At 72.3% G+C, this 42,698-nt stretch carries 49 protein-coding genes and 1 pseudogene (2 of these 50 only partly in view); 23 read left to right on the forward strand and 27 right to left on the reverse strand.

Annotated features, from left to right (window positions below):
• Positions 1 to 4, reverse strand: the 5' end (the start) of a protein-coding gene (locus ABD976_RS21995) for a DUF4180 domain-containing protein (RefSeq protein ID WP_345366199.1). It extends 362 nt beyond the left edge of the window; 4 of the gene's 366 nt are visible here — the first part of the coding sequence; the start codon lies at positions 2 to 4; its stop codon lies off the left edge, out of view.
• Positions 1 to 446: the 5' portion of a helix-turn-helix domain-containing protein gene (locus tag ABD976_RS22000; RefSeq protein ID WP_345366201.1), read on the reverse strand. The gene continues 4 nt to the left of window position 1, outside the view; only the first 446 of its 450 coding nucleotides appear in the window; it begins with the start codon at positions 444 to 446; the stop codon falls past the left edge of the window. Before ABD976_RS22000 ends, ABD976_RS21995 begins: the two co-directional genes overlap by 8 nt.
• Before the next feature lie 123 nt (positions 447 to 569).
• On the opposite strand from ABD976_RS22000, the gene ABD976_RS22005 reads away from it, so the two are divergent.
• A complete protein-coding gene (locus ABD976_RS22005; protein ID WP_345366203.1) occupies positions 570 to 1,133 on the forward strand; it encodes a GrpB family protein in 564 nt (187 codons plus the stop codon).
• Positions 1,134 to 1,137: 4 nt separating this feature from the next.
• On the opposite strand, the gene ABD976_RS22010 is transcribed toward ABD976_RS22005, so the two are convergent.
• The 4 genes from ABD976_RS22010 to ABD976_RS22025 form a co-directional block, all read right to left on the reverse strand.
• Entirely contained in the window at positions 1,138 to 1,863 is a 726-nt protein-coding gene (locus ABD976_RS22010; protein ID WP_345366205.1) for a GNAT family N-acetyltransferase, read from the reverse strand.
• 62 nt (positions 1,864 to 1,925) lie between these two features.
• On the reverse strand, positions 1,926 to 2,561 hold the full coding sequence (locus ABD976_RS22015) for a maleylpyruvate isomerase N-terminal domain-containing protein (protein WP_345366207.1): 636 nt from the start codon (positions 2,559 to 2,561) through the stop codon (positions 1,926 to 1,928).
• A 91-nt stretch (positions 2,562 to 2,652) separates the two neighbouring features.
• Positions 2,653 to 3,810 (reverse strand): globin domain-containing protein, encoded by a 1,158-nt coding sequence (locus tag ABD976_RS22020; protein ID WP_345366209.1) that lies wholly within the window; start codon positions 3,808 to 3,810, stop codon positions 2,653 to 2,655.
• A 51-nt stretch (positions 3,811 to 3,861) separates the two neighbouring features.
• The gene (locus ABD976_RS22025) at positions 3,862 to 4,302 is read right to left on the reverse strand and encodes an RrF2 family transcriptional regulator (protein WP_345366211.1); all 441 of its coding nucleotides are present in this window, start codon (positions 4,300 to 4,302) and stop codon (positions 3,862 to 3,864) included.
• A 90-nt stretch (positions 4,303 to 4,392) separates the two neighbouring features.
• Between ABD976_RS22025 and ABD976_RS22030 the strand changes: the two genes are divergently transcribed.
• Positions 4,393 to 4,815 carry a hypothetical protein gene (locus tag ABD976_RS22030; protein ID WP_345366213.1) on the forward strand — a complete coding sequence of 141 codons (423 nt, stop codon included), beginning with the start codon at positions 4,393 to 4,395 and terminating at the stop codon, positions 4,813 to 4,815.
• 27 nt (positions 4,816 to 4,842) lie between these two features.
• On the opposite strand, the gene ABD976_RS22035 is transcribed toward ABD976_RS22030, so the two are convergent.
• On the reverse strand, positions 4,843 to 5,748 hold the full coding sequence (locus tag ABD976_RS22035) for a helix-turn-helix transcriptional regulator (protein WP_345366215.1): 906 nt from the start codon (positions 5,746 to 5,748) through the stop codon (positions 4,843 to 4,845).
• A gap of 133 nt (positions 5,749 to 5,881) precedes the next feature.
• Between ABD976_RS22035 and ABD976_RS22040 the strand changes: the two genes are divergently transcribed.
• Together ABD976_RS22040 and ABD976_RS29640 are read left to right on the forward strand one after the other, a co-directional pair.
• Positions 5,882 to 7,123 carry an MFS transporter gene (locus tag ABD976_RS22040; protein ID WP_345366217.1) on the forward strand — a complete coding sequence of 414 codons (1,242 nt, stop codon included), beginning with the start codon at positions 5,882 to 5,884 and terminating at the stop codon, positions 7,121 to 7,123.
• A 59-nt stretch (positions 7,124 to 7,182) separates the two neighbouring features.
• On the forward strand, positions 7,183 to 7,479 hold the full coding sequence (locus tag ABD976_RS29640) for an alcohol dehydrogenase catalytic domain-containing protein (protein ID WP_369774473.1): 297 nt from the start codon (positions 7,183 to 7,185) through the stop codon (positions 7,477 to 7,479).
• Between the two features lie 32 nt (positions 7,480 to 7,511).
• Here ABD976_RS29640 and ABD976_RS22050 read toward each other — a convergent pair whose 3' ends face one another.
• Positions 7,512 to 8,249, reverse strand: a complete 738-nt coding sequence (locus ABD976_RS22050; protein WP_345366218.1) for a dienelactone hydrolase family protein — start codon at positions 8,247 to 8,249, stop codon at positions 7,512 to 7,514.
• A 296-nt stretch (positions 8,250 to 8,545) separates the two neighbouring features.
• Between ABD976_RS22050 and ABD976_RS22055 the strand changes: the two genes are divergently transcribed.
• The gene (locus ABD976_RS22055) at positions 8,546 to 9,037 is read left to right on the forward strand and encodes a YbaK/EbsC family protein (RefSeq protein WP_345366220.1); all 492 of its coding nucleotides are present in this window, start codon (positions 8,546 to 8,548) and stop codon (positions 9,035 to 9,037) included.
• Positions 9,038 to 9,141: 104 nt separating this feature from the next.
• Here ABD976_RS22055 and ABD976_RS22060 read toward each other — a convergent pair whose 3' ends face one another.
• Positions 9,142 to 10,131 (reverse strand): phosphotransferase enzyme family protein, encoded by a 990-nt coding sequence (locus tag ABD976_RS22060; protein ID WP_345366222.1) that lies wholly within the window; start codon positions 10,129 to 10,131, stop codon positions 9,142 to 9,144.
• Positions 10,132 to 10,246: 115 nt separating this feature from the next.
• Here ABD976_RS22060 and ABD976_RS22065 point away from each other — a divergent pair, with 115 nt between their 5' ends.
• Both ABD976_RS22065 and ABD976_RS22070 read left to right on the forward strand, forming a co-directional pair.
• Positions 10,247 to 11,479 carry an MFS transporter gene (locus ABD976_RS22065; RefSeq protein WP_345366224.1) on the forward strand — a complete coding sequence of 411 codons (1,233 nt, stop codon included), beginning with the start codon at positions 10,247 to 10,249 and terminating at the stop codon, positions 11,477 to 11,479.
• 379 nt (positions 11,480 to 11,858) lie between these two features.
• Positions 11,859 to 12,398, forward strand: a complete 540-nt coding sequence (locus tag ABD976_RS22070; protein WP_345366227.1) for a DUF1062 domain-containing protein — start codon at positions 11,859 to 11,861, stop codon at positions 12,396 to 12,398.
• Between the two features lie 294 nt (positions 12,399 to 12,692).
• On the opposite strand, the gene ABD976_RS22075 is transcribed toward ABD976_RS22070, so the two are convergent.
• Together ABD976_RS22075 and ABD976_RS22080 are read right to left on the reverse strand one after the other, a co-directional pair.
• The gene (locus ABD976_RS22075) at positions 12,693 to 13,238 is read right to left on the reverse strand and encodes a GNAT family N-acetyltransferase (protein ID WP_345366229.1); all 546 of its coding nucleotides are present in this window, start codon (positions 13,236 to 13,238) and stop codon (positions 12,693 to 12,695) included.
• 405 nt (positions 13,239 to 13,643) lie between these two features.
• Positions 13,644 to 14,330 (reverse strand): DUF899 domain-containing protein, encoded by a 687-nt coding sequence (locus ABD976_RS22080; RefSeq protein ID WP_345366231.1) that lies wholly within the window; start codon positions 14,328 to 14,330, stop codon positions 13,644 to 13,646.
• 41 nt (positions 14,331 to 14,371) lie between these two features.
• Between ABD976_RS22080 and ABD976_RS22085 the strand changes: the two genes are divergently transcribed.
• Positions 14,372 to 14,620, forward strand: a complete 249-nt coding sequence (locus ABD976_RS22085; protein WP_345366854.1) for a VOC family protein — start codon at positions 14,372 to 14,374, stop codon at positions 14,618 to 14,620.
• Positions 14,621 to 14,656: 36 nt separating this feature from the next.
• Here the strand turns inward: ABD976_RS22085 and ABD976_RS22090 are convergent, their stop codons facing one another.
• A complete protein-coding gene (locus tag ABD976_RS22090; RefSeq protein WP_345366233.1) occupies positions 14,657 to 15,127 on the reverse strand; it encodes a MarR family winged helix-turn-helix transcriptional regulator in 471 nt (156 codons plus the stop codon).
• Between the two features lie 251 nt (positions 15,128 to 15,378).
• Here ABD976_RS22090 and ABD976_RS22095 point away from each other — a divergent pair, with 251 nt between their 5' ends.
• Positions 15,379 to 16,809, forward strand: a complete 1,431-nt coding sequence (locus tag ABD976_RS22095; RefSeq protein WP_345366235.1) for an MFS transporter — start codon at positions 15,379 to 15,381, stop codon at positions 16,807 to 16,809.
• The gene (locus ABD976_RS22100) at positions 16,806 to 17,618 is read left to right on the forward strand and encodes an SDR family NAD(P)-dependent oxidoreductase (RefSeq protein WP_345366237.1); all 813 of its coding nucleotides are present in this window, start codon (positions 16,806 to 16,808) and stop codon (positions 17,616 to 17,618) included. The genes ABD976_RS22095 and ABD976_RS22100 overlap by 4 nt, the downstream gene beginning before the upstream one ends.
• Before the next feature lie 12 nt (positions 17,619 to 17,630).
• Here ABD976_RS22100 and ABD976_RS22105 read toward each other — a convergent pair whose 3' ends face one another.
• Positions 17,631 to 18,170, reverse strand: a complete 540-nt coding sequence (locus ABD976_RS22105) for a putative immunity protein (protein WP_345366239.1) — start codon at positions 18,168 to 18,170, stop codon at positions 17,631 to 17,633.
• A gap of 123 nt (positions 18,171 to 18,293) precedes the next feature.
• Between ABD976_RS22105 and ABD976_RS22110 the strand changes: the two genes are divergently transcribed.
• A complete protein-coding gene (locus ABD976_RS22110; protein WP_345366242.1) occupies positions 18,294 to 19,184 on the forward strand; it encodes an aminoglycoside phosphotransferase family protein in 891 nt (296 codons plus the stop codon).
• A 48-nt stretch (positions 19,185 to 19,232) separates the two neighbouring features.
• Here ABD976_RS22110 and ABD976_RS22115 read toward each other — a convergent pair whose 3' ends face one another.
• Both ABD976_RS22115 and ABD976_RS22120 read right to left on the reverse strand, forming a co-directional pair.
• Entirely contained in the window at positions 19,233 to 19,631 is a 399-nt protein-coding gene (locus ABD976_RS22115; protein ID WP_345366244.1) for an MmcQ/YjbR family DNA-binding protein, read from the reverse strand.
• Positions 19,624 to 20,016, reverse strand: coding sequence for an MmcQ/YjbR family DNA-binding protein (locus ABD976_RS22120; protein WP_345366246.1), 393 nt, complete (start codon positions 20,014 to 20,016; stop codon positions 19,624 to 19,626). Before ABD976_RS22120 ends, ABD976_RS22115 begins: the two co-directional genes overlap by 8 nt.
• Positions 20,017 to 20,413: 397 nt before the next feature.
• On the opposite strand from ABD976_RS22120, the gene ABD976_RS22125 reads away from it, so the two are divergent.
• From ABD976_RS22125 to ABD976_RS29645, 4 genes and pseudogenes are all read left to right on the forward strand, one after another.
• Positions 20,414 to 20,752 (forward strand): ArsR/SmtB family transcription factor, encoded by a 339-nt coding sequence (locus ABD976_RS22125; RefSeq protein WP_345366248.1) that lies wholly within the window; start codon positions 20,414 to 20,416, stop codon positions 20,750 to 20,752.
• Entirely contained in the window at positions 20,749 to 21,222 is a 474-nt protein-coding gene (locus ABD976_RS22130; protein ID WP_345366250.1) for an SRPBCC domain-containing protein, read from the forward strand. Before ABD976_RS22125 ends, ABD976_RS22130 begins: the two co-directional genes overlap by 4 nt.
• On the forward strand, positions 21,219 to 21,845 hold the full coding sequence (locus ABD976_RS22135) for a dihydrofolate reductase family protein (protein ID WP_345366252.1): 627 nt from the start codon (positions 21,219 to 21,221) through the stop codon (positions 21,843 to 21,845). Before ABD976_RS22130 ends, ABD976_RS22135 begins: the two co-directional genes overlap by 4 nt.
• 347 nt (positions 21,846 to 22,192) lie before the next feature.
• Positions 22,193 to 22,321: pseudogene (locus ABD976_RS29645) on the forward strand (DUF4158 domain-containing protein); the annotation flags it as partial.
• Between the two features lie 61 nt (positions 22,322 to 22,382).
• Here ABD976_RS29645 and ABD976_RS22140 read toward each other — a convergent pair.
• The gene (locus tag ABD976_RS22140; RefSeq protein WP_345366254.1) at positions 22,383 to 22,754 is read right to left on the reverse strand and encodes a hypothetical protein; all 372 of its coding nucleotides are present in this window, start codon (positions 22,752 to 22,754) and stop codon (positions 22,383 to 22,385) included.
• Positions 22,755 to 23,068: 314 nt separating this feature from the next.
• Here ABD976_RS22140 and ABD976_RS22145 point away from each other — a divergent pair, with 314 nt between their 5' ends.
• Positions 23,069 to 25,321, forward strand: coding sequence for an NACHT domain-containing protein (locus ABD976_RS22145; RefSeq protein ID WP_345366256.1), 2,253 nt, complete (start codon positions 23,069 to 23,071; stop codon positions 25,319 to 25,321).
• Positions 25,322 to 25,440: 119 nt separating this feature from the next.
• Here the strand turns inward: ABD976_RS22145 and ABD976_RS22150 are convergent, their stop codons facing one another.
• Positions 25,441 to 25,788: a tyrosine-type recombinase/integrase gene (locus tag ABD976_RS22150; protein ID WP_345366258.1), complete on the reverse strand. Its 348-nt coding sequence runs from the start codon at positions 25,786 to 25,788 to the stop codon at positions 25,441 to 25,443.
• A gap of 189 nt (positions 25,789 to 25,977) precedes the next feature.
• The gene (locus ABD976_RS22155; protein ID WP_345366260.1) at positions 25,978 to 26,184 is read right to left on the reverse strand and encodes a hypothetical protein; all 207 of its coding nucleotides are present in this window, start codon (positions 26,182 to 26,184) and stop codon (positions 25,978 to 25,980) included.
• Positions 26,185 to 26,345: 161 nt separating this feature from the next.
• On the opposite strand from ABD976_RS22155, the gene ABD976_RS22160 reads away from it, so the two are divergent.
• Positions 26,346 to 27,389, forward strand: a complete 1,044-nt coding sequence (locus ABD976_RS22160) for a tyrosine-type recombinase/integrase (RefSeq protein ID WP_345366262.1) — start codon at positions 26,346 to 26,348, stop codon at positions 27,387 to 27,389.
• 68 nt (positions 27,390 to 27,457) lie between these two features.
• On the opposite strand, the gene ABD976_RS22165 is transcribed toward ABD976_RS22160, so the two are convergent.
• The 4 genes from ABD976_RS22165 to ABD976_RS22180 all read right to left on the reverse strand — a co-directional run bounded on the left by ABD976_RS22165 (position 27,458) and on the right by ABD976_RS22180 (position 31,623).
• A complete protein-coding gene (locus tag ABD976_RS22165) occupies positions 27,458 to 28,000 on the reverse strand; it encodes an AAA family ATPase (protein WP_345366264.1) in 543 nt (180 codons plus the stop codon).
• A 35-nt stretch (positions 28,001 to 28,035) separates the two neighbouring features.
• A complete protein-coding gene (locus ABD976_RS22170) occupies positions 28,036 to 30,108 on the reverse strand; it encodes a putative bifunctional diguanylate cyclase/phosphodiesterase (RefSeq protein ID WP_345366266.1) in 2,073 nt (690 codons plus the stop codon).
• A gap of 132 nt (positions 30,109 to 30,240) precedes the next feature.
• Complete coding sequence (locus ABD976_RS22175; RefSeq protein ID WP_345366268.1) at positions 30,241 to 30,903, reverse strand: HAD family hydrolase; 663 nt, start codon at positions 30,901 to 30,903, stop codon at positions 30,241 to 30,243.
• 99 nt (positions 30,904 to 31,002) lie between these two features.
• Positions 31,003 to 31,623, reverse strand: coding sequence for a TetR family transcriptional regulator (locus ABD976_RS22180; protein WP_345366270.1), 621 nt, complete (start codon positions 31,621 to 31,623; stop codon positions 31,003 to 31,005).
• A gap of 285 nt (positions 31,624 to 31,908) precedes the next feature.
• Between ABD976_RS22180 and ABD976_RS22185 the strand changes: the two genes are divergently transcribed.
• Together ABD976_RS22185 and ABD976_RS22190 are read left to right on the forward strand one after the other, a co-directional pair.
• The gene (locus tag ABD976_RS22185) at positions 31,909 to 33,687 is read left to right on the forward strand and encodes an alkyl/aryl-sulfatase (RefSeq protein WP_345366272.1); all 1,779 of its coding nucleotides are present in this window, start codon (positions 31,909 to 31,911) and stop codon (positions 33,685 to 33,687) included.
• 1,008 nt (positions 33,688 to 34,695) lie between these two features.
• On the forward strand, positions 34,696 to 35,406 hold the full coding sequence (locus tag ABD976_RS22190; protein WP_345366274.1) for an alpha/beta fold hydrolase: 711 nt from the start codon (positions 34,696 to 34,698) through the stop codon (positions 35,404 to 35,406).
• A 78-nt stretch (positions 35,407 to 35,484) separates the two neighbouring features.
• Here the strand turns inward: ABD976_RS22190 and ABD976_RS22195 are convergent, their stop codons facing one another.
• Both ABD976_RS22195 and ABD976_RS22200 read right to left on the reverse strand, forming a co-directional pair.
• On the reverse strand, positions 35,485 to 35,688 hold the full coding sequence (locus ABD976_RS22195; RefSeq protein ID WP_345366276.1) for a cold-shock protein: 204 nt from the start codon (positions 35,686 to 35,688) through the stop codon (positions 35,485 to 35,487).
• 196 nt (positions 35,689 to 35,884) lie between these two features.
• Positions 35,885 to 36,634 (reverse strand): 3-keto-5-aminohexanoate cleavage protein, encoded by a 750-nt coding sequence (locus ABD976_RS22200; RefSeq protein WP_345366278.1) that lies wholly within the window; start codon positions 36,632 to 36,634, stop codon positions 35,885 to 35,887.
• Positions 36,635 to 36,795: 161 nt separating this feature from the next.
• Between ABD976_RS22200 and ABD976_RS22205 the strand changes: the two genes are divergently transcribed.
• Positions 36,796 to 37,362 carry an ASCH domain-containing protein gene (locus ABD976_RS22205; RefSeq protein WP_345366280.1) on the forward strand — a complete coding sequence of 189 codons (567 nt, stop codon included), beginning with the start codon at positions 36,796 to 36,798 and terminating at the stop codon, positions 37,360 to 37,362.
• A 41-nt stretch (positions 37,363 to 37,403) separates the two neighbouring features.
• On the opposite strand, the gene trpS is transcribed toward ABD976_RS22205, so the two are convergent.
• Positions 37,404 to 38,441, reverse strand: coding sequence for a tryptophan--tRNA ligase (gene trpS, locus ABD976_RS22210; RefSeq protein WP_345366282.1), 1,038 nt, complete (start codon positions 38,439 to 38,441; stop codon positions 37,404 to 37,406).
• Between the two features lie 183 nt (positions 38,442 to 38,624).
• On the reverse strand, positions 38,625 to 39,344 hold the full coding sequence (locus ABD976_RS22215) for a GNAT family N-acetyltransferase (protein ID WP_345366284.1): 720 nt from the start codon (positions 39,342 to 39,344) through the stop codon (positions 38,625 to 38,627).
• 229 nt (positions 39,345 to 39,573) lie between these two features.
• Here ABD976_RS22215 and ABD976_RS22220 point away from each other — a divergent pair, with 229 nt between their 5' ends.
• The 3 genes from ABD976_RS22220 (at position 39,574) to ABD976_RS22230 (ending at position 42,195) form a co-directional block, all read left to right on the forward strand.
• A complete protein-coding gene (locus ABD976_RS22220; RefSeq protein WP_345366286.1) occupies positions 39,574 to 40,461 on the forward strand; it encodes an alpha/beta fold hydrolase in 888 nt (295 codons plus the stop codon).
• A gap of 169 nt (positions 40,462 to 40,630) precedes the next feature.
• On the forward strand, positions 40,631 to 41,617 hold the full coding sequence (locus ABD976_RS22225) for a malate dehydrogenase (RefSeq protein WP_345366288.1): 987 nt from the start codon (positions 40,631 to 40,633) through the stop codon (positions 41,615 to 41,617).
• 95 nt (positions 41,618 to 41,712) lie between these two features.
• The gene (locus ABD976_RS22230) at positions 41,713 to 42,195 is read left to right on the forward strand and encodes a hypothetical protein (RefSeq protein ID WP_345366290.1); all 483 of its coding nucleotides are present in this window, start codon (positions 41,713 to 41,715) and stop codon (positions 42,193 to 42,195) included.
• A gap of 24 nt (positions 42,196 to 42,219) precedes the next feature.
• Here the strand turns inward: ABD976_RS22230 and ABD976_RS22235 are convergent.
• Positions 42,220 to 42,698: hypothetical protein (locus ABD976_RS22235; RefSeq protein ID WP_425570119.1), on the reverse strand; the 479-nt coding region annotated here is incomplete at its 5' end.

The raw sequence follows: 42,698 nt of genomic DNA on the forward strand, positions 1-42,698 counted from the left end.
GCATGCCCGGCCCCTTCGCCCAGCAGTCCCGCGCCGGGGTCGAGCACGGAATCCAGCAGGTGCAGCAGATCGGCGGTGGCGGCGGCCCCGCCCAGGACCACGAACTTCATCCGGTGGCGGTCCTCGTCGTGCACGGTCTGGACCCGCAGCGGGTGCCGCGCGTCCCCTCCCGCGGCGGCCAGCACGAGCGTGCTCAGCCGGTCGGCCGCGGCCCGGTCGACCCCGTCGACCTGCACGATGCTCGACACCTCCACCGCCGCGGGCCCGGCGGGCCGCTCCGGTGCGGTGCGGCCGGTCAGCGCGTCGAGGTCGGTGCGGGCGATCCGGTACTGCTTGCCGATCCGCACCGCGGGCAGCCGCCCGGACCGGATGTAGCCGCGCACCGTCCGCACGTGCAGGCCGAGCAGGTCGGCGACCTGCTCGACGGAGTACATTTCTTCCGTCATCGTTCCCCACCATAGCCGCTTCGCGGAAGGTTGGGGAATCTTTTCGCGCGCCGGATCGATCCTCGTCCCGGCGAGCGCGCCGTGCGATACTGACCGGCTGACCTCGTGGCGAAGGAGCAGCCGATGGCACCGGACCGTCCCCCGACCAGCGACGCGGACCTGCGGGAGCGCACCGTGGGCGAGGCGCCCCCGCACGAGGCCCCCATCGCCCTCGCCGAGTACGACCCGCGCTGGCCCGGGCGGTTCGCCGGGGAAGCCGAGCGGATCCGCCGCGCCCTCGGCCCGGTGCGGGTGGAGCACGTCGGTTCGACCTCGGTGCCGGGGCTGTGCGCCAAACCCGTCCTGGACGTGCTGCTGGTCGTCGCGGACTCCGCCGCCGAGCGGGACTACGTCCCGGCGCTGGAGGCGGCGGGCTACGCGCTGCGGATCCGCGAACCCGACTGGTTCGAGCACCGGATGCTCACCCGCGCCGATCCCGCCGTCAACCTCCACGTGTTCAGCGCCGGCGCCGCCGAGATCGACCGGATGCTGCGCTTCCGCGACCGGCTCCGCGCCCACGACGCCGACCGGGACGCCTACGCCCGCGCCAAACGCGACCTCGCGCGGCGCACCTGGCGCCACGTGCAGCACTACGCCGAGGCGAAAACCGCGGTGGTGGAAGACATCCTGGGCCGCGCCGACGGGTAGGGGCTCACCGCAGGCGGTAGTGGTAGCCGTAGGCGTGGTCGAACCCCGCCCGGGCGTAGAGCGACCGCGCCGCCGCGTTGGACTCGGCGACCTGCAGGTACAGACCCGGGATGCCGTGCTCGGCGGCCCACCGCGCCCCGGCCCGCAGGATCGCCGCCGCCACGCCCCGCCCGCGGTGCTCGGGACGGGTGGCCATGCAGTAGATCCCGGCCCACCGGTCGTCCCCGCCCACCACCAGGCCGATGCCGAGGACGCGGTCGCCCGCGGTGACGCTGGTGCGGGCGGCGGGCAGCCGGATCGCCGCGACCACCTCCTCGGCGACCCCGCGGGCGTCGTCCTCCCCGTCGAGCTCGACGAACGCCTCCTGCCAGCGCGCGGTGGTCTCGGCCTCGACGTCGACCGCCCACCCGGGGTCGGCGCGGGCGACGGTGCCGGTGGCGGCGGTGAGCACGTGCACCGGCACCTCCCGGCGGTAGCCGCGGGCCTCCAGCTGCGCATCCAGCGCGCGGTGCCGCGCGGCCGGGCTGACCTGCACGGCGGTGGGCAGACCGCGCTCCCGGTAGAACTCCTCGACCTCGGCCAGCGGGGCGGGCCCGTCGCCGGGCAGGGCGGCGTTGCCGGAGCGCAGCCGCCGCATCCCCGGTGTGTGCCGCACCCACCAGCCGCCGACCCGCCGGGTGACCGGGGCGGGCCAGGCGTGGAACGCGTGCCGTTCGATCCGCTCGTCCATCGCGCTCACCTCGCACCGTGCCGCCCGCGGCGGGCGGCGTCGCGCATCGTACGCCGCGGGGGTCAGCGCAGGACGGGCAGCGGCGAGCGGCTGCTGCGCCCGGTGGCGGCCTCGTTCAGCGCCACCGGTTCGGCGACCTCGGCGAGCAGGTGGGCCGTCTCGCGCAGTGCCGCCGGTGCGACCTCCGGGGCACGTCCCAGCGCGTCGAGCACGTCGAGGAGGTGCACCACCGACTCCATCAGCACGATCCGGATCGCCTCGGACCACGGCGCCACCGCACCGGAGCCCGGCCAGGGGACCAGGGCCGTGGCCGGGCGGTGCCGCAGCGCGGTGACGGCGCGGGCCCCGAGGTCGGCGTAGTGGGCGACCAGCTCGGCGCGGTCCAGGGTGGAGGCGGTGGCCGCGGCCTCCTGGGCGATCTGCTCGGCCATCGCGTGCGCCGCCCCGCCGGGAGCGTTGAACCCGCGCAGGATTTCGACCGCGGTGGCCTGCTGCCCGGTCGTGGTTTCCATCGCGGCGGCATCGACCAGCAGCGGCGGGAACATGCCGACGTGCGCGTACAGCGCGGCCACGTCCCAGCCGGTGCAGCGCGTCGCGGTGGACCATTCCTGCTCGGACAGCTCCGCGCCGAGCGAGGCCCACCGCTGCCACACCGCTTCGAGCGCGTCGATCCGGTCGTGGTGGCACGCGCTGCTCATCGGTCGTTCACCTCTCGACAGCACCCCGGGCGGGGTGATCCGGTTCCGGCGGCGACACGCTACCGCGCCGCGGTCGGCCGCACCCCGCAGTTCAGCGAGGAAGATCCGGGCCGAAGACCTCGTAGCGGACGGCGGCCGCGGGCAGCCCCCGGTCCCGCAGCTGGGCGTGGGTGGCGCGCAGGAAGCCGCGAGGTCCGCAGAGGTAGGCGGTGGTCCCCGCGGGGAGGTCGATGCCGCCGAGGTCGGCCAGGCCGGTCCGCTCGGCGGGCCAGCCCGGCGGCGGCTCCTCGTACCAGACGTGGGCGGTGGCGCGGGGCAGCCGGGCGAGCAGGTCGGTGAACTCGGTGCGCAGGGCGTGGGTGCCCGGGCCGCGGTCGGCGTGGACCGCGACGACCTGGCGCGGTGAGCCGGTCACCGCCAGGTGCCGCAGCATGGCGATCATCGGGGTGCAGCCGATCCCGGCGGAGGCCAGCAGGACGGGCCCCTCGCCCGCTTCGAGGGTGACCTCGCCGAAGGGTGCGCTGATCGGCAGGACGTCGCCTTCGGCGAGGTGCCGGTGCAGGTGGCCGGACACCGCGCCGCTGTCCTTGACGCAGAACCGCACCGCACCGCCGGCCGCGTCGAGGAGGCTGTACTGGCGGATCTGGCGCGCCCCGTCGGGCAGCTCGACCCGCACCGACACGTACTGGCCGGGGCGGGCCGGTGGGGCGGCGGACCCGTCGACCGGCCGGGCCAGGACGGTGATCACCTCGTCGGTCTCGGCGCGGCGACCCACCACGCGGTAGTCGCGCCAGGTGTCGCCGTCCGGGGCCCCGGCGTCGGCGTGGAGCCGGGCCTCCAGGGCGCCGAGGGTGTCGGCCATCAACCAGTACACCTCGGACCAGGCGGCGGCGACGTCGTCGGTGACCGCCTCGCCCAGCACTTCGGCGATCGCGGCGAACAGGTGGGTGTGGACGATCCGGTACTGGTCGCGGGTGACGCCCAGGGAGGCGTGCTTGTGGGCGATGCGGTGCAGCGGCGGCGGGGAGTCGGGGTGTTCCAGCAACGCCGAGGCGAACGCGGCGATGGATCCGGCCAAGGCCCGCTGCTGCGCGCCGCTGGCCTGGTTGCCCCGGTTGAACAGGTCCCGCAGCAGCTCCGGGTGCGCGGCGAAGAGCTTGTCGTAGAACACCGAGGAGATCTCCCCGAGGGCGCCGCCCACGGCGGGCAGGGTGGCGCGGATCGTGTCGGCGGAGGCCGGGGACAGCATCGATGAACTCCAGGATCGGTGTGCGCGGAACGCGGGTGCGGGCGCGGCGGATCACCGCGGGGGCGGGGACAGCCCCAGCAGGACCGGGCCGGTCGGGGCGGAGACGAGGTCGTCGACGGTGAGCGGGTCGAGGGCGGAGTAGAACGCGTCCTGGGCCGCGCGCAGCGCCGCGCGCAGGCGGCAGGCCGAGCGCAGCGGGCACGGCGGCTCCTCCTCGCAGCCGACCACGTCGCCTTCGCCCTCCAGCGCGCGGACCAGCCCGCCCAGCGACCGGCGGCGACCGGAGGCGGTGAGGACCAGCCCGCCGCCGCGGCCGCGCCGGGTCTCGACCACCCCGAGGTGCTGCAGCCGGGTCACCACCTTGGCGGCGTGGCTGCGGGGCACGGCCACCAAGTCCGCCACCTCGCGCGTGGTGGGGGCGCTCGCCTCCTCCTGCACGGCCAGGCGCATCGCGATCCGCAGCGCCACGTCGGTGCCCTTGGTCAATCGCACCCGCCCAGCCTAGAAAAGACGAATCTCAAAATCCACTTTCACGTCCGGCCCCCGCGCAGCGCCCCGGCCCCCGGTCGGCACAATCGCGTCATGATCGAGCCCGTCCCGGACCGGCGCCGGGCGCCTGGTCGCCGCATCGACGTCGTCTCCGTGCTCGTCGGCGTGGCGCTCAGCGCCGCCGCGGCCCTCGTGTGGTGGTGGCTGGACGAGGCCCGCGTGCTGGTGCGGCTGCAGGTCCACCCCGCGCCGGCGGGGCAGTTCTACCGGGGCGAGACCGGGCACGACGCCGTGCTGGCCCGGATCGACGACCACCTCGGCGAGGTCGAGGGCCACGAGGTGTGGCTGGGCCGCGCCGTGAACAGCGACATGCCGTACGGGCACGTCGTCGAGGTCCCCGACAGCTGGGACACCCGGAACCTGCGCGTCGACTGGCGTCCCGACGGCGTCGCGTTGCGCTTCGCCGACGGCGGCACCCTCTTCGTCCCCGACCACCACTTCACCGGCGGCCGGTGACCGGTCGGGCCCCGCGCCGCGACGGGCTCAGCGCGGCCGGGTGGTGGGTTCCGCCGGGGTGGAGCGGGTGGCTGCCCAGCTGGTGAGCAGCTTGAGCCGGTCTTCGGAGGTGGTGCCCGGTTCGGCGGTGTAGAGGGTCAGGTCGTGCACCGCCCGGCCGGGCAGGGGCAGGTTCAGCGACCGGTAGGTCAGTTCGAGCTCGCCGACCTCGGGATGCCGCAACCGTTTGGTGCCGTCGTGGCGGATGCGGACGTCGTGCGCGGCCCACTGGGTGCGGAACTCGGGGCTGAGCGTGGACAGCTCACCGATGAGCTCGCGCAGGGCCCGGTCGTGGGGCTCGCGGCCGGCTTCGGCGCGCAGCAGCGCTGCGGTGGCGGAGGCGGCGGCGTCCCAGTCGACGAAGAAGTGCTCGGCGCCGGGGTCGAGGAAGATGTAGCGGGCGAGGTTGGCGCGGCCGTGCTGGTCGGTGGTGTCGCTGTCGTAGGCCGGTGCGTGCAGCGCCCGGGCCAGCGCGTTGCCGGCGATGATGTCCTGGCGGCCGTTGCGCACGAACGCCGCGGACAGGGTCATGGAGTCCAGCAGCCACTGGACCTGGGGCGGGACTTCGACGTCCTGGCGCCGGGACGGGGTGCGGCGGGCGGGCCGGGCGGTGCGGGCCAGGTCGAACAGGTAGGTGCGTTCGTCCTCGTCGAGCCGCAGCGCCCGGGCGACCGCGTCGAGCACCTCTTCGGACACCCCGCCGATGTGGCCCTTCTCCAGGCGCGTGTACCACTCGGTGCTCACCCCGGCGAGCACCGCGACCTCCTCGCGGCGCAGCCCCGCGACCCGGCGGCGGCCGCTGGTGGGCAGGCCGACCTGCTGCGGGGTGATCTTCGCGCGCCGGGTGGCGAGGAAGTCGCGGATCTCGGAGCGGTTGCCGGGCTGTTGGTCCACGTCATCCAGGGTAGGCCGGGTGCGGACGCGGAAGGGGGTTGAGCTGGTCCCCCCGACGAACGCCACCTTGTCCACGCCTCGCCCGGCCGGTTTCGTGGGGTCGACAGCGCGCACCCGACCCCTGGAGCGAAGGATGCACACGCGAGGAGGTGTCCTGCGCACCTCTGGTGACGGGCCCGTCGAGGCCCCCGAGCCGCGGCCCACCCGGCTTCCGCTCGTCGTCCACGTGCTGGCGTTGGGCACGTTCCTGATGCTGACCACCGAGTTCGTGGTGGCGGGCCTGCTGCCGGAGATCGCGGGCGACCTGGGGGTGGGCGTGGCCCGTTCGGGGCTGCTGATCACGGTCTTCGCGGTCGGGATGATCGTCGGTGCGCCGCTGATGGCGATGCTGACGCTGCGGCTGCCGCCGCGGTGGACGCTGACGCTCGCGCTGGGGGTGTTCGCGGCCGGGCACGTCGTGGTCGCGCTCGGCTCCAGCTTCGCGCTGCTGCTGGCGGCGCGGTTCGTCACGGCGCTGGCGACCGGTGCGTTCTGGGCCGTGGCCAACGTGGCCGCCGCCCGCGCCGCCGGTCCGGCCGCCAGCTCCCGCGCTCTCGGTCTCGTGGGCGCCGGGGGCATGCTCGCCAACGTCATCGGGGTGCCGCTGGGCGCGTTCGCCGGGCAACTCCTGGGCTGGCGGGGGCCGTTCTGGGCACTGGCGGTGCTGGCCGCGGCCGCCGGGTGGCTCATCGCCCGCACCGTCGGGCGGGACGGAGCGCACCACCACGCGGTGTCGGTGCGCTCCGAGCTCACGGCGCTGCGTTCGGGCCGCCTGTGGCTGGTGCTGGCGGCCTGCGCGACCACGACCGGTGGCGTGCTCGCGGCGTACTCCTACATCGCGCCGCTGCTGACCGGCCGGGCCGGCATCGCCGCGGGTCTCGTGCCGCTGGTGCTCGTCGGCTTCGGGGTCGGTGCCCTGGCCGGTTCCCTGCTCGGCGGCCGGCTCGGCGACACCCGCCCGCACGCGACGATCATCGCCGCCGCCGCGGGCAGCTCGGCCCTGCTGCTGGCGATCTGCCTGCTGGCCGGCTTCGCCGCGCCCGCAGTCGCGCTGATCGCCGTGCTGGGGTTCTTCGGGCTCGGCGCCAACCCGGTGCTGATCTCCCTGGCCGTGCGCTACGCGGGCCAGGCACCCACCCTGGCCTCGGCGTTCAGCGTCTCGGCGTTCAACTTCGGCACCGCCGTCGGATCCTGGATCGCCGGCCACGCCCTCGACTCCGCCCTCGGCACCACCGGGCCCGCCGTGGTCGGCACCGCCCTCGCCGCGCTGACCCTGATCCCGGCGACCGCACTCGCCCGCACCCAGCGCCACCGCGCGGCGCCCCCCGTGCTCTAGGACAGTCGACGTGACCCGCGGTGCCCCCGCGGTCGCGGTCGTCTCGACGAGCACCTCCCATGCGTGCCACCCTCATGCACGGCGCCGGTGACGTCCGCGTCGAGAACGTCCCGGACCCGGTCATCCAGCACCCCACCGACGCGCTGGTGCGGATCACCGCCTCCTGCATCTGCGGCAGCGACCTGCACCCCTACGGTTCGATGTCCCCGGCGGACGGCCCCGCCCGGATGGGCCACGAGTTTATCCCGCACCAGCCTCAAGGTCCTCATCAAGCCCTGACCCCAGGGGGCGTCACGGCGGGGGAGGACTTCCACCTCCACCTCTCGCAGAGCCGTGACGGGCGGGCCGCGACCTGATCCTGCTCGGCCGCGGCGGGCAGGGGTGAGTGTCAGGAGCCGATCGGATCCGTGACGGGCAGGCACTCGGCGAGCAGGGCGACGATGTCGCGCCAGGCTCGCTGTGCGTGCCGCGGGTGGTAGCCGACGCCGGGCGGCGCGGTGTGGTCGACCGGTGGGTGGTGGAAGGCGTGGAGGGCTCCTCCGTAGACCACGAGGCGCCAGTCGACGCCCGCGGCCTGCATCTCCGCGGTGAACGCCTCCCGTTGCGCGGGCGGCATGATCGGGTCTTCCGACCCGACCCCGGCCCACACCGGGCAGCGGATGCGTTCCGCCTCGCCCGGTCGGCCCGTGGTCAGCGCGTTGACCGTCCCGATCGCGCGCAGGTCGACGCCGTCGCGACCGAGTTCCAGTGCGACTGCGCCCCCGGTGCCGTAGCCGATGGCGGCGGTCCGGTCGGGGTCGGCTCGTGATTCGGCACGGAGCACGTCGAGCGCGGCGTGCCCGATTCCTCGCATGCGGCCGGGATCGGCGAGCAGCGGCATGCAACGGGCCAACATGTCCTCCGGGTCTGCCCAGTACCGTCCGCCGTGGAGGTCGAAGGCCAGCGCCACGTACCCCAGCTCGGCCAGAGCCTCGGCCCGCCGGCGCTCGACATCGCTGAGCCCCATCCCCTCGGGTCCGATCAGGACTGCGGGTCGGCGCTCGGCACCGGCCGGGAGCGCGAGGTAGCCGATCATCGTCAGGTCGTCGGCCGGGTATTCGACCGCACGGGTTGTGACCGCCGTCATGCGACTGGACGGTAATGACCGTTGCGCCCGCCCGGGGTGGTGTTCACCGATGGCAAAAGCAGTCCGCCCATTGCCAACCGCTCGACGGCGGCCAGGGCGTCCCCGCCGGTCCCAGCCCAGTCCACGCGAGTACGAGAACCAGGGCAGCAGCCGCACGGCCGATGACCCTGCGCGGCGGGGTGCCGATCGGTCATGGCCCGCCGTATCGTGGCCGCCGTCCGCGACCGCGGACCGCGGTGCCTCGGCGCCCCGCAGCACCGCCGCTCCGGCCGCACGATCCCTGGAAGGACCTCCCGGTGAGCACCCCCGAGATCGACCAGCTCCCTCCCACGAGCCGCACCGTCGCCGCCGCGCTCCGCCAGGCGGGCATCACCTCGACCGTGCGGCACCTGCCCGACTCCACCCGCACCGCCGCCGACGCGGCCAACGCGCTCGGCTGCCCGATCGCCGCGATCGCCAACAGCCTGGTGTTCCGCTGCGACGACGCCCCGCTGCTGGTGATGACCAGCGGTGCCCACCGCGTCGACCCGGCGGCGCTGGCCGCCCGCCTGGGCAGCGGCCCCATCACCCGGGCCACGCCCGACCAGGTGCGCGCGGCCACCGGGCAGGCCATCGGTGGGGTGGCACCCGTGGGGCACCCGGCGCCGATCAGCACCGTGGTCGACGAGAGCCTCGCCGAGCACGCCGTGATCTGGGCGGCCGCGGGAACCCCGAACACCGTCTTCTCCACCACCTACGACGAGCTGCGGGTCATCACCCGCGGCCAGCCGATGCGCGTGACGACCTGACCCGGCGGTGGGGTCAGAACCCCGCCGCCCCGCGCCGCACTGACGTCACCGTGACGATTCCACTGGGATCTTCCCCGCGACGGGCGCGGGACGCCCGGTGGGCGTCAGGGGGTGAGGGCCTGGGCCAGGAGTCCGGTCGGGGAGAGGACTCCGGTGACGTGGCCGAGTCCGGTGCGCCGGTCCTCGGTCGCGCTGCGGGGGTCCAGGACGACGTCGGCGAGTTCGGCGAGGTCCTCCAGCGCGCGGGCGCCGCGGTAGTAGGCGAGCAGGTCGTGGTCGACGTCGTGCGGTCCGTAGCCGTCGAGGAACCACGCCTGCTGCTGCGGTGTGGCGGGCAGGTCGGCGAGGACGCCGCCACCGAGGACGAACATCAGGTCGCGCTCGCGGGGTGCGAGGGTGGCGTCGTCGAAATCGATCAGCGCCACGGCGCCGTCGGCGGTGCGGACGAGGTTGCCCCGGTGCGGGTCGGCGTGGCACGGGACGAATTCCGGGAGCGCGGCCCGGGTCCGCAGCGCCCGCCCCAGTCGGGTGGTGCGCTCGCGCACCGCGCGCAGGTCCTCGCGGCGTTCCCGCCACGCCACGGTCAGCTCCCGGGTCAGGTCGTCGGCGGGTCCGGGCTCGTCGAGCGCGGCATCGACGCGGTCGAACAGGTCCACCCACCGGCTCGGGTCGAACTGCTCGCGCGGCACCCACCGGCGCAGCTCCGCGGTGCGGGGAAGGTCGTGCAGGGCGGCGAGGAGGTCTCCCAGGGCGTGCCACTCCGCGCGCCCGAGGTCCGCGTCGAGCGCGCTGGTGCCGGCGACCCACTGCACGACCGACAGACGTCCTCCTGCGGTGTCGACCCACAGCGCACCGGTGCGCGAGGGGAGTGGTCGGGGTGCGCTGCCGGGTCGGGCGGTGTCCAGCGCGGCGGGCAGGACGAGACCGGCGGGTGACCCGCCGTCGGTCCACTTGACCGCGAACCGGCCACCGTCCCGATCGGTTGCCCGCCACAAGCTCGCCGCGAGGTCGGCCCCGGTGCCGACCGGAACGAGCTCGTGCACCTGGAGGTCGTAGTGCTCGGCGAGCACGGCGATCACGTCCGCCCGGCTCACATCGGGCTCCTTCCGGTCGTCGCTTCCCGGTGGTCGCTGAAGCCGGATATTAGGAGGCGAAGCACGGTCGGTGCCTGCTATTTTCCCGCCCCGGTGTCGCTGGGAGGGAGTACGAGTGGCCGCGGCCGTCCTGGGGCGCAGGTTCTGGCGGTTCTGGAGCGCCTCGTTGACCTCGAACCTCTCCGACGGGGTCGCCCTGATCGCCCTGCCGTGGATCACGACCACGGTGACCGACGAGGCGTTCCTGGTCGGCGCCGTCGCCGCGGCGGGGCGGTTGCCGTGGCTGGTCGCCGCGATCCCCGCCGGGGCTGCGATCGACCGCCTCCCGCGGTTCGCGACGATGGCCGCGGCGGCGACCGTCCGGGCGTTGCTGTGGGCGGGGTTGGGCCTGGTTGCGGTCACCGGCCGGTTGTCCCTCGAAGCGCTGCTGGTCGTCGCGTTCGCGCTCGGTCTGGCCGAGGTGTTCTACGACACCGCCGCGGTGACGGCGATCCCCCGGCTCGTCGCCCGCGGGCACCTGGAGACGGCCAACGGCCAGTTCCGCACGGCGGAGATCACCGCGCAGGAGTTCCTGGGGCGCCCCGCCGGTGGTCTCGTCCTGACCGCGGGCACCGCGCCCGCGCTGTTCCTCAACGCCGGGATCTGCGCGCTGGTCCCGGCGTTGCTCCTCCGCCTGTGCCGGGACGAGCACCGGGAACCGCGCCTCGCGGACGACCGGGATTCGGGGTGGCGCCGGTTCGGCGCCGGTATCGCGACGATCCGGGCTTCGCCGCTGCTGCGGCGCCTGGTCGGCGTGACGATGCTGTTCAACCTCGCCTACGCGACCGTCCTGGCCACCCAGGTCCTGTTCGCCCGAACGACTCTGGGGTTGGGGTCCGCGCAGTTCGGCCTGCTCATGCTCACCGCGGCCGCCGGCGGGATCCTCGGCGGCCAGTTCGGCGGGCGGGTCGCCGCGCGCCTGCCCGCGGGCTGGCTGCCCATGACCGGCCTCGCCGGCACCGGGATCTGCCACCTCGTGATGGCCGCCGCACCCGTGGTGCCGGTGGTCGCGGTCATGCTGTTCGTCTCCCACGCGTGCGTGCTGCTCTACACCGTGTCGGTGTCCGCGCTGCGCCAGCGGGTCACCCCGGCTGCGCTGCTCGGGCGGGTCAACGCGGCCGCGGGCACGGCGTCGTGGGGTGTCGCGACGGTGGGGATGGCCGCGGGGGGCGGCCTGGTGAGCCTCGCGGAGCGCTGGCTCACCGCCAGCGACGCGCTCCGGGTTCCCCACGCCCTCACCGCGGCCGTCCTCCTCGCCCTGGTGTGCACCGTCGGCCGCAGCACCACCCGCCTGAGCGCGCAGGTGTGAGCGCCGCGGGTGTGGGGCGCGGTGAACCCGGAGCCCGGGCGCCCGCGGGGGCCTCGGCGTGCTGTGGGCCCCCGAGCAGCGGGCCGTCGCGCACGTCGGCCGCTGCAGCGCCGGCGAAGTGCCGGGCGGAAAACCGCTTGGTCGTTCCTCGCGCGTTGCCGTAGGTTGCCTGCGGCCCCATCGCAGTGAGGACAGAGGACAAGATCACGTGACCCCGCCTGCTCTGTAGACCTGACACCTTTTCCCGCTCGCCGTCGAGCCGACCGTCCCGTCGGCTCCGCCGGGCTGCCCGTCGGCGCCCGGTCATGCGGCGTTCGAGGCCGCGTGCGAGCGGCCTCGTGTCAGATCTGGAGAGCTCATGTCTTCATCACCTCATGCCGTGCTGCCTTGGGTCGTTCGCCGGACCCGGCTGCCCCTGCTGTCGTTGCGGTGCGTGGACTGCCGGTCGGGGTCGGCCACCACCGGCGCGGGCAGGTTCCGCGTCAACGCCAACGGCAAGCTGCTGGACGTGTGGTTGCTGGTCCGCTGCACATCCTGCGACCGGACGAGCAAGCTCACCGTGCACGAGCGAGTGCCGGTCCGGTCCGTCGATCCGGTCGAGCTCCGCGGCTACCGCGTCAACGATCCGGAGCTGGTGGCGTCCAAGCTGCTGGATCCGCGGCTCGCCCGCCGCAACCGCTTCGCCCTGGACTGGACGGGGGCCTGGCGGCTGGACGCCCGGTCGGCATGGCCGGAAGGGGCGTGGCCGGTCCGGGTGCAGGTCGTCTTCGCGGACCCGGTACCGGTGCGCCCGGAACGGCTCCTCGCGGAGGGGCTCGGCCTCAGCAGGAAGGAGGTACTGCGCCGGACCCGGTGCGCCATCCCGCTGCGCCGCCCGACGAGCACCGGATTCACCTCGACCGTGGTGGCCGGGGACTAGGGGGCTGAGGAACACCGACGTCGGATCGTGCGCCCGCTCATCCCGCGCACGATCCGACGCGGTCGCGGGGTCTGATCGGAGGCCGCGCTGCTGGACGAGCACGCGTCGCTGTTCAACGGCATGGTCCACCAGTTCCGACTGGGCCGCGTTCGAAGCCGGTCCACAGCCGCCGGAAGCGCTCGAACAGCGCACCCGCAGGTGGCTGCCGATCCTGCAGGACCATCTGCGCGACCCCCTCTCGGGTGCGGACGCTGACGACCGGGAACAGGTGAGCGCACACGGGCACCGAGGTCCTCAACGGCGCTCGCTCGTCGATACCAACGGCTTGGCCAGGTACAGCGCGGTTTCATGCGCTGCGTCGCCGTCGTAGAGCGTGCGATCGAGCCCGACTATCTCGAATCCCATCGCCTGGTAGGCCCGCACGGCCGGAGTGTTCGTGTTCTGCGTTTCCAGCCACACCTGCCGAGCCCCGTTCGCCCGGCCGAGGTCCAGCACGTGCTCGATCAATCCGCGTGCGATCCCGCGGCCTCGGTGGGCACGGTCGACGTAGAGGTGGCACAGCACCTGACGTCGGTTCCACCGCGAGTAGCCGGTCGCGGCGAATCCAGTGATGTTCGCGCCGTCGCAGGCGACGAAGCCATCAGCCCACTCCCTGTCGGCACTGGTCACGTCAGCGAGGAATTCGTGGTTCTTGCTCGAGGGCACCGACACGGGCGTTTCGGTGAAGCTGAACCCAGTCGCCGTCGTTGCGACGTTGAGCACGGTATCCGCGGTCGAGATGACGTCCAGGTGCGACAGCGCCTCGACGTCGTCCGGCAAGCGCAGCGGCCGTACGTTCACGTTTCGTCCCCCTCGCCCGCGGGGAGGAGAACGCGCAGTGGGCCCAGCCCGGACGACGCCGAGGCCCGGTGCGGCGCCTCGGTCGAGCTCCGGCCGGACACCCGCGTCGGCCCGCGTCGTAGCCGCTCCAGCTCCGCCTGCGGCGGTGCCTCGTCGAAGCAGCCGAACCGGGCTACCTGCTCATCGGTCACAAACTCCACCGGCACGCCCGGCATTCAACCCCATCAGCCACAGCCACAAGAGCCGGGGCAGAGCACTGACCGAGGACCCGGTACCACTGCTGCTCAAACCTTGTCGTTCCCCGGGGGCCGGGCGTCGCGGCGCCACCCGGCCCCGGGGCGAGCGGGTGGACGGCAGCGTCCGGCTCCGGCGGCGAAGGCACCGCGCCACCCGGCCCCGCCCCCGTTATGCGGGGTACTCGTCGCGTTTGCGCGGCCAGTCGGAGAAGTCCTCGCCGCGGCCGCGGGGTGCGCGGTCGAGCAGTTGCCAGGTCGCGTTCAGCGCCTCGGTGCCGCGATCGTAGGTCGAGTAGGTGTGGTAGACGATCCCGTCCTCCAGCGCGAAGCAGCTCAGCGCCATCAGCTCCATCACCTCGAGCATGCTGCCGCTGCCCGACCCGTAGTCCCGGTGGGGCGTCGGGACGTGCATGTAGGAGAAGAAGTCGGCGTCGAAGTCGCTGCGGCCGGAGGAAACCCACTCGACGTCCCAGCCCATCCGCTGCTTGTACGCGGTGAGCACCGGCAGCGGCGAGCGCGAGGAGAGCAGGAACGTCACGTCCCGGCGCGCCAGGTGCGGCACCGCGCCGATCAGGTTGTCGGTTTCGAAGGTGCAGCCCGGGCAGCCTTCCGGGGTGTTCGGGCCGTGCATGAAGTGCCGCACGATCAGCTGCGAGCGTCCGTCGAACAGCTCGGCGAGCGTGCGCGGACCGGAGGTGGTGTCGAACCGGTACTGCTCGTCGACCCGCACCCACGGCAGCTCCTGGCGCTGCCGGGCCAGCTCGGCGGCCCGGCGGGTCAGCTCCTTCTCCTCGGCCAGCTGCTGTTCGTAGGCGGCTCGCCACTGTTCGCGCGTCCCGACCGCGTGCGTCGTCATCCTGTCCTCCCGGTGGTGCGGATGGGTCCACCCGTGCAGACATCCGGTGGCGCCGGAACTCATCGGCCGGGCTCGGCCTCGTGCTCGAGGTGTTCGTCCGACAGCGGGGCGAGCGTGCTCCGGGGATCCCGGTCGCCTCCTTCGCCGTGGCCGACGTGCCCGCGGAGTTCGACCGGCTGCGTGGCCTCGGGGTCCGGTTCACCCAGGAGCCGCTGCGGAGGGGCCCGGTCACCGCAGCGGTCCTCGACGACACCTGCGGCAACCTCATCCAGATCGTGCACGGCGGGTAGGCACCCGCCCAGGCATCGGCACCGCACCGCGGATTCTCAGTCCCGCGCGTCCCGGTCGCGCGGCCAGGGGTTGCCCTCCAGCGCCTCGATGTCGATGTTGAACCTGGTCAGCAGTTCGGCGAAGGCGGCGATGCGTTCCTGCGGCCAGTCGGTGACGACCATGGCCACGCCTTCGCGGCTGCGTTCGCGGTCGGCGGCGAGCAGGTCCAGCCCTGCTCCCGTGGGGCGCAGCCTGCGCGCCATGCCCCCCTGGGGGTCGGCGAACCGCTCGACGAGCCCGTTCTTGAGCAGCGTCGCGACCTGGCGGTTGATCGTGGAGATGTCGAGGCGGAACGCTTCGGCGAGTTCGCGCAGCGACATCGACCCGTCGGTCTCCAGGCGCGTGAGCAGCAGGTATGCCGAGCGCTCCAGGTGCTGACCCGGGCGGGACTGCTTGAGGGACAGGTGGTGCCGGGAGAACAGCAGGAGCTCGCGCTCCAGATCGTCGATGTACCGGTCCTGCGTCACGGTGCACTCCTCGCTGTCCTCGTCACCGCCGCGTGGCGGAACCCGATATGTATGCTACACATGATGTGTATGGCGCACAAGGTTGCGCGGTGGAGGTCGCGCCAGGCGATCCGCCGCAGCGCACGAGGGGGACCGGCGATGCACACCGGCCCCGCGGCAGCGGGGGAGCCACCTCGCCTCGGCGCTGTCCCGACCCGGGGGCACCGGCCGCCACTCGCTCCCCGGAACCGAGCTAGCAGCAAAGGAATCCCGTGACCGTCCTTCCCCGTGCCTCGCCCGGCACGATCACCGCGATCCTCTCGGCGTGCGGCGTCGTGGTCTCGCTCATGCAGACGCTGGTCGTGCCGATCATCCCCGTGCTGCCGCGGCTGCTGGACGCCTCGCCGACCGCGACGTCGTGGGTGGTGACCGCGACGCTGCTCGCCACCGCGGTGATCACCCCGATCAGCGGCCGCCTCGGCGACATGTACGGCAAGCGCCGCGTGCTGATCGCCAGCATGGTCGCGCTGGTCGCCGGATCGCTCGTGTGCGCGCTGTCCGACTCGCTGGCCCCGATGATCATCGGGCGCTTCCTGCAGGGATGCGCCACCGGTGCCATCCCGCTGGGGATCAGCATGCTGCGCGACGAAATGCCGCCGGAGCGGGCGGGCACCTCGGTGTCGCTGATGGGCGCCACGCTCGGCGTCGGTGGCGCGCTCGGGCTGCCGCTGGCCGCCGCGGTCACCCAGTTCGCGGACTGGCAGCTCCTGTTCTGGCTCTCCAGCGCGCTCGGCGCGGCGTGCCTGGTGCTCGTCGTGCTGCTGATCCCCGAATCCCCGGTGCGCACCCCGGGCCGGTTCGACGTGGTCGGGGCCTTGGGGCTCACGGCCGGGCTGGGCTGCCTGATGCTGGCGATCATCCAGGGCAGCGCCTGGGGCGCCGGGGTCACCGTGGCGCTGCTCGCCGCCGCCGCGCTGATCCTGCTCGGGTGGGCGGTGGTCGAACTGCGCTCCCCGCAACCCCTGGTGGACCTGCGGGTCTCGGCCTCCCGGCCGGTGCTGTTCACCAACCTGGCCTCGGTGCTGGTCGGCTTCTCGATGTACTCGATGTCGCTGACGTTCCCGCAGCTGCTGCAGGCACCGCCGAGCACCGGCTACGGCTTCGGGCAGTCCATGCTGGCCGCCGGGCTCGCCCTGGCGCCCGCCGGTCTGGTGATGATGGCGCTCTCCCCGGTCTCGGCCCGGATCTCGGCCAGCCGGGGACCGCGCACCGGGCTGATGGCCGGCCTGCTGGTCATCGCCTGCGGATACGGTTTCGGGCTGCTGCTGATGGACGAGGTGTGGCAGATCGTGCTGTCGTCGCTCATCACCGGCGCCGGGGTCGGCATCGTCTACTCCACCATGCCCACGTTGATCATGGCCTCGGTGCCGCGGACCGAAAGCGGGGCGGCCACGGGGCTCAACGCGCTGATGCGCTCCATCGGCACCTCCACGTCGAGCGCGGTGATGAGCGTCGTCCTGGCCCGGATGACCACGTCCCTCGGCGCCGCCCAGGTGCCGACCGAGCAGGCCTTCCGGCTGACCTTCGTGCTCGCCATCGTCGCCGCGCTGGCCGGTATCGGACTGGCCGCCCTGATCCCCAGGCACCCCACCGGCGCGCCCGGTGGCACCCCCTCCACCCCGGCCGCGAACGTGGCCCGATGACCCGGAAGGACGCACCCATGCACCGGCTCGACGACAAGACCGCGGTCATCACCGGGGCCGCCGGCGGCATCGGTTCCGCCGCCGCCCGGCTGATGGCCGCCGAAGGCGCCCGCGTGCTGCTGGCCGACCTGGACCTGGAGTGCGTGGACGACCTCGCGCGCACGATCCGGGAGGACGGCGGCAACGCCGTCGCCACGACCGTCGACGTCCTCGACGAGGACTCGATCGCGGCGATGATCGACAAGGCGATCGCCGAGTTCGGCGGGCTGCACGTGCTGTGCAACCACGTCGGCGGCAGCGACCCGAGCAAGGACACCGACCTGCTGAGCCTGGACCTCGCCGAGTGGGACCGGGTGATGAACCTGAACGTGCGCAGCACGGTGGTGGCCTCGCGGCTGGCGATACCGCACATGATCGCCGCGGGCGGCGGCTCCATCATCAACACCGCCTCGGTCGCCGGGGTGCAGGGCGATGCGGTGCAGTGCGCCTACGGGACGGCCAAGGCCGGGGTCATCAGCCTCACCCGCTACATCGCCACCCAGTACGGGCCCAGGGGAGTCCGCTGCAACGCGATCGCGCCGGGAGCGACCATGACCCCCGCGTTGCGGGACAACCTGCCCACCGAGGTCGTCGACGAGATCCGGCGCAACACCTCGCTGCGCGGCATCGGGGAACCGGCGGACATCGGTCACGCGATGGTGCACCTGGCCTCGGACGAGTCCCGCTACACGACCGGTCAGCTCCTGGTGATCGACGGTGGGCTGACCACCCAGAGCGCGTTCGCACCGGGACGGCGCGACGGCTCCTGACCCGCCCACCCGTCAGCCGGAGGCGCGCAGGGCGGCGTCCAAACCGCGCATGAGCTGCCCGACGCGATTCCGGGCGGTGGGCGCCGCGGGATACCGCCGGAGGACGTCGACCAGGACCGGTGTGGCGCGTAGCCGCGCCTGCTCGATCCGCAGCTCGCCGACCGCCGGATCCTCACCCGCGGTCAGCTCGGCGACGCGCGCGGCACTCGCGGCGGCCCGCAGGATGTGCCCCACCTGCGTGGCCTTCGCGATCGGGTGCAGGTAGGCGGCGGAGGCGGCGTCACCGGCGGAGCGCGCCGCGAGCCGGGCGGCTTCGCCGGTGGCCTGCCGCGCGGCGCGGTGCGCGTCCAACGAGGTGACGCGCTGCAGCGCGGTGCGCTTCGCGCCCTCGACGAACTGCCACGCGGCGTCGAGGGCCGCCCGCGGACGACGGTCACCGGGCACGGCGTCCTCGAACACCGGGAGGACGTCCTGCGCGCTGTCGGCCGCGAACCGCGCGACGACCCGCAGTTCGTCCATCGTCAACTCGAAATCGCCGGCCGCAGTCGCCACGACCCCGATCCTTCCACCGGCTGACCGCCAGCCGCGAGCAACCCCCCGCAGCTGGGGCATGGGGGCTGTCCGGCGGGTCACGGGCGGAGCCATCGGCGGCTGCCACCGGTACTGTGGCTCCGCATGACCGACCCCGAGACCGAGATCACCGCGGACCTGGTCCACGACCTGCTGGCGGAGCAGCACCCGGACCTCGCGGGGCTGGCCCTCCGCGAAGTGGCGGGCGGGTGGACCAACCACGTGTGGCGCCTCGGGGACGAGTTGGCCGTGCGCATGCCGCGTACCGACGGTGCCCCGGATCTCCAGCGCACGGAGCGCCGGTGGCTGCCCGTCCTGGCCCCGCGCCTGCCGCTCCCGGTCCCCGGCCCGGTACGGACCGGTGCACCGTCCGCGCGCTTCCCGAAGCCCTGGACCATCATGACGTGGGTCCCCGGCGAGCCGCTGGACCACACCTCCCTCAGCCGCGGCGACCACGCGGCCGACGCCCTGGCGGGTTTCCTCACGGCACTCCACGTGGCGGCGCCCGACGACGCGCCGGTCAGCGCGGACCGCGGCGACCACCCCAAGAACTGCTCGGACGGGTTCGACCACTTCTTCCACGCCGTCGTCCCCGACGACCTCGCCGACGAGGTCCGGGCCGTCTGGGACGACGCCGTCGCGGCACCCGAGTGGGCGGGACCGCCGCTGTGGGTGCACGGCGACCTGCATCCCGCGAACGTCGTCGTCTCGGACGGGACGCTCTCCGGGGTGATCGACTTCGGTGACATGTTCGCCGGCGATCCGGCCTGGGACCTCGCGGCCGCATGGGTCATCCTCCCCGCCGGCGCCGCCGCACGCTTCTTCGCCGCCTACGCGCAGGCGGACGAGGGGACGATCCGGCGCGCCCGCGGCCTGGCCGCCCTGAAGGGACTGGTCCTCATGCTGATCGGCCGGAACGGGGACCGGGGCCTTCCAGGCGGCAAGCCGACCTGGGGACCCGCAGGCCGGGCGGCACTCGACCGTGTGCTGTCGTAGAGCCGCCGGGCGGGCCCGTGCCGTTGTTCGGTCGACGTGCCGTGCCGACTACGGGTTCGCTCCCCGGGGTCTGCGTCGGTGCGGCACGGTGTCCAGGACGAGGTCGTAGGAGCCGGTCACGCAGTCCTCGACGAATTCCGCGGTGATGCCGCGGCCGGCGCCCACGGAGATCCAGTGGTCCTTGTTGAGGTAGCGGCCCGCGACGATCGAGGGGTAGCTGTGCCGCAGCGTTCGCGCCTGCTCGGGCTCGGACTTGACGGTGATGATCCGTTCGTCCGGGTCGTCGGTGACGATCAGGAAGACTTTGCCCGCCACCTTGTGGACGTCGAGCTTGTCGACGAAGGGCCGCCCGCGGGTGACGCCGGGCAGTCCAGCGGCCGCGCTGCGGGCGAGGTGCTGCAGCGCCTGGCCGGTCAGGGCCCCGGCGGGCGGGTCGCGGTCAGGCACCGACCACCTCCGGGGCGACGGGCCGACGGGAGCGGGGCAGCGTGCCGAGCACGAGGCGGTAGGAGTCGGTCACCAGCTCCTCGACCAGCTTCGTGTCGATCGAGTCGCCGGGAGCGAGCGTGATCCAGTGCTTCTTGTTCATGTGGTAACCGGCGGTGATGTCCGCGTACGCCTCCCGCAGCGTTGCCGCGTCGCTGGGATCGGCCTTGACGATCACGACCGGCTGACCGGCCACGACCCCGGCGTCGCGCACCCGGGAATGCCGCGGGCCCTCGGTCATCAGCAGGAACCACTTCTCGTGCACCCGGCACGCCTCCCAGCCGGGTTCGAAGGAGTACAGCGTGGTCGCCGGCTGCGCCGCTTCCTGCAAGGCCTTGCCCTTCATCGTCGCCGCTCTCCTCCTCAACGCGGATGCAGCCGACGGCGGGCAGGGCTGCGCGCCCCCCACCGTCACCCGCAGGTCTACCCAGCCGGGAAACAGGCCATACGCTTCCGGCAGCGGACCACCGTTCACGCCAGCTCAGCACGCTGCCCAGCGGCTCGGCCCGGCACCGAGATGATCTCAGCTCCGCCCGCGGGCCTGACCTGAGCCACCGAGCACGGTAGCCCGTGCGTTCTGCGCCTCGGCGGCCTCGTCCCGATCCCGCAGCAGGCGATCAATGGTCGGCTCGGTACGGATAGTCGGCTGCTGGCTCAGCCCCGGCGGGACCGACGGGAAAGCCGTCCGGATGGGAAAGCTTAGCCCTTGCGCTCAGCATCAGGATCAAGTGATACTTAGCCCAATGGCACAGTGTTCGTCGCAGTTGGACGGCGTGTTCGTCGCGCTCGCCGACCCGACCAGGCGCGCCGTCGTCCGGCGCCTCGGGCGCGGGTCGGCGAGCGTCGGCGAACTCGCGCGCGAATTCCCGATGACCCTCCCCTCGTTCATGAAGCACGTGCGGACGCTCGAAGCGAACGGGCTCATCCGCACGGTCAAGTCCGGCCGGGTGCGCACCTGCGTGCTCGACCGCGAGCGGCTCGCCCTCGTCGACGACTGGCTCGCCGAGCAGCGCCGCACCTGGGAGGAGCGCACCGACCGCCTCGAACAGTTCGTCACCGCCCCGGAGGAGAGCACGCCGTGAACCCCGATCTCGACCTCGGCCTGGAGCGGATCATCCGCGCCCCGCGCGCCACCGTGTGGAGCGCCTGGACCGACCCGGCCCGGCTCGCGCAGTGGTGGATCCCGGCGCCGACCCGCTGCCAGGTGGACCGCCTCGACGCCCGGCCCGGCGGGGCGTTCGTGACGCGGATGAGCGACGACGGGGCCGAGTTCGTCCCGCACCTGGACGCGTGCTTCCTCGTCGTCGACGAACTCGAACGGATCGTGTTCACCAACGCGGTCGACAGCTCGTGGCGTCCGGCGAACCCCGCCCCGGTCGCGATGACCGCCACGATCACCTTCGGCGAGCACCCGGATGGCACGGATTACCGGCTCGTCGTCCGCCACGCCGACCCGCACGCCCGCGCCCTGCACGACAAGCTCGGCTTCGCCGAGGGCTGGGGCACGGTCGCGGATCAGCTGGCCACGTTCGTGGAGAAGGCGGCACGATGAAGATCGCCCTCACGGAGTTCGTCACGCTCGACGGCGTCAGCCAGGGACCGGGTTCGCCGGACGAGGACACCACCGACGGGTTCACCCGCGGCGGCTGGCTCGTGCCCTACCTCGACGAGACCTTCGTCCGGCGCACCTCCGAATGGCTCGACCTCGCGGACGGCCTGCTGCTCGGCAGGCGCACCTACGAGGCGTTCGCGCGCGACTGGCCGGAGATCACCGATCCGGCCGATCCCTTCACCGAGCGGATGAACGCGCTGCCGAAGTACGTCGTGACGAACACCCGCACCGAGGGGACCTGGCACCCCACGACCGTGCTCACCGGCGACCCGGTCCGGACGGTCGCCGAACTCAAGGCACGACCGGGACGGGAACTCCAGATCCACGGCAGCGCTCGCCTCGGCGACGCGCTGTTGTCGGCGGGTCTGATCGACACGCTCCGCCTCGCGGTCGCGCCCACGGTGCTCCGCACCGGCCGACGCCTCCTGACCGGCGCGGGTGGCGCGTCCGGTCTCCGCCTGGTCCGCCACGACGCGACGCCCAACGGCCTGCTGCTCCTCGAATACGCAGCAGCAGGCCAAGCACCCCGGGCCCACTACGAAGGCGTCACCGCCTTCACGTGAGCAGCGCCGCGCTCCGGAGACGGGCAACCACGCGCCACCGTCGCGTTCCTGCCGTCGCGCCGGCGCCGGTCTTCACCGGCCAGTGTCCAACGACCAGAGGCCGAGGAACATCGGAACGGAAACTGGCGCTAAACCCTGACCTGGCGTTTTCGCTGCTGCTTGCTGAGGTACGCCGCAGTTCCGCCACGGTGGGCGGCATAAAGCTGCGGAGGCACACGCGTTGTCGGTTCAGTTCTTGTCCGATGAGCAGGTCGCAGCCTATGGCGAGCGCGCGATGACGAAACTGGAGCACCGGTGGGAGACCCGCCGAGTCGAGCACTGGCAGGAGCTCTCGGGCCGTTGAGGACGAGCTCGGCACATGGGTCGAAGACCGCGCGTGGACCACCGGTGACGGGCCGAAGGCGCTGTTCGACACCGCCCTGGCGTGGCTGCGTGAGCGGAAGGTGCTGCTGCCGGGTGTGTCGACGCTGGTTCGGCTGGTGGCGTCGCGGCGAATCAGCGTCTGTGGGAGACCCTGCACGGTCTGCTCGACGACGATCAGCGTGCGGCGCTGGACGAGCTGTTGGAAGTTTCCGAGGGGCACCGGAGCCAGGCGGTGTCGACGATCGGCCCGCTGGACCCGGTTCGGGCGTCGGGGGCAGCGGTGCGGGCCTGCAGGTGCTCGGGCAGGGCGCGGCGGGCCTCGGTGGCGGCTGGGCCGAATCGCTCGTGCGCGGACTGGCGGCTGATGCCGAGGTGGTCGCCGATCTGCTGCCAGGTTATGCCCTGCTCGTGGCTAGCGACCACGGGGGCCCGCAGCAACGCTTGGGCATGCTGCAGCGCCGACTGCGCGCCTCGATCAGGGCTCCGGCGGGAAAGACCGTCCCGGTGGGCCTCGGGCACGGTGGCCCGGTAGGCGGCCTCCAGCAACTTCCATAGGGTGGCTCTACTGGCGTACACCGCGCTGGACCGATTACAAGGGGACCTGAACATACCAGAGACCTGCCGCGAGTCCGTCAAGTTGCTGTATCCGGCTTCGGCGCCTGCTAGATTTCCCGACCATCGAGGGTAGGTCACGGGAAGGACCGCCATGGTGGGTTCGGATACAGACATTCCGTGCGCGCACAACAGAAGCAGCCTCGGTCTGTACGGCAAGAAACAGCGCTTCGGCATTGAGGTCGAGTATGTCACGGTCTCGTAGTCGTATTCCGTGGGCGATCGTCACCGCAGTCCTCTCCAGCACGGTGTTCGTTGGCGTGGTGGCGTGGCTGATCCTGCGTGTGATGAGCGGAAACTTGGAGCATAACGATCAGCTGGGCAGTGTCGTGAGCATGTTCGTTGGACTCGCCAGCCTGCTCGCAACAGTCGTCTCGACAGTCGTTGCTATTCGGCAGAATAAGCAGCAACGCACCGCTGCCAGCACAGAAACACTGGACGACCTCTTGGCGAATGTCGCCGCCCACATCCACAGAGACTGCGAGGAAGAGGAACGGATCCGGAAAGTGCACGACCCGTTCCCGCTCGGTATCCGCTGGACCGGCGCACCAGAACACCTTTTCGATCATTGGCAGAGCATCAACGGATCACTCGGCAACATCGACCAGGTGCCGCTAACCGGTTACGGAATCGACGAACTGATCGACGTTTTCCAGCGAATCCCGTCTGGCCGCCTGGTGATTCTAGGCAAAGCCGGATCAGGAAAGACTCTCATGGCTTCGCGGCTCGCTGTGACCGTTCTTGATCGGCGCCCTCGGGCTGAGACAGAACCGATACCCGTCATTTTCCCGCTTAGCTCTTGGGATCCTGGGGTGGAGTCCTTGCGCACCTGGTTACTGTCCTACCTGCACACTGAATTCCCTGCCTTGGCCGTCGGCGAACCCGGCAGAAGGTCCATCGCTGAACAACTGCTGTCGGCTGGACGGGTGCTGCCTATTCTGGACGGTTTCGACGAGATAGCCAAAGGTAAGCAGGCAACCGCAATGAAGGCGATCAATGCTGCGCTTGGGCCGCGTCTACGGCTGATCGTGACCAGCCGCCCGCAGGAGTACGCCGACGCCGTGGAATCCAGCGACGTCATCACCGCCGCCGCGGCCATTCAGCTGTGCGATCTTGATCTCGACGATGTCGCCGCATATCTCCCATTAACGGTGCGTAAACGCCACTTGGAATGGACCCGGACCAAATGGCACCCGGTGATCGACCGCATCCGCGACGAAACCGACGACGCAGGACGCGTTGTGGCCACGGTTTTCCGCACACCGCTGATGGTGTCGTTGGCGAGGACTATTTTCAGCGAGACCAACGCTGACCCGCAGAGACTATTGGAGACACCACACGAGCTGACCATGCCGGAGCGCTGCGCACTCCTGGAGGACCAGCTGCTCGCTGGTTTCATTCCTGCAGCCTACGGAGGTCAGTCGCACGAAACGGCCACAGGCAGGCGAGAGTCGCCCCCCGATGTGAAAAGGATCCAGCGGCAGTTCCAGTTCCTGGCTCGGCATCTCGCGCACCAGCGAACCTACGACCTGGCATGGTGGCGGCTCGTGCTCGCGCTACCGCGCTCGGCCGTCGGTACGGTCGCCGGGATTGCTTTCCTTCTGCCCAGTTGGGCCGTGGTCGTATCAATGTGGTGGTCGGTCGGGACGTTCGCAGCCATGGAAATGCCGTCGATGGAGCTTTTCCTGGCGGTCGGATTCGCATTCGGAGCAGTGTTTTCTGCAGTACTCGGGATCATGGTTGGTCTCGGCCGAGGACTACGGCCATCGCCACTGCGAATGCGGCTACGGATCCGGCAACGCTGGACAGTTGTTTACCGGCGGATTCTTTCTGAACTTGGTCCTGGACGGTGGAAGGCGATCGTGTGGCTGGGGTTGTGCACCAGCGGCGGACTGACCTTCGGCACCGTGGGTGCCGTCATGACCGGCGCGCTAGCCGTGGCTCTGCTCGGTATCGGCGCCGGTGCCATGATAGGGATCGGGCTGTGGCTCGTAGTGATCATCGTGCGTAGTCTCTCCGTGCCCGTGGAACTGACCGACATCAACAGTCCCCGCGAACTACTTGACCTCGACCGCCGCACAACCCTGTTCCAAGGAGCGACGGTCGGTGGTCTGGGCAGCCTGCTGGCCTGGTTGATCTTCCGCAGTGTATTCGAAGCAACCTTCGTCCCGTCGGTCACCGAGGCCTTTGGGCCATTCTTCCTGCCCATCGCATGGCTCGCCACAGCCGCAGGCGGGATGCTCGTATGGCTGCTACTGATCACGGTGTGGGGGCCATGGTCGATCGCGCGTTTCCTATTGCCCCTGACAGGACAGTTGCCGTGGCCGATCATGCGCTTCCTTAATGACGCCCACCGGCGAGGTGTGTTGCGTAAGACCGGCGGCGTGTACCAATTCCGTCACGCTCGACTGCGGGATCACTTGAGCCGAGCCCATTCAGACGGGACCGCCGTACTCGACGGAAGTGCGCGCTCGAGAGAGGAAGATGACCAGGCGTCGTAGACCACACCCAGAAGTCATACCGGAAAGCTGTGCCAATGATCCGCTCACACAGTTAGGCGTTTCGGTAGCTTTCGCACAGCGGACAACGTTTTGCCTTCTGTATCGAAGTCTGGGGCGTTTCACGGCCTCCGGGCGGCCGGATCCCGGGCTTGCTGCCACCGGGCGAGAGCCTGCGGCGATACCCGCGCGTATTTCGCCAGCGACGCGACCGAGGTGTGCCCGGAGAACGCCAGCTGTGTCGAGGTGTTCGCGCCGGTTTCGGCGGCATGGGTCAACGCAGAATGCCTGAGCTGGTGCAGCGTCCACGGCCCGCCGGAAAGCTTCGCGGTGGTCTGCTCGAACGAATCGGCCGCGCGCCGGTAGGACAACCGCGCGCGCCCCGGAGTCCGGATCCAGAGCCGCTGGCGGCAGCTCGACGCGAGCGCGTCGATCGGTGAGGAACACCGGTCCGCGGCGTCGGCCGTCAAGCAGGCGGGGCAGCAGCCGGGCGGTGGCGGTGCGCCACACGATCACATCGGCCGCGCGCCGGTTGCGCAGATCGAGCTCATCGACGTCCAGCGCGAGGATCTCCTCGGCGCGGGCGGCTGTCTCGTACAGCATCCGCCACAGCGTGCGTTCGCGAAGCGGCAGATTCGGCCGAGTCACTAGATCTTCGATCAGGGTCTCGTCGACCGCGCGAGTGTAATCCGGAGTCCGCGGATTCGTCGGGTCGGGTCGCCGTTGATCCAGCCCTGCTGGTGCCACCATCCAGCGGCCGAGCGCAGCGCGTCCAGACGCGCGTTGACCGTCGCGGCCGCCGACGAACCCCACCGGCGCGCGAACCAGCAGCCGATCTGGGCGACGGTGTCCTCGTCGTCGAGCACCGCGACCGTCGTGTCCGCACCGAGCCCCTGCCCAATTCCCGGTCGATTACGTTGACGGTAGTGACAAAACGTTTCGATGAAAACGAAACGATAAGGCAGGTCCGACGATCCCCGCGTAGGGGTGCGTGCATAATCACGCTTATGTGCGCTAAGGTGGGCGCATGGAGATCGACACCGCCGGGGCGGGGGAGACGGTGCCGCTGCGGCCGCAAACGGAATTGCTGGCGGCGACGGGGCGGACCGGGCACACCGTGGGGGCGCTGGTGTCGGCGTGGCTGGGGTCTTACGCCGAGTCGGCCGACACGCGCGCCGCCTACGCCCGGGACCTGCGGGAGTACCTGGCCTGGTGCACGCGGCGGGCGCTGGACCCGCTGGCGCTGCGGCTGCCGGAAGTGCAGATGTACGCCACCGAGCTGGCGTCGGTACCGCACCCGCGCACGGGCCGGGTGCTGGCGGCCTCGACGCGGGCCCGCAAGCTCGCGGCGGTGTCGAGCTGGTACACGTTCCTGGTCCGCGCCGGGGTCCTCGACGCCAACCCGGCCCGCGACGCGGCCCGGCCCCGCTACGACCGGGGCCACTCACCGACGGCGAGCGTGTCCCAGCAGCAGGCCGCGGCGATGGTCAGCGCCACCGGGCAGCGCGGGCACCGCACCCTCGGCGCGGAGGCCGCCGCGGTGGTCGTCGGTCTGCTCATCGGGCTCGGGCTGCGGGTCTCCGAAGTGTGCCAGGCGCGGCTGTCCGACCTCGGGCAGCGCGACGGGATGCGGGTGCTCACCGTGCGGATGAAGGGCGGCAAGGTCCGGACCCGGCCGGTGCCCGCGCCGCTGGCGCCCGCGTTCGACGCCTACCTGGCGGTGCGGCCCGCCTCGGACGCCGAGGCGCTGATCCTGACCCTGGGCGGTGCTCCGGTGAACCGGCACCAGGTGTACCGGCTGGTGCAGCGGATCGCGGCCGAAGCCGGCGTCCCGACCCCGAAGCGGATCACGCCGCACTCGATGCGGCACACGTTCAACACCATCGCCCGGGAGCGGGGAGCAGCGCTGGAGGACCGCCGGGACGCGCTCGGGCATTCCTCGGCGGCGATCACCCAGCTCTACGACCACGTCGCGCTGTCGGTCACCCGCGACCCGGCGCATCTCGTCGCCGCCGCCACGAGCACCTCCGGACCCGCAGAAGAACCGGATCAAGACACCCGTCACCCTTGATCACTTCCATCACGGTGACGAAAAGATGGGTGGCTCGTCCTGGGAGACGGGCGACGCCGCGTTGCGGCTCAGCGCAGCGCGTCGAGGACGAAGTCGACCCGCTCGGCCACGCTCGACTTCGGCAACACCAACAGCCGGTACCCGTACTCGGTGTAGGCGTCCACCATGGCGTGAAAGGTCGCCTCGGCCTCCTCCGGGGACTGGCCGCGCTCGGCGTCCACGCCGTAGATCTCCGGCCAGAACGGAGCCAGGAACACCTCCCGCCGATAACCGAACCCGCGCGCCGCCGCATCGACGTGCGCGGGCACCTCACGGCCCCGCACGCGCAAGAACCCCACCAGATCCGGCATCCCGCGATCGAAGAACACCACGCCCGGGCACGACTGCGCCCACCGGTAGGACCGCAGCTCCCAACTCAGCATCAGCTCCGCGAACAGCACCTCGTCCCGCCACGGCACCCCGGAACCCCCGATGCCGACCTGATCGACGATCACCCCGCGGCCCGCCTCCGGGGTCCGCGCGTACCCCCGCTGCGCCAGCGCCTCGATCAGCGTGCTCTTGCCCGACCCGGGACCACCGGTGATCACCACGAAACGCCGGTCCTGCGGCACCCCACCACCTTCTCCGATCACGAGCGGTCAGGCGTTCAGGGTAGCGGCAGCGACCCCACCGCCAGCAGCTCCCGCAACTTCGCCACCGGCATCGCCCGCGCGAACAACCAGCCCTGGAACGTATCGGCGCCCATCGCCGTCAGCAGCTCGAACTGCGCCGCGGTCTCCACGCCCTCGGCCACGCAACTGCGCCCGGTGGCGTGCGCCAAGTCGATCGCCGAACGCACGATCGCCCGATCGGCCTCCTCATGCTCCAACCCCGACACGAACTGCCGGTCCAGCTTGATGATCCCGGCGGGCAGGTCCTTCAGCCGCGCCAACGACGAATAGCCCGTCCCGAAGTCGTCCACCGCGAACGTCGCCCCCCGCTCGATCAACCGGCCCATGCCCTCCCGCGCCACCGTCGACACGTCGACCAACGAAGTCTCGGTCACCTCCAGCACCACCCGCCGCGCATCGATCCGGCACCCGGTCAGCGTCTCGCCGATGGTCTCCAGGAACGCCAGCTCGGTGGTGATCTTCGCACTCAGGTTCAACGCGACCCGCACGTCCCGACCATGCACCCGCGGCCAGTCCGCGGCTTCCCGCAGCGCCGTCCGCAGCACCCACAGGTCCACCTCCCGCAGCAGGTCGCCCTGCTCCGCGGTCGTCAGCACCACATCCGGGCCCAGCAGCCCGAACTCCGGATGCGGCCAGCGCAGCAACGCCTCGGCGGTGACGATCCTGCGCTGCGCGTCCACCACCGGCTGGTAGTACAGCTCCAGCCCGTCGGTGCGCAGCGCCTCGGCGAGCTCACCCTCCATCCGCACCTGCTGCGCCGCCCGCGTCGCCATCGCCGGATCGGCCAGCGCCACCTGCCCCGTGCCCGACCGCTTGGCGCGGAACACCGCCGCATCGGCGAAGCGCAGCAGATCCTCCCCGGTCATCTCCCCGGAGGGGAACATCGCCGCCCCCACCGACGCCGTCACCCGCACCAAGTGCTCCCGGATCGGCGAGACCATCCGCAGCACCCGCGCGACGTGATCGGCGCACCACCGCAGCGACTCCACCGACTCCACGTCCTCGAGCACCACCAGGAACTCGTCACCCGACAACCGCGCCACCGCGCAGCCCTCCGGCAACGCCGCCGCCAGCCGCCGCCCGGCCTGCACGATCAGCTCATCCCCGGCGGCGTGCCCCAGCGAATCGTTGACCCGCTTGAAGTTGTCGATGTCGCACAGCAGCAACCCCATCCGCTCCGACGAGGACGCCAGCAGCTCCGCGACACCCTGCCGGTTCGGCAACCCGGTCAGGGGATCGTGGGTCACCTGGTACCGCAGCTCCTCGGTGCGGCGGATGCGTTCGGTGACGTCCTGGAACACCACCAGCCAGAACCGGCTCCCGTCGTCCTGCACCGACAGCGCACTGCGCACCTCGCACACCACCCGCTGCCCGTCGGAGCGCGCCAGCACCCGCTGACCAGCGCCGCCCCCGGCCTCCTTCCGGGCCCGAGGTGCGGTCAACCCGAACTCCTGGTCGTCCGGGTGCAGCAGCTCCAACCCCCGCGCCCCCAGCAGCTCGGCCCGGGACCGCCCCAGCAGCCCGCACAACGCGTCGTTGCACTCCCGCACCCGATCGGCCTCGTCGAAGAACGCCACCCCGACCGGGGCCAACCCGAACAGATCGGTGAACCGCTGGTACGACCGCTGGTGACGGGCGTGGGTCTCGGTCTCGTCGCGGATCACCTTGATGAAACCCCGCAGGTCACCGGACTCGCCCTGCTGGGCGGCGAGCACCGTGTAGGCCCAGAACCGCGTCCCGTCCCGGCGCACCCGCCAACCCTCGTCGATGTGCACCCCGATCTCGGCGGTCCGCGTGAGCTCCGCGTCCGGGAAACCTTCCGAAGCCTCCTCCGGCGGGTAGAACACCGAGAAGTGCCTGCCGATGATCTCCTCACCGGTGTAGCCCTGCAGCCGCTCGGCCTCGGCGTTCCACGTCACCACGCGACCGCCGACGTCCAGCGACACGATCGCGACCGTGCCCTCACCGCTGTGCTCGCGCAGCGCCGCACGACTGCGCGACAGCGCCTCGCGGTCGGACGGTGCGGCACCGCCCTCAGGATCGGTCATCACTCGCCACCCAGCGAACGCGGTCGGTTACCGCCCCCATCAAACCCGCATCCGGCCGAGCGCACACGCCGCCCACCCAGCACCCCCACCCCGAAGGAGTGACAACCGCTCCGACGCGGCCCGCCTGGGACGTCAGCCCCCGAGCAACCCCTCGACCACCCGCACCAGGTCATCACCCACCACGTCCGGCGGGGCGAACACCGCGCCGTAGCGGCCCTCCAACCGCGAGCACCACCCGGCCGCGCAGCCGGCCCGCTTCGCGCCGTGGCAGTCCCACGCGTGCACGGCCACCACCGCCAGCCCGCCCAGCGGCACACCCAGGCGCTGCGCCGCCGTGCGGTACAGGCCGGGGGAAGGCTTCCACACGCCGGCCTCGCCCGCGGTGATCACCGGCCCGACGTAGCCGTCCAGCCCCGCACCGGCCAGGAACCGCGCCGTCACCTCCGGGTCGCCGACCGTCAGGCATCCCACCGGCATCCCGGCCTCGGTGAGCCGCCGCAGCGCCGGTTCGGCGTCCGGGTGCGCGGGCAGCTCCCCGAAACCCGACAGCACGTGGTCCAGCTCGTCCTCCGCGGCGGTGTGCCGGGTCTCCGTGCGCAGCGCCTGCCGCGCCACGGCACCGAACTCCGCGACATCACCGGCCAGGGTCAGGGCCATCGCGTCGCGCTGCAGCCGCAGGAACCAGGGTTGCAGCAGCTCGGGCGGCTGACCGACCGCGGCCAGCCGCGACCGCATCGGCCCCAGGTCCAGCAGCGTCTCCAGCACGTCGAACGCGACGGCACGCACCTGTTCCACGCGCGCTCCCTCCAGCACGGCTGCACGTGCACCCGACGGTACGGCACCAGGGCGCTCAAACCGGGAATCAGCGCGGGAGGACGGGGGAGCGGCGGCGCCCTACGGTGCTCCCACCGCGGCCCCGGGTGCGGTCAGCACCCCGGCGATCGCGTCGATCAGCCAGGTCAGCCGCTGCTCGTCCAGACCGTCCGCGCTGCTCCGGGCGTGCGCTTCGAGATCAGCGGCACCGGTGATGAGCAACCGTGCGCCCAACTCGAGCCGGAACCGGGCGACCTCGACGGACACCTGCTCGGTCAGCAGCTCCTCGAGACGCGCGATCACCGGCACCGCGCTGCCCACCAGACCGTAGCCCGGCAATTCGGCCACGGTCCGCCCGACGTGGTCGTAGAGCCTGGCGACGAACCGCGCGTAGTGGCTGCCCGGCCGCGCGGCCTGCTCCGCGAACGGGCGGGCCAGCACGGCGGCGAGGTGCCACGGATCCCGGTCCCGGCCGCGGGCGCGCGCGATGTCGAACAGCTCGTCGCGGCGCTGGTCGATGTCGGCGAGCCGGTGCGTGAAGATCGCGGTGATCAGCTTGTGCTTGTCCCCGAAGTGGTAGTGCGTGGCGGCCACGTTGCGCTGCCCCGCCCCGGCGGCGACCTGCCGGAGCGAGACGCCGTCGATGCCGTGCTCGGCGAACAGGCGTTCCGCGGCGAGCAGCAATTCCGCACGAGTATCCACCCGGCCATCCTCGCGCACCCGGAACAAGGCCGTCAATGTCGTATAAAACACTTGAATTAATAGGGTCCCGCTGGGACAAGTGGAAGGGGAGAGGACCCGAACAGCAGCAGAGGAGCCGAAGTGCAACCGATCAACAGGCGGCAGTTCGTAGCCGGCGCGGCAGTGGCGGCCGCCGCCGTCACGACCACGGCCTGCACGCCCACCGGACCGGGTTCCCGGCCCACCGCGACGGCCTACCGCGGCCGACCACCGGTCGACACGTCCGCACTCCCGTACGCTGACCGCGTGGACTTCGCCAACGCCGACCGCGGGTTCCTCGGCCGCCTCGAACCCGGCAAGGTCACCGGCCGGGACGGCACCGTGGTCTACGACGCCGACGCGTACTCGTTCCTGTCCGGCGAAGCCCCCGACACCGCCGACCCGAGCCTGTGGCGGCAGGGCCAGCTCGCCGCCAAGCAAGGCCTGTACCAGGTCACCGACCGCATCTACCAGGTCCGCGGGCTCGACCTCGCGAACATGACCCTCGTCGAGGGCGACACCGGCGTGCTCGTCATCGACACGCTCACCAGTTCCGAGACCGCCGCGGCGGCGCTCGGGCTCTACCGCAAGCACCGCGGCGACCGGCCCATCACCGGCGTCATCTACACCCATTCGCACGTCGACCACTTCGGCGGTACCGGCGGAATCCTGCCACCGGACGGCGCGCCGGTCCTCGCACCCGAGGGGTTCATGGAGCACGCGGTCGCCGAGAACGTCTACGCCGGCACCGCGATGAGCCGCCGCGCCGCCTACATGTACGGCGCCCCGCTCGAACGCTCCCCGGAAGGGCAGATCGGCTGCGGACTCGGCCAGGCGGTCGCGACCGGGACGACCACGCTCGTGCCACCGACCGAGGTCATCGCCAAGACCGGTGAGCGCCGGACCATCGACGGGATCACCATCGAGTTCCAGATGACCCCGGGCGGGGAAGCGCCCGCGGAGATGAACTTCTACTTCCCGGACCTGAAGGCCCTGTGCGTGGCGGAGAACCTGAACCACACCATGCACAACATCATCACCTTGCGGGGCGCCCAGGTCCGCGACGCCCGGCAGTGGTCGCACTACCTCACCGAGACCATCACGCTGTTCGGCGGCCGAGCCGAGGTCGCCTTCGGCAGCCACCACTGGCCGACCTGGGGCGCCGACGAGATCACCGGGTTGGTGGGGCGCCAGCGCGACCTGTACGCCTACCTGCACGACCAGACCCTGCGGCTGATCAACCAGGGCCACACCCCCGCGGAGATCGCCGAGACCCTGGTGCTGCCCCCGGCGCTGGACCAGGAATGGGCCAACCGCGGCTACTACGGCTCGCTCAGCCACAACGTCAAGGGCATCTACCAGCGCTACATGGGCTGGTTCGACGGGAACCCGGCGCACCTGTGGGAACACCCGCCCGCCGAGCAGGCCCAGCGCTGGGTCGAGGTGATGGGCGGTGCCGCGGCAGGCATCGAGCAGGCCCGCTCCTACGCCGAGCGGGGCGACCTGCGCTTCGCGGCCACCCTGCTCAACCACTGCGTGTTCGCCGAGCCGGACAACGACCAGGCCAAGCGGGAACTCGCGAACGTCCACACCGCGCTCGGCCAGATGTCGGAGAACGCGGTGTGGCGGAACTTCTACCTGACGGCCGCGCTGGAACTGCGCGAGGGCCGGAAACCGGGCGGCCCGTCCAGCTCCAGCCCGAGCATGATGGCCGCGCTCACGGTGGACCAGATCATCGACTCGATCGCGATCCGGGTGAACGGGCCGGAGGCGTGGGACCTCACCCTCGTCATGGACTGGGAGGTGACCGACGAGAACCGGATCTGGCACCTGAGGCTGGCCAACGGCGTGCTGACCTACCGCAGCGACGAGGTCCCGGACCCCGACGCCCGGCTGGTCCTGTCGCTGACCAAGCAGCAACTGCTGGGCCTGCTGCGCGAGCCGGACCTGGCCGGGATCCGGCACACCGGGGACCCGGGCGTGCTGGCGGCGCTGGTGGGGGTGCTGGACCAGCCGGATCCCGGATTCGGCATCGTCACCCCGTGAAGTCCGCGACGGCCACCAGGCCGGACCGGCCCGGCGTGGCGCGGGGAGCGGTCGTCACCTGACGCGCCGTGCTCAGTCGTCGGCGGGGCAGCCCGAACCGGCCGCCTCGCCGACGACGCGGCGCCCGGTGGGGAAGTGCTCCCGGCCGGGCGCCGAACGTACTACTTAACATAATGTCCATTATCGGCACTCCGCTGAGCTGCGCGGACACCAGGAAAGCGGTCCGCTCCGGCGGCACGACCCCGCCCGCGACGCGCCGCTCCGGGCACACGACGACGCATCCCGCGCACGGCACCGGCAGCCGCGGCGCGCACACGAGTCCGCCCGGACGTCCGCTGGACCAGTTGATCCCGCAGCGGCACGCATTTCCCGGTCCAGGACTATTCGCCGCGCCGTCGATGGAACGGACCAGCACGCCACATTCGGGTTCCATTCCCGTGCGAAGGTGGAATTGTCGTGCGACCATCCAGCCCAGCAGATGATCGTCAGGAGAATTCCCCGACGATCACACCAGCGGAAATGCAGGGAAATCCGGCTCTGGTCCTGGCGCTCGCCGACCTCCTGCGCCGTCCCGCCTCGACCATGCACTTCGCCGCGCCCGTCACGCTCCGAGGCCGAACCGGGTGACGACGCGAACCTCGACGAGCTCGACCTCCTCACCGCCGTTCCCTACCCTGCGTGGTGCGATCGCGCCCCGCTCTCCTCCCCGCGCGGCCGGAACCGCAACTCCAAATGATGGATAATGAACGTTATCCATCATAGTGGTGTTCATGTTCGCGGGGCGGTTCCGGCGCGCCGTCCGGTGTCCGCCGCGGGGTCCCTCCCCCGTACCGCGCGATCCGCACCGCTGACCACGGCTCCCCTCCTCCCCGCCGCGGTGACCACCGGCAGCGTCCCCGGGAGCACCGGTTCGCGCCGCACCACTGCCCTCCCCTGGCTGCCCTGGCCTGTTGCTCCGGGCGGGTGTCGGCCGTTCCGGCGTGCGCCGGAGGTTCTTAGGGTGTCCGCATGGCGGCGACGGTGGTGTTGGTGCACGGCGGATTTCTGGGCCCCTGGTCCTGGCGGGACGTGGTGGTGGCGTTGGCGCGGGCCGGGGTGCGGTCGGTCCCGGTGGAGCTGCCGAGCGGGATGGGCGGTTCGGGTGCGGCGGGTGATCTGCACGACGACGCCGACCGGGTGCGGGAGGTGCTGGACGAGGTGCCCGGTCCGGTGGTGCTGTGCGGGCATTCCTACGGCGGGGCGGTGATCAGCGAGGCGGCCGCCGGGCCGCATCCGCGGGTGCGGCGGCTGGTGTACGTGGCGGCGGCGGTGCCGGACGTGGGTGAGAGCGTGGCGGATCTGGCGCCGGTGGCGCCGTCGGCCGGGGTGTCCGAGGCGGTGCGGGTGCGGGCGGACGGGCTGCTGGAGCTCACCGCGGAATCGGCGCGGGAGGCGTTGTTCCACGACGTGGCGCCGGAGCGGGCGGCGGAGGCGATCGGATTGCTGCGGCCGAACAACCCGGCGACCGGGACGCAGGCGGTGCGGGGTGCGGCGTGGCGGGAGGTGCCGATGACGTTCGTGCGCGGTGCGGCGGACCGGATGCCGGAGCTGGTGTCGTCGGGGGTCCGCTGGGGTGACGTGGAGTCGGTGGTGGTGCCCGGTGGGCATTGTCCGCAGTGGAGCCGACCGGGGATGGTCGGTGAGCTGCTGGCGGAGTCGGCGGGCTGTCCGGGGCGGTGACGACGGTGCCCCCTCCCGCCGGGGCGGGAGGGGGCACCGCGAAGTCCGTTCACGGCCGTGGCCGACCGGGACGGGGACTCAGAGGGCGCGCACGCCGGAGGCCTGCGGTCCCTTCGGGCCCTGGGTGACTTCGTAGGTCACCGCCTGGTTCTCGTCGAGGGTGCGGAAGCCGCTCGCGTCGATGGCCGAGTAGTGGACGAAGACGTCCGGTCCGCCGTCGTTCGGCGCGATGAAGCCGAAGCCCTTCTCGGAGTTGAACCACTTCACGGTGCCCTCTGCCATACCTGTCTCCTACTTGAACTGGATTTTGACGAACCACCACACTTCGTGGCGCCCGGGCCTTCAGACAACGGCTTCTCCAGCAGAACCAAAGACAGCAACATGTCCGCGCGACATCCTGCGAGCATGCACAGACACGATCCCAGAAAGGCTTACGACCCGCGTTCACGCTACCACGTGTCGGGGGTCGGCGCGCGGATCAACCGGGAGGCGTCGGCGTGTCGGGCCGGGGGCGCCGGGGGTGGTGGTGCGGCGCGAGCGCGGCGGTGACCAGCGCGGCGGTGTCGTCGGCGATGCGGCCGTCGGGCAGGACGAGGGTGTCCTCCAGGCCGATGCGCGCCGGTCCCCCGCCGCGCCGGGCGAGGGCGAGGACGGTCCAGGCGCCGGGTCCGGTGCCGTGCAGCAGGACGGGGGCGGTGAGCGGGCGGAGCCGGTCGCGCAGGGCCGCGGCGGTGGTGGTGGCGCCGCCGGTCGGGTCGGTCACGCGGGCCACGACGCGGGTGATGCGGTCGCGCAGCGGGCTGCGCAGGAGGGCGTCGTCGGCGTCGGTGCCGGAGGGCACGACGGCGTGCACGGCGATGCCGCGGCGCAGCAGGGCGTCGGTGACGTCGGCGGCGCCGGGTTCGTGCCAGTCGACGGTGGCGTGGTCGGGCAGCGCGGTCCAGGCGCGCAGCGCGCGGATGCGGGCGGCGGCGTCGGGGGTGCTCCAGGTGCTGGTGGTGATGCCGACGGGGGTGCGGGGCACGGCGGCGCGGACGGTGCGCAGGGCGGCGGCGACCAGGTGGGGGTCGAGGCTGTCGGTGCCGTCGTGGGCTTTGGGGTGCAGGTGGATCTCGTCGGCGCCCGCGGTGACCGCGTCGGCGGCGGCTCGGGCGAGTTGTTCGGGACGTACGGGGAGCTGGTAGTGCTCGCGGGGCGAGCGGGCGCCGTTGAGGCAGGCCTGCAGCATGCCCCGATTGTCGCGTGCGGGGTGTCGGGGGTGCTAGCCGCGGTGGCCGGTGGTGATCAGGTGGTGATCATCGGATGGGCCGGGCGGGTGGCGCCTCTCCCCCGTCGTGGCGCGGGGCGGCGGCTCCGCGGGCGGCCGTCCGGGCGTCGTAGCGTGGTGGGGTGCTGCTGAGCGGTCGGGTGTTGCGGGACGTGGTGGCGGGTCGGATCACGGTGCTGTTCCGGCGGTGGGCCAGTCCGCAGGCGCGTGCGGGTGCGCGGGTGGAGACGCCGGAGGGCGTGGTGGGTGTCGGTGCGGTGACGCGGGTGGATCCGGCGGCGATCGGTGAGGAGGAGGCCCGCCGGGCGGGGTTTTCGGGGGCTGCGGGGTTGCGGTCGTCGTTGGCGCGGCACGGGAGCGGGCCGGTGTACCGGGTGGAGGTGGCGTACCTGGGGCCGGTGGCGGCGGAGGCGGAGCCGGTGGTGCTGTCGCGGGGTGAGCGGGCGGAGCTGGATCGCCGGTTGGCCCGGTGGGACGTGTCGGCGCCGCGGGGTCCGTGGACGCGGGTGCTGCTGGGGGCGTTGGTGGGCCGGGCGGGGGTGCGTCCCGCGGAGCTGGCCGGTGAGCTGGGGCGGCCGGTGTCGCGGGTGAAGTCGGATCTGTGGCGGTTGCGGGAGCTGGGTCTGGTGGAGCCGGTGGCCGGTGGGGTGCGGTTGTCGGCGCGCGGGTCGGGCTACCTGGGCGGGTGAGGGTCCGGCACCGCGGGTCGGTGCCGGACCTGGGGGCGGGGTCAGTAGCGGGTGCCCATGGCGGTGCGGACCTGGTCGAGGGTGTTCTCGGCGTGGTCGCGGGCGCGGGCGTTGCCTTCGCGCAGGAGGCGCCGGAGGTGGGTGCGGTCCTGGGCGAGTTCGGCGCGGCGGGCGCGCAGCGGTGCGAGGTGGGTGTTGACGGCGTCGGTGACGGTGTTCTTGAGGGCGGCGGCGCCCGCGGAGCCGAGGTCTTCGGCGATGCGGTGCGGGTCCTGGCCGGTGCAGAGGGAGGCCAGCAGGAGCAGGCTGGCGATCTCGGGGCGGGTGTCGGGTTCGTAGGTGATGTGGCGCTGGGAGTCGGTGGTGGCGCCGCGCAGCAGCTGGGCGGTGCGGTCGGGGGTGTCGGCGAGGTGGATGGCGTTGCCGCGGCTCTTGCTCATCTTGGTGCCGTCGGTGCCCAGCACTAGGGGTGCTGGGGACAGCAGCGCTTCGGGTTCGGTGAACACGGGTGCGTAGCGGTCGTTGAAGCGGCGGGCGAGGGTGCGGGTGAGTTCGAGGTGCGGGAGCTGGTCCTGGCCGACGGGGACGACGTTGGCGCCGCAGAAGAGGATGTCGGCGGCTTGGTGGACGGGGTAGGTGAGCATGAGGCCGTTGACGGAGGCTTGGCGGGAGTGGGTGATCTCGTCCTTGACGGTGGGGTTGCGGTGCAGTTCGGGCAGTGAGACCAGGCTCAGCAGCGGCAGCATGAGCTGGTTGAGGGCGGGCACGGCGCTGTGGGTGAACGGGGTGCAGCGTTCGGGGTCGAGGCCGGCGGCGTAGTAGTCGAGGAGGAGTTCTTCGACGTGCTCGTCGAGGTGTTCGGCGGTGTCGCGGTCGGTGATCACCTGGTAGTCGGCGATGACGAGGTGCAGCGGGACGCCGAGGCGTTGCAGCCGGACGCGGTTGTGCAGGGTGCCGAAGTAGTGGCCGAGGTGCAGTCGTCCGGTGGGCCGGTCGCCGGTGAGCACCCGGAACCGGTCGGGGTGGGCGCGGAGCCGGGTGTCGAGGTCGGCGCTGCGCTGCTGGGCGGTGGTGGTCATGGTGTCGTCTCCCGTGGTCCGGTGGTGGCCGGCGGTGGACGGCACCGGGGTGTCCGGGAGGACGAGTGGGCGGGCCGTCCGTGTCGAACGGCCCGGTGGTGGTGCGCGTGGGTGGGTGGCCGCTCCTAGGGGGAGCGCCACCAGGCCTGCTGCGCGCACGTCATGGTGGGCAGTGTAGCGGGGTCAGGGCACGGCGAGGGTCATGGTGGTGTCGACGACGGTGAACCCGAGGCGTTCGTAGAGGCGTTGGGCGGGGTTGCCCGCGGTGACGGCGAGGCCGGCTTGGGGGTGGCCGTCGGCGGCGAGGTGGGCCAGGGCGCGGCGCAGCAGCAGCCCGCCGAGGCCGGGGTGGTCGGGGTCGCGGAACAGCTCCCCCACCCACGGCAGGCCGCCGCGGTCGTTGATGACGATGCCGGCGATGACGTCGTCGCGGGCGTCGACGACCAGGGCGCTGCTGTCGAGGACGGTGCCGAGGACGACGCCGGAGAGCAGGGGGCGGAGCACGTCGGTGAGGGCGCGTTGGTCGTCGCCGTCGGCGCCGTCGGGGTGGCCGGGTGGGAAGGCCCGTTGCCAGGCGGGCAGCAGCGCGGTGGCGTCGCGGTCGCAGGGCACCACGTGCCGGGGTGGTGCGGGGTGTTCGCGGGCCCAGTCGGCTGGTGGTGGCGAGGTGGTGAGGTCGCGGCGCATCTCGTGGGCGTGGCGCCTGAGCTCGGCGCCGTGGGCGATGAGGGTGCGGGCCAGGTCGACGGGGGCGAGCAGGTCCCGGCCGGCCAGGTGGGTGCGCAGGGCGTGCAGCGGGTCGGGGCCGTGGACGTCGACGAGTCGGACCCGCTGCTCGTACCCGGGGGTGTCCACGTAGGTCACCGTGGTGGAATCGACCACCACCTGTTTGCGCCGCAACACCCCGCGATCCCACCGCGAGGGTGCCTCGTGGCGCAAGCGGTTCGGCGGGCCCGGTGCCGGGCGGGGTGGCCGGGTTCGGGTGCCGCCGCAGCTCAGCGGGGTGGTGGGGTGGGTGCTGAGAGGTCGGTCGCAGTGCCGGGCGGGAAATTCGGTGGGCGGTGGGGCGGGGTGCTGCGATCGTGGTGGTACCGCTCCCCCGTACTCGGGGTGCGGGGGGAGGAGGTCACCGGTGATCGCTGAGCGTACGACGACCACCAGTTGGGGTGTGGTGCTGTGGAGCCAGAGCTGGGGTCGTCCCGGGGACCCGGTGGTGCTGCTGGTGATGGGGGCGAACGCCAACGCGCTGGGTTGGCCGGATGAGTTCGTCGAGGCGCTGGTGGCTCGGGGGTTGCGGGTGATCCGCTACGACCACCGGGACACGGGGCGGTCCACGCACCTCGACATCACGGCTTACGGGGTGGCGGATCTGGCCGCCGATGCGGTGGCGGTGCTGGACGGGCACGGTGTCGAGGCCGCGCACGTGGTGGGCTTGTCGATGGGCGGCACGCTGGGGCAGGTGCTGGCGCTGGACCATCCGGGGCGGGTGCGGTCGCTGGTGCTGATGCTCACCGCGGCGCTGGACGTGGATTTCGGTGCGGCGTTGAGCGGGGCCCGCGACGGGGAGCCGGGCGGGTTGCCGGTGCCGTCGCCGGAGGTGGTGGCGGTGCTGGCGCACCGCGCTGATCCGGTGCCCGACGTCGAAGCCGCGTTGGATCGGCGGGTGGCGGAGTGGCGGGTGCTGGCGGGTGGTGAGCTGCCGTTCGACGCGGCCCGGTTCCGGGCGTGGGAACGGGCGGCGATCGAGCACGCGGGCACCGCGCGGCAGCCTTCGGCGCATGGTCGGGCGGTGCCGGTGCCCGTCGAGCGGGGCGCGGAGCTCGCCCGGGTGGCGGTGCCGGCGCTGGTGGTGCAGGGGGCGGTGGATCCGGTGAACCCGGTGCCGCACGGTGCGCACCTGGCCGGGTTGATCCCGGGGGCGCGGTGCGTGACGGTGCCGGGGTTGGGTCATGCGTTGCCCGCGGCGCTGCATCCGCTGCTGGTGGACCTGGTGGCGGGGCACGTGTCCGCCGCCGGGTGAGCGTCCGGGCCTCGGGTGCCGGGGGTGGTGCTCTCCCCTGCCGGGTGCGTGGCTGAATCGGTCCGGGGGGTGGTCCACTGTGATCCGTGGCGGGTCCGCAACGCCACCGCACCGGCGGGGATAGAGTCCCGGGCAGGCATTCACCCGGCGAGCAGGAGAACGAAATCCCATGACGCAAGCTCCCGTCACCGTGACCGTCACCGGCGCGGCCGGTCAGATCGGCTACGCGCTGCTGTTCCGGATCGCCTCCGGTCAGCTCATCGGGCCCGACACCCCGATCAAGCTCCGCTTGCTGGAGATCCCGCAGGCCGTGAAGGCCGCGGAGGGCACCGCGATGGAGCTCGACGACTGCGCGTTCCCGCTGCTGCGGAGCATCGACATCACCGATGACGCCGGGGTGGCTTTCGACGGCACCAACGTCGGTCTGCTCGTCGGTGCGCGGCCCCGCTCGCAGGGCATGGAGCGCGGTGACCTGCTGCAGGCCAACGGGGGCATCTTCAAGCCGCAGGGCGAGGCGATCAACGCCGGTGCCGCTGAGGACGTGCGGGTGCTGGTGGTGGGCAACCCGGCCAACACCAACGCGCTGATCGCCCAGTCCCACGCCCCGGACGTGCCGGCGGAGCGGTTCACCGCGATGACCCGGCTGGACCACAACCGGGCGTTGACGCAGCTCGCGCAGAAGTTGGGGACGTCGGTCACCGACATCAGCAAGCTCACGATCTGGGGCAACCACTCGGCGACCCAGTACCCGGACCTGTTCCACGCCGAGGTCGGCGGGAAGGTCGCCGCCGAGCAGGTGGAGCGGTCCTGGCTGGCCGACGAGTTCATCCCGACGGTGGCCAAGCGCGGTGCGGCGATCATCGAGGCCCGGGGGGCGTCGTCGGCGGCGTCGGCGGCCAACGCCGCGATCGATCACGTGCACACCTGGGTGAACGGGACGCCGGAGGGTGACTGGACTTCGGCGGGTGTGGTGTCCGACGGTTCCTACGGGGTGCCGGAGGGTCTGATCTCGTCGTTCCCGGTGACCGCCCGCGACGGCAGGTTCGAGATCGTGCAGGGCTTGGAGATCGACGAGTTCTCCCGGGAGCGCATCGACGCTTCGGTGCGGGAGCTCACCGAGGAGCGCGACGCGGTCCGCGAGCTCGGCTTGATCTGAGGCGTGGCTGGACCCGGGCCCGCACCGCCGCGCGCGGTGCGGGCCCGGGTGCGTCCGGGGGCGGCGCGGCGGCCGCGGGACCTACGGTGGGGCGCATGGGTGCGGGTCGCAGCAGCGGTGAGTCCCACGTCCGGCGCAGCGCCCACGTGGGGTTGCAGACCGCCGTCATCGACAACAGCGCGGCGTTCGGGTTCTCGATCATGATCACCTCGTCCTACGGTGCGCTGAACCAGCTGGTGGGGTCGCCGTCGCTGGCCGACATCGTCGGGTTCGCGATGTCGGCCGCCGCGGCGTTCACGTTGCTGCAGGCCGTGACCACCCGCGGGTTCCGGCGGCGGCTGGGGGCCGCGCCGCGGGCGGTGGTGCTGCTGGGCACGGCGTTCGACATCGTGTCGGTCGCGTTGGGCCTGGGCATGGCCGTGCTGGTCGCCCTGACGGTCCCCCGGGGTGCGGCGTGGCCGGTGGCGGCGTTGCTGGCGGTGCTGGTGTTCGCGCTGAGCCAGGCCGTCGAGCTGATGATCGCCGCCCGGCTGGAGCGGTTGCGCGGCGAGCCCGGGGCGGAGGACCCGGACAGCTGATCGGGCCGGCGTCCGCGGGTGCCCCTACGGGGACGCCGGTTTCGGGTCGCCGTGGTCGGTGGTGCGGGTGGCGCGGAGCTGGTCGGTGAGGACGTCGAGCTGGGCTTCGGCGCGTTCGGCGCGGGCGCGGCTCTGCTCGCGGGCGTCGTCGACGGCGGCCAGCCGCGCGGCGGCGGTGTCGCGTTCCTCCCGCAGCCGCTGCTGGTGTTCGGTGCGGAGCCGGTCGAGTTCGGCGGTGTGCTCGCGGCGCAGCGCGGCGAGTTCCTCGCGGGCGGCGGTGGTGTCCTGGCGGGCCTGGTGCAGCGCGGTTTTGGTTTCGGTGAGCTGCTGCTGGGCGGTGTCGGCGGTGTGTTCGGCGCGGGCGGCGCGCCGGTCGGCCTCGTCGCGGGCGGCGGTGTGCTCGGCGATGCGCTGCTGGGCGTCCTGTTCGGCCGCGGCGGCCAGTTCGGCGGCGTGGTCGACGGCGCGCTGGGCTTCGGCGCGGTCGGTGTCGATGCGCTGCT

The organism is Saccharopolyspora cebuensis, assembly GCF_039542665.1.
In the GTDB taxonomy this organism is placed as follows: Bacteria; Actinomycetota; Actinomycetes; order Mycobacteriales; family Pseudonocardiaceae; genus Saccharopolyspora; species Saccharopolyspora cebuensis.

Bases quoted from the DNA above. Each gene is read 5' to 3' on its own strand.
- ABD976_RS22005 (WP_345366203.1), top strand. From the start codon at position 570: ATGGCACCGGACCGTCCCCCGACCAGCGACGCGGACCTGCGGGAGCGC.
- ABD976_RS22010 (WP_345366205.1), bottom strand. From the start codon at position 1,863: ATGGACGAGCGGATCGAACGGCACGCGTTCCACGCCTGGCCCGCCCCG.
- ABD976_RS22015 (WP_345366207.1), bottom strand. From the start codon at position 2,561: ATGAGCAGCGCGTGCCACCACGACCGGATCGACGCGCTCGAAGCGGTG.
- ABD976_RS22020 (WP_345366209.1), bottom strand. From the start codon at position 3,810: ATGCTGTCCCCGGCCTCCGCCGACACGATCCGCGCCACCCTGCCCGCC.
- ABD976_RS22030 (WP_345366213.1), top strand. From the start codon at position 4,393: ATGATCGAGCCCGTCCCGGACCGGCGCCGGGCGCCTGGTCGCCGCATC.
- ABD976_RS22040 (WP_345366217.1), top strand. From the start codon at position 5,882: ATGCACACGCGAGGAGGTGTCCTGCGCACCTCTGGTGACGGGCCCGTC.
- ABD976_RS29640 (WP_369774473.1), top strand. From the start codon at position 7,183: ATGCGTGCCACCCTCATGCACGGCGCCGGTGACGTCCGCGTCGAGAAC.
- ABD976_RS22050 (WP_345366218.1), bottom strand. From the start codon at position 8,249: ATGACGGCGGTCACAACCCGTGCGGTCGAATACCCGGCCGACGACCTG.
- ABD976_RS22080 (WP_345366231.1), bottom strand. From the start codon at position 14,330: ATGACGACGCACGCGGTCGGGACGCGCGAACAGTGGCGAGCCGCCTAC.
- ABD976_RS22100 (WP_345366237.1), top strand. From the start codon at position 16,806: ATGACCCGGAAGGACGCACCCATGCACCGGCTCGACGACAAGACCGCG.
- ABD976_RS22110 (WP_345366242.1), top strand. From the start codon at position 18,294: ATGACCGACCCCGAGACCGAGATCACCGCGGACCTGGTCCACGACCTG.
- ABD976_RS22120 (WP_345366246.1), bottom strand. From the start codon at position 20,016: ATGAAGGGCAAGGCCTTGCAGGAAGCGGCGCAGCCGGCGACCACGCTG.
- ABD976_RS22125 (WP_345366248.1), top strand. From the start codon at position 20,414: ATGGCACAGTGTTCGTCGCAGTTGGACGGCGTGTTCGTCGCGCTCGCC.
- ABD976_RS22135 (WP_345366252.1), top strand. From the start codon at position 21,219: ATGAAGATCGCCCTCACGGAGTTCGTCACGCTCGACGGCGTCAGCCAG.
- ABD976_RS22160 (WP_345366262.1), top strand. From the start codon at position 26,346: ATGGAGATCGACACCGCCGGGGCGGGGGAGACGGTGCCGCTGCGGCCG.
- ABD976_RS22170 (WP_345366266.1), bottom strand. From the start codon at position 30,108: ATGACCGATCCTGAGGGCGGTGCCGCACCGTCCGACCGCGAGGCGCTG.
- ABD976_RS22190 (WP_345366274.1), top strand. From the start codon at position 34,696: ATGGCGGCGACGGTGGTGTTGGTGCACGGCGGATTTCTGGGCCCCTGG.
- ABD976_RS22195 (WP_345366276.1), bottom strand. From the start codon at position 35,688: ATGGCAGAGGGCACCGTGAAGTGGTTCAACTCCGAGAAGGGCTTCGGC.
- ABD976_RS22200 (WP_345366278.1), bottom strand. From the start codon at position 36,634: ATGCTGCAGGCCTGCCTCAACGGCGCCCGCTCGCCCCGCGAGCACTAC.
- trpS (WP_345366282.1), bottom strand. From the start codon at position 38,441: ATGACCACCACCGCCCAGCAGCGCAGCGCCGACCTCGACACCCGGCTC.
- ABD976_RS22225 (WP_345366288.1), top strand. From the start codon at position 40,631: ATGACGCAAGCTCCCGTCACCGTGACCGTCACCGGCGCGGCCGGTCAG.
- ABD976_RS22230 (WP_345366290.1), top strand. From the start codon at position 41,713: ATGGGTGCGGGTCGCAGCAGCGGTGAGTCCCACGTCCGGCGCAGCGCC.